Annotated in this window: 55 protein-coding genes, 2 tRNA genes, 1 pseudogene and 1 riboswitch (1 of these 59 cut by a window edge); of the genes and pseudogenes, 32 read left to right on the top strand and 26 right to left on the bottom strand. The window is 70.1% G+C overall.

Annotation, left to right across the window (positions count from 1 at the left end; translation table 11 throughout):
* Positions 1-114: the start of a thioredoxin-dependent thiol peroxidase gene (bcp, locus tag ACZ42A_RS17010; RefSeq protein ID WP_468527984.1), read on the bottom strand. Its footprint begins 354 nt before the window's first position; only the first 114 of its 468 coding nucleotides appear in the window; its start codon is at positions 112-114; the stop codon falls past the left edge of the window.
* Between the two features lie 94 nt (positions 115-208).
* Between bcp and ACZ42A_RS17005 the strand changes: the two genes are divergently transcribed.
* The 3 genes from ACZ42A_RS17005 to ACZ42A_RS16995 all read left to right on the top strand — a co-directional run bounded on the left by ACZ42A_RS17005 (position 209) and on the right by ACZ42A_RS16995 (position 1,398).
* Complete coding sequence (locus tag ACZ42A_RS17005; RefSeq protein ID WP_468527983.1) at positions 209-538, top strand: DUF3618 domain-containing protein; 330 nt, start codon at positions 209-211, stop codon at positions 536-538.
* Between the two features lie 78 nt (positions 539-616).
* On the top strand, positions 617-919 hold the full coding sequence (locus ACZ42A_RS17000) for a GroES family chaperonin (protein ID WP_373296984.1): 303 nt from the start codon (positions 617-619) through the stop codon (positions 917-919).
* 61 nt (positions 920-980) lie between these two features.
* A riboswitch (guanidine-III (ykkC-III) riboswitch) is annotated at positions 981-1,043 on the top strand.
* A gap of 34 nt (positions 1,044-1,077) precedes the next feature.
* A complete protein-coding gene (locus ACZ42A_RS16995) occupies positions 1,078-1,398 on the top strand; it encodes a DMT family transporter (RefSeq protein ID WP_468527982.1) in 321 nt (106 codons plus the stop codon).
* 14 nt (positions 1,399-1,412) lie between these two features.
* Here the strand turns inward: ACZ42A_RS16995 and ACZ42A_RS16990 are convergent, their stop codons facing one another.
* On the bottom strand, positions 1,413-3,818 hold the full coding sequence (locus ACZ42A_RS16990) for a transglycosylase domain-containing protein (RefSeq protein ID WP_468527981.1): 2,406 nt from the start codon (positions 3,816-3,818) through the stop codon (positions 1,413-1,415).
* Between the two features lie 202 nt (positions 3,819-4,020).
* Here ACZ42A_RS16990 and ACZ42A_RS16985 point away from each other — a divergent pair, with 202 nt between their 5' ends.
* The 4 genes from ACZ42A_RS16985 to ACZ42A_RS16970 are packed head-to-tail and all read left to right on the top strand — an operon-like array spanning position 4,021 to position 7,362.
* Positions 4,021-4,821, top strand: coding sequence for an ABC transporter permease (locus ACZ42A_RS16985; RefSeq protein WP_468527980.1), 801 nt, complete (start codon positions 4,021-4,023; stop codon positions 4,819-4,821).
* Positions 4,814-5,674 (top strand): ABC transporter permease, encoded by an 861-nt coding sequence (locus ACZ42A_RS16980; protein ID WP_468527979.1) that lies wholly within the window; start codon positions 4,814-4,816, stop codon positions 5,672-5,674. Before ACZ42A_RS16985 ends, ACZ42A_RS16980 begins: the two co-directional genes overlap by 8 nt.
* A 6-nt stretch (positions 5,675-5,680) precedes the next feature.
* Positions 5,681-6,649: an ABC transporter ATP-binding protein gene (locus ACZ42A_RS16975; RefSeq protein ID WP_468527978.1), complete on the top strand. Its 969-nt coding sequence runs from the start codon at positions 5,681-5,683 to the stop codon at positions 6,647-6,649.
* 32 nt (positions 6,650-6,681) lie between these two features.
* Positions 6,682-7,362 (top strand): DUF1707 SHOCT-like domain-containing protein, encoded by a 681-nt coding sequence (locus ACZ42A_RS16970; protein ID WP_468527977.1) that lies wholly within the window; start codon positions 6,682-6,684, stop codon positions 7,360-7,362.
* A gap of 134 nt (positions 7,363-7,496) precedes the next feature.
* Here ACZ42A_RS16970 and ACZ42A_RS16965 read toward each other — a convergent pair whose 3' ends face one another.
* The gene (locus ACZ42A_RS16965) at positions 7,497-8,828 is read right to left on the bottom strand and encodes an SGNH/GDSL hydrolase family protein (RefSeq protein ID WP_468527976.1); all 1,332 of its coding nucleotides are present in this window, start codon (positions 8,826-8,828) and stop codon (positions 7,497-7,499) included.
* Between the two features lie 226 nt (positions 8,829-9,054).
* Here ACZ42A_RS16965 and ACZ42A_RS16960 point away from each other — a divergent pair, with 226 nt between their 5' ends.
* A complete protein-coding gene (locus ACZ42A_RS16960) occupies positions 9,055-10,401 on the top strand; it encodes a DUF445 domain-containing protein (protein ID WP_468527975.1) in 1,347 nt (448 codons plus the stop codon).
* Positions 10,402-10,451: 50 nt separating this feature from the next.
* Positions 10,452-11,930, top strand: a complete 1,479-nt coding sequence (locus ACZ42A_RS16955) for an MFS transporter (RefSeq protein WP_468527974.1) — start codon at positions 10,452-10,454, stop codon at positions 11,928-11,930.
* Positions 11,931-11,995: 65 nt separating this feature from the next.
* Here ACZ42A_RS16955 and ACZ42A_RS16950 read toward each other — a convergent pair whose 3' ends face one another.
* Positions 11,996-13,474 (bottom strand): alginate lyase family protein, encoded by a 1,479-nt coding sequence (locus ACZ42A_RS16950; RefSeq protein WP_468528102.1) that lies wholly within the window; start codon positions 13,472-13,474, stop codon positions 11,996-11,998.
* A gap of 115 nt (positions 13,475-13,589) precedes the next feature.
* On the bottom strand, positions 13,590-14,075 hold the full coding sequence (locus ACZ42A_RS16945) for a DUF2269 family protein (protein ID WP_468527973.1): 486 nt from the start codon (positions 14,073-14,075) through the stop codon (positions 13,590-13,592).
* A 172-nt stretch (positions 14,076-14,247) separates the two neighbouring features.
* On the opposite strand from ACZ42A_RS16945, the gene ACZ42A_RS16940 reads away from it, so the two are divergent.
* Complete coding sequence (locus tag ACZ42A_RS16940) at positions 14,248-15,198, top strand: GlxA family transcriptional regulator (RefSeq protein ID WP_468527972.1); 951 nt, start codon at positions 14,248-14,250, stop codon at positions 15,196-15,198.
* 35 nt (positions 15,199-15,233) lie between these two features.
* Here ACZ42A_RS16940 and ACZ42A_RS16935 read toward each other — a convergent pair whose 3' ends face one another.
* A complete protein-coding gene (locus tag ACZ42A_RS16935) occupies positions 15,234-15,542 on the bottom strand; it encodes a hypothetical protein (protein ID WP_468527971.1) in 309 nt (102 codons plus the stop codon).
* A 133-nt stretch (positions 15,543-15,675) separates the two neighbouring features.
* On the opposite strand from ACZ42A_RS16935, the gene ACZ42A_RS16930 reads away from it, so the two are divergent.
* The 3 genes from ACZ42A_RS16930 (at position 15,676) to ACZ42A_RS16920 (ending at position 17,655) form a co-directional block, all read left to right on the top strand.
* Entirely contained in the window at positions 15,676-16,101 is a 426-nt protein-coding gene (locus ACZ42A_RS16930) for an Hsp20/alpha crystallin family protein (RefSeq protein WP_468527970.1), read from the top strand.
* A gap of 121 nt (positions 16,102-16,222) precedes the next feature.
* The gene (locus tag ACZ42A_RS16925) at positions 16,223-16,675 is read left to right on the top strand and encodes a DUF2267 domain-containing protein (RefSeq protein ID WP_468527969.1); all 453 of its coding nucleotides are present in this window, start codon (positions 16,223-16,225) and stop codon (positions 16,673-16,675) included.
* A gap of 176 nt (positions 16,676-16,851) precedes the next feature.
* A complete protein-coding gene (locus ACZ42A_RS16920) occupies positions 16,852-17,655 on the top strand; it encodes an alpha/beta fold hydrolase (RefSeq protein ID WP_468527968.1) in 804 nt (267 codons plus the stop codon).
* A gap of 318 nt (positions 17,656-17,973) precedes the next feature.
* Here ACZ42A_RS16920 and ACZ42A_RS16915 read toward each other — a convergent pair whose 3' ends face one another.
* From ACZ42A_RS16915 to ACZ42A_RS16900, 4 genes are all read right to left on the bottom strand, one after another.
* Positions 17,974-18,495 carry a DUF6879 family protein gene (locus ACZ42A_RS16915; protein ID WP_468527967.1) on the bottom strand — a complete coding sequence of 174 codons (522 nt, stop codon included), beginning with the start codon at positions 18,493-18,495 and terminating at the stop codon, positions 17,974-17,976.
* Between the two features lie 51 nt (positions 18,496-18,546).
* Positions 18,547-18,780 carry a DUF6087 family protein gene (locus tag ACZ42A_RS16910; RefSeq protein WP_468527966.1) on the bottom strand — a complete coding sequence of 78 codons (234 nt, stop codon included), beginning with the start codon at positions 18,778-18,780 and terminating at the stop codon, positions 18,547-18,549.
* A 227-nt stretch (positions 18,781-19,007) separates the two neighbouring features.
* A complete protein-coding gene (locus ACZ42A_RS16905; protein ID WP_468527965.1) occupies positions 19,008-19,559 on the bottom strand; it encodes a GNAT family N-acetyltransferase in 552 nt (183 codons plus the stop codon).
* On the bottom strand, positions 19,556-20,821 hold the full coding sequence (locus tag ACZ42A_RS16900) for a helix-turn-helix domain-containing protein (RefSeq protein WP_468527964.1): 1,266 nt from the start codon (positions 20,819-20,821) through the stop codon (positions 19,556-19,558). The genes ACZ42A_RS16905 and ACZ42A_RS16900 overlap by 4 nt, the downstream gene beginning before the upstream one ends.
* Before the next feature lie 179 nt (positions 20,822-21,000).
* On the opposite strand from ACZ42A_RS16900, the gene ACZ42A_RS16895 reads away from it, so the two are divergent.
* The 4 genes from ACZ42A_RS16895 to tgmC all read left to right on the top strand — a co-directional run bounded on the left by ACZ42A_RS16895 (position 21,001) and on the right by tgmC (position 23,870).
* Positions 21,001-21,324, top strand: a complete 324-nt coding sequence (locus ACZ42A_RS16895) for a hypothetical protein (protein WP_468527963.1) — start codon at positions 21,001-21,003, stop codon at positions 21,322-21,324.
* A 143-nt stretch (positions 21,325-21,467) separates the two neighbouring features.
* On the top strand, positions 21,468-21,734 hold the full coding sequence (gene tgmA, locus ACZ42A_RS16890; protein ID WP_468527962.1) for a putative ATP-grasp-modified RiPP: 267 nt from the start codon (positions 21,468-21,470) through the stop codon (positions 21,732-21,734).
* A gap of 5 nt (positions 21,735-21,739) precedes the next feature.
* A complete protein-coding gene (tgmB, locus tag ACZ42A_RS16885) occupies positions 21,740-22,708 on the top strand; it encodes an ATP-grasp ribosomal peptide maturase (RefSeq protein WP_468527961.1) in 969 nt (322 codons plus the stop codon).
* Entirely contained in the window at positions 22,695-23,870 is a 1,176-nt protein-coding gene (gene tgmC / locus ACZ42A_RS16880; protein ID WP_468527960.1) for an ATP-grasp peptide maturase system methyltransferase, read from the top strand. The genes tgmB and tgmC overlap by 14 nt, the downstream gene beginning before the upstream one ends.
* Before the next feature lie 12 nt (positions 23,871-23,882).
* Here tgmC and ACZ42A_RS16875 read toward each other — a convergent pair whose 3' ends face one another.
* The 3 genes from ACZ42A_RS16875 to ACZ42A_RS16865 form a co-directional block, all read right to left on the bottom strand.
* The gene (locus ACZ42A_RS16875) at positions 23,883-25,283 is read right to left on the bottom strand and encodes a YDG/SRA domain-containing protein (protein ID WP_468527959.1); all 1,401 of its coding nucleotides are present in this window, start codon (positions 25,281-25,283) and stop codon (positions 23,883-23,885) included.
* A 50-nt stretch (positions 25,284-25,333) separates the two neighbouring features.
* Positions 25,334-26,347: a hypothetical protein gene (locus tag ACZ42A_RS16870; protein WP_468527958.1), complete on the bottom strand. Its 1,014-nt coding sequence runs from the start codon at positions 26,345-26,347 to the stop codon at positions 25,334-25,336.
* 64 nt (positions 26,348-26,411) lie between these two features.
* Positions 26,412-27,884 carry a glycoside hydrolase gene (locus ACZ42A_RS16865; protein WP_468527957.1) on the bottom strand — a complete coding sequence of 491 codons (1,473 nt, stop codon included), beginning with the start codon at positions 27,882-27,884 and terminating at the stop codon, positions 26,412-26,414.
* A 239-nt stretch (positions 27,885-28,123) separates the two neighbouring features.
* On the opposite strand from ACZ42A_RS16865, the gene ACZ42A_RS16860 reads away from it, so the two are divergent.
* From ACZ42A_RS16860 to ACZ42A_RS16845, 4 genes are all read left to right on the top strand, one after another.
* On the top strand, positions 28,124-28,900 hold the full coding sequence (locus ACZ42A_RS16860) for a class E sortase (protein ID WP_468527956.1): 777 nt from the start codon (positions 28,124-28,126) through the stop codon (positions 28,898-28,900).
* Positions 28,901-28,984: 84 nt separating this feature from the next.
* Positions 28,985-29,296, top strand: coding sequence for a DUF6412 domain-containing protein (locus ACZ42A_RS16855; protein ID WP_468527955.1), 312 nt, complete (start codon positions 28,985-28,987; stop codon positions 29,294-29,296).
* A 107-nt stretch (positions 29,297-29,403) separates the two neighbouring features.
* The gene (locus tag ACZ42A_RS16850) at positions 29,404-30,123 is read left to right on the top strand and encodes a YidC/Oxa1 family membrane protein insertase (protein ID WP_468527954.1); all 720 of its coding nucleotides are present in this window, start codon (positions 29,404-29,406) and stop codon (positions 30,121-30,123) included.
* Between the two features lie 149 nt (positions 30,124-30,272).
* Positions 30,273-31,130, top strand: a complete 858-nt coding sequence (locus tag ACZ42A_RS16845) for a fumarylacetoacetate hydrolase family protein (protein ID WP_468527953.1) — start codon at positions 30,273-30,275, stop codon at positions 31,128-31,130.
* Positions 31,131-31,240: 110 nt separating this feature from the next.
* Here the strand turns inward: ACZ42A_RS16845 and ACZ42A_RS16840 are convergent, their stop codons facing one another.
* The 3 genes from ACZ42A_RS16840 to ACZ42A_RS16830 all read right to left on the bottom strand — a co-directional run bounded on the left by ACZ42A_RS16840 (position 31,241) and on the right by ACZ42A_RS16830 (position 33,812).
* Positions 31,241-32,110, bottom strand: coding sequence for an LLM class F420-dependent oxidoreductase (locus tag ACZ42A_RS16840; RefSeq protein WP_468527952.1), 870 nt, complete (start codon positions 32,108-32,110; stop codon positions 31,241-31,243).
* 116 nt (positions 32,111-32,226) lie between these two features.
* A complete protein-coding gene (locus ACZ42A_RS16835) occupies positions 32,227-32,712 on the bottom strand; it encodes a heme-degrading domain-containing protein (protein ID WP_468528101.1) in 486 nt (161 codons plus the stop codon).
* A 20-nt stretch (positions 32,713-32,732) separates the two neighbouring features.
* Entirely contained in the window at positions 32,733-33,812 is a 1,080-nt protein-coding gene (locus ACZ42A_RS16830) for a Gfo/Idh/MocA family protein (RefSeq protein ID WP_468527951.1), read from the bottom strand.
* On the opposite strand from ACZ42A_RS16830, the gene ACZ42A_RS16825 reads away from it, so the two are divergent.
* The 8 genes and pseudogenes from ACZ42A_RS16825 (at position 33,811) to ACZ42A_RS16790 (ending at position 41,071) form a co-directional block, all read left to right on the top strand.
* Positions 33,811-34,986 carry an ROK family transcriptional regulator gene (locus tag ACZ42A_RS16825; protein WP_468527950.1) on the top strand — a complete coding sequence of 392 codons (1,176 nt, stop codon included), beginning with the start codon at positions 33,811-33,813 and terminating at the stop codon, positions 34,984-34,986. The two genes, ACZ42A_RS16830 and ACZ42A_RS16825, sit on opposite strands and share 2 nt — an antisense overlap.
* A 152-nt stretch (positions 34,987-35,138) precedes the next feature.
* On the top strand, positions 35,139-36,002 hold the full coding sequence (locus ACZ42A_RS16820; protein ID WP_468527949.1) for a hypothetical protein: 864 nt from the start codon (positions 35,139-35,141) through the stop codon (positions 36,000-36,002).
* A gap of 32 nt (positions 36,003-36,034) precedes the next feature.
* Positions 36,035-36,277, top strand: a pseudogene (locus ACZ42A_RS16815) (GntR family transcriptional regulator); the annotation flags it as partial.
* 6 nt (positions 36,278-36,283) lie between these two features.
* On the top strand, positions 36,284-37,504 hold the full coding sequence (locus tag ACZ42A_RS16810) for a 2-aminoethylphosphonate ABC transporter substrate-binding protein (protein ID WP_468528100.1): 1,221 nt from the start codon (positions 36,284-36,286) through the stop codon (positions 37,502-37,504).
* A gap of 107 nt (positions 37,505-37,611) precedes the next feature.
* Entirely contained in the window at positions 37,612-38,391 is a 780-nt protein-coding gene (locus ACZ42A_RS16805; RefSeq protein ID WP_468527948.1) for an HAD-IIA family hydrolase, read from the top strand.
* A 126-nt stretch (positions 38,392-38,517) separates the two neighbouring features.
* Positions 38,518-39,300 (top strand): hypothetical protein, encoded by a 783-nt coding sequence (locus ACZ42A_RS16800; RefSeq protein ID WP_468527947.1) that lies wholly within the window; start codon positions 38,518-38,520, stop codon positions 39,298-39,300.
* Positions 39,301-39,303: 3 nt separating this feature from the next.
* Positions 39,304-39,984, top strand: coding sequence for a class F sortase (locus ACZ42A_RS16795; protein ID WP_468527946.1), 681 nt, complete (start codon positions 39,304-39,306; stop codon positions 39,982-39,984).
* A gap of 64 nt (positions 39,985-40,048) precedes the next feature.
* Complete coding sequence (locus ACZ42A_RS16790) at positions 40,049-41,071, top strand: glycoside hydrolase family 6 protein (RefSeq protein WP_468527945.1); 1,023 nt, start codon at positions 40,049-40,051, stop codon at positions 41,069-41,071.
* Positions 41,072-41,149: 78 nt separating this feature from the next.
* Here ACZ42A_RS16790 and glxA read toward each other — a convergent pair whose 3' ends face one another.
* From glxA to ACZ42A_RS16770, 4 genes are all read right to left on the bottom strand, one after another.
* Entirely contained in the window at positions 41,150-43,087 is a 1,938-nt protein-coding gene (gene glxA / locus ACZ42A_RS16785; RefSeq protein WP_468527944.1) for a radical copper oxidase GlxA, read from the bottom strand.
* Positions 43,084-45,117 (bottom strand): glycosyltransferase family 2 protein, encoded by a 2,034-nt coding sequence (locus ACZ42A_RS16780; protein ID WP_468527943.1) that lies wholly within the window; start codon positions 45,115-45,117, stop codon positions 43,084-43,086. Before ACZ42A_RS16780 ends, glxA begins: the two co-directional genes overlap by 4 nt.
* Positions 45,118-45,442: 325 nt before the next feature.
* The gene (locus tag ACZ42A_RS16775) at positions 45,443-46,156 is read right to left on the bottom strand and encodes a FadR/GntR family transcriptional regulator (protein WP_468527942.1); all 714 of its coding nucleotides are present in this window, start codon (positions 46,154-46,156) and stop codon (positions 45,443-45,445) included.
* A 68-nt stretch (positions 46,157-46,224) separates the two neighbouring features.
* Positions 46,225-46,298 (bottom strand) — tRNA-Lys (locus ACZ42A_RS16770).
* A gap of 206 nt (positions 46,299-46,504) precedes the next feature.
* On the opposite strand from ACZ42A_RS16770, the gene ACZ42A_RS16765 reads away from it, so the two are divergent.
* From ACZ42A_RS16765 to ACZ42A_RS16755, 3 genes are all read left to right on the top strand, one after another.
* A complete protein-coding gene (locus ACZ42A_RS16765) occupies positions 46,505-47,797 on the top strand; it encodes a peptidoglycan-binding protein (RefSeq protein WP_468527941.1) in 1,293 nt (430 codons plus the stop codon).
* Between the two features lie 61 nt (positions 47,798-47,858).
* Positions 47,859-48,977 (top strand): SPFH domain-containing protein, encoded by a 1,119-nt coding sequence (locus ACZ42A_RS16760; protein WP_468527940.1) that lies wholly within the window; start codon positions 47,859-47,861, stop codon positions 48,975-48,977.
* A gap of 137 nt (positions 48,978-49,114) precedes the next feature.
* Positions 49,115-49,720: a lytic polysaccharide monooxygenase auxiliary activity family 9 protein gene (locus tag ACZ42A_RS16755; protein WP_468527939.1), complete on the top strand. Its 606-nt coding sequence runs from the start codon at positions 49,115-49,117 to the stop codon at positions 49,718-49,720.
* 52 nt (positions 49,721-49,772) lie between these two features.
* Here ACZ42A_RS16755 and ACZ42A_RS16750 read toward each other — a convergent pair.
* The 6 genes from ACZ42A_RS16750 to ehuB form a co-directional block, all read right to left on the bottom strand.
* Positions 49,773-49,846, bottom strand: a tRNA-Lys gene (locus ACZ42A_RS16750).
* 99 nt (positions 49,847-49,945) lie between these two features.
* Positions 49,946-50,704: an IclR family transcriptional regulator gene (locus ACZ42A_RS16745; RefSeq protein ID WP_468527938.1), complete on the bottom strand. Its 759-nt coding sequence runs from the start codon at positions 50,702-50,704 to the stop codon at positions 49,946-49,948.
* A 209-nt stretch (positions 50,705-50,913) separates the two neighbouring features.
* Complete coding sequence (ehuA, locus tag ACZ42A_RS16740; protein ID WP_468527937.1) at positions 50,914-51,735, bottom strand: ectoine/hydroxyectoine ABC transporter ATP-binding protein EhuA; 822 nt, start codon at positions 51,733-51,735, stop codon at positions 50,914-50,916.
* Positions 51,725-52,369: an ectoine/hydroxyectoine ABC transporter permease subunit EhuD gene (gene ehuD, locus ACZ42A_RS16735; RefSeq protein WP_468527936.1), complete on the bottom strand. Its 645-nt coding sequence runs from the start codon at positions 52,367-52,369 to the stop codon at positions 51,725-51,727. Before ehuD ends, ehuA begins: the two co-directional genes overlap by 11 nt.
* Positions 52,366-53,121 (bottom strand): ectoine/hydroxyectoine ABC transporter permease subunit EhuC, encoded by a 756-nt coding sequence (gene ehuC, locus ACZ42A_RS16730; RefSeq protein WP_468527935.1) that lies wholly within the window; start codon positions 53,119-53,121, stop codon positions 52,366-52,368. The genes ehuD and ehuC overlap by 4 nt, the downstream gene beginning before the upstream one ends.
* 4 nt (positions 53,122-53,125) lie before the next feature.
* A complete protein-coding gene (gene ehuB, locus ACZ42A_RS16725; RefSeq protein ID WP_468527934.1) occupies positions 53,126-54,037 on the bottom strand; it encodes an ectoine/hydroxyectoine ABC transporter substrate-binding protein EhuB in 912 nt (303 codons plus the stop codon).
* Positions 54,038-54,155 lie beyond the last annotated feature (118 nt).

Here is a 54,155-nt window from a genome sequence, read left to right as displayed (position 1 = left end):
GAAGTAGACGATGACCTTGCGGCCCTTGTGGTCCGACAGGGAGACCTCACGGCCGTCGGCGTCGGGGAGGGTGAAGGCGGGGGCGGTGTCCCCGGGCTGAAGTCGCTCGCTCATCCGGCTAGCGTAACCGGGGGTGCTGACAGTGCGGTGAGCCGCTGAGCTGACAGACTGTCCGGAACAGACGAACGCAGACTTCGGAGGCCGTACGGTGGCGGACACGTCGGACACCAGAACCCCGGCGCAGATCGAGGCGGACATCAAGCGCCGCCGCGAGGCGCTGGCCGAGACGCTCGACGAGATCGGGGTGCGCGTGCATCCGAAGACCATCGTCGGGGATGCCAAGGCCAAGGTCGTCAGCAATATCGATCACACTCTTGGGCGGGCGTATGTGCAGGTCAATCGTGTTGTGACGGACGTCAGGGCGTCGTTCGTGGACGAGGACGGGGCACCGCGGATGGAGCGGGTCCTGCCCGTCGCGCTCGTCGCCGCCGCCGTCGTCGGGGTGCTCGTGCTCGGGACCCGGCGGCGCAAGGGCTGAGGCCGGACAGGTAGGTTCGAAGGCGTGAGCGCCAAGAGAGACGACCAGAACACCCCACACGACAAGCTGCCCATCCGGATGCTGCACGACCGCGTGCTCGTACGGCAGGACACCAGCGAGGGCGAGCGGCGTTCCGGCGGCGGCATCCTGATCCCCGCCACGGCGGCCGTGGGCCGTCGGCTGGCCTGGGCGGAGGTCGTCGCGGTGGGGCAGAACGTACGGACCGTGGAGCCGGGAGACCGGGTGCTCTACGACCCCGAGGACCGCGCCGAGGTCGAGGTGCGCGGTGTGCCGTACGTGCTGATGCGGGAGCGGGATCTGCACGCCGTGGCCGCGGACCGCTTCGAGGGGTCGGAGGACTCCACCGGGCTGTATCTGTAGAACCGCGGTTGTGATGTGAGGGGTCGGTGACCATCGTCACCGGCCCCTTTCTCCTTCCCTTTGCTAGCTTGGAAAGGCACCCGACGAGACGCGCCGTACCGGGTCAAGGCAAAGACGACGCACCCCGTTCAGCGACACACGTCTCTCGGAGGTGCCTCATGGCCTGGGTTCTGCTGATCATCGCCGGTCTGCTGGAGGTCGGCTGGTCGATCGGGATGAAGTTCACCGACGGGTTCACCCGGCTCGTCCCCAGCCTGTTCACCGGCGCCGGCATCGTCGCCAGCATGCTGCTGCTGTCCTACGCGGCCCGCACGCTGCCCATCGGTACCGCCTACGGCGTCTGGGTCGGCATCGGCGCGGCCGGGTCGGCGGTGCTCGGCATGGTGGTGCTGGGGGAGCCGGCGACCGCGGCCCGGATCTTCTTCGTCTCTCTGCTGCTGGTCGCGGTGGTGGGGCTCAAGGCCACGTCCGGCCACTGAGCCCCACCGGCCGTTCACTGCCTGCGGGTTGTTCCGCCGGTGGTCCCGGTCGTCGTCCCCGTCGTGCCGCCGGTGCCGCCGTCCGTCGTCCCGCCGGTGGTGCCGCCGTCCGTGGTGCCGCCGGTGGTCGTGTCGCCCGTGGTGCCGCCGCCGGTGGTCGTGCCGCCGTCCGTGGTCGTTCCGCCGTCGCCGGTGCTGCCGCCGTCGGTCGGGGTGCCGCCGGTCGTCGTGTCGCCCGTGGCGCCGCCCTCCGTGGTGCCGCCGTCCGTCGTGCCGCCCTGCGTCTGGCCCTCGGTCCGGCCCTCGTCCTCGTCGCCGCTCTCGCTGGGGCTGGCGCCGTCGGTCGGTTCGTCGGTGTCGGGGGCCTCGGTGGTCGGCGGGACGCTGGGGTACACCCAGTCCTCGGCGCCGTCCTGGAGCTCCAGGTTGAACTCGGTGGCCGGGGTGCCCTTCAGGGCGTCCTTGGTGAACTGGGCCCAGATGTCGGCGGGCGGGCCGCCGCCGTTCATGCGGCGCTCGCCCAGCGCGCCGTACAGCGACTTGTGCGCGGCGGTGACCGGGTCCTGGCCCATGACGGCGACGACGGTGGCCAGGTCGGGGGTGTAGCCCGCGAACCAGGCGGCGCGGTCCTCCTCGGCGGTGCCGGTCTTGCCGGCGGCGGGGCGGCCCGCGGCGAGCGCGGCCTGCGCGGTGCCGTTCTCGACGACGCTCTGCAGGATCGAGGTGGTGGTGTCGGCGGCGGCGCGGCTGATCGCCTGGCGGGTCTTGCGCTCGGGGAGCTGGATCTCGACGCCGTCCTTGGTGATCTCCTCGATCATGGTGTACGTGCCGTGCTCGCCGTGGTTGGCGAGGGTGGCGTACGCCTCGGCCATGTCGAGGACGCTGGCCGTGGCCGTGCCGAGCGCGATGGACGGGCCGGGGGACATGTTGGGGGTGTCCTCGGGCAGGCCCAGGTCGATCGCGGTCTGCTTGACCTTGTCGGAGCCGACGTCGACGGCCATCTGCGCGTACACCGAGTTCACGGACTTGTCGGTGGCCTCGCGGACGCTGATGTCGCCGTAGTCGACGTGGTCCTCGTTCTCGGGGGCGTAGTAGCCGCCGGACCAGCCCTGCACGGGGCGCTGGCTGGTGCCGTCGTAGATCGTGTTCGGGGTGATGGGGCGGCCGTCCTGGGTGGTGGAGTCGTTCTCGACGGCCGAGGTGAACACGAAGGGCTTGAAGGTGGAGCCGACCTGGAAGTCGCGGCGGGTGGCGTTCGGCGTGTACTGCTTCACGTAGTCGATGCCGTTGTACATCGCCACGACCTCGCCGGTCTTCGGGTCGACGGCGGCGCCGCCCGCGCGGACGTAGGTGTCGACCTTGTTGTTCTCCTTGTCCAGCTTGTCCATCAGCTGGTCGTTGACCGCCTTCACGAAGGCGTCCTGCTTGGGCTTCTGCAGGGTGGTGGTGATGCGGTAGCCGCCCGCGTCGAGGGACTCCTCGTCGACGATGTCGTTCTCGATCAGGTAGTCCTTGACGATGCGCACGATGTAACCGCGCTGCCCGGACAGACCGGTGGAGACGGTGGTCTCCTTCGGCATCGGGAACTTCATCGCGGCCCGCTCGGAGGCGCTCAGCCAGCCCTCCTTGACCATGCCGTCGAGCACGTACTTCCAGCGGGACTCGGCGAACTTGCGGTTCTCCGGGTGGGCGACGACGTCGTACTGGCTGGGCGCGTTCAGCAGCGCGGCGAGGTAGGCGCCCTGGGCGGCGTCCAGTTCGGTGGCGTCGACGCCGTAGTAGGCCTGCGCGGCGGCCTGGATGCCGTAGGCGTTGCGGCCGAAGTAGCTGGTGTTGAGGTAGCCCTCGAGGATCTCGTCCTTGCTCTTCTCCTGGTCCAGCTTGATCGCGATGAAGAACTCCCTCGCCTTGCGGGTGAGCGTCTGCTCCTGGGCGAGGTAGTAGTTCTTCACGTACTGCTGGGTGATCGTCGAGCCGGACTGCTTGCCCTTGCCGGTCGCGGTGTTCCAGGCGGCGCGCACCATGGCCTTGGGGTCGACCGCGGACTCCGTGTAGAAGTCGCGGTCCTCGGCGGCCAGCACCGCGTGCTGGGCGTCCTTGGAGATCTGCGCGAGGGCGACGTTCTCCCGGTTGACCTCGCCGTCGCGGGCGAGCTGGGTGCCGTCCGCGTAGAGGAAGACGTTGCTCTGCTTGGTGGCGAGGGCGTTGGCCGGCGGGATCTTCACCATCGAGTAGCCGAGGAAGAACAGTCCGGCCAGCAGCAGGACGCCGATCACGAAGGTGCCGAGCACCATCCGCCAGGTGGGGATGATCCGGCGCCAGCCGGTGCGCTTGGGCCGCTTGCCCTTGCCGCCCCCCGGCTCGCCTCCCGGCCCGCCCTCGTTCGGCTGCTGCGCCTGCGGCTGCGGCTCGTCGCTCATGTCGTGCACGGACTCCTGTTTCGCCGCGTACGTTCCCGTACGCCTCGTAGTACGTCTTTGCGCCCCCCGGATGAAGACTCTCGCACCGCGCGTTCCGTTCCCGGATCACCGCACGGGTCCGCCGGAAATTGCGTGGCAGGCCCGGCCTGCCGCCCGCTAGGCTCCTGCGCTTCGTGTCGGCGGGCCTGGGAGGGCGGTTGGTGTGGGTGCGGGACGGTTGTACGCGGCCGTCGCTGCTGGGGGTTTCCGACGGTACGCGACGTATCGGGCGGCCACGGCCGCCGGGGTCTTCGCCAACACCGTCTTCGGGCTGATTCTCGTCTACACCTACCTCGCCCTGTGGGATGAGAGACCGCAGCTGGGCGGGTACGACCAGGCGCAGGCCGTCACCTATGTGTGGCTGGGGCAGGCGCTGCTCGCGGCCGCCGCGATCGGGGGCGGTGGCTTCGAGGACGAGCTGATGGAGCGCATCCGTACGGGTGATGTCGCGATCGACCTGTACCGGCCGGCCGACCTCCAGCTGTGGTGGCTCGCCGCCGACCTGGGCCGGGCCGCCTTCCAGCTGCTGGGGCGCGGGGTGCTGCCGTTCCTGTTCGGGGCGGTGTTCTTCGAGGTCGCGCTGCCGTCGGATCCGCTGACCTGGGCGGCGTTCCTGGTGGCCGTGGTGCTGGGGATCGTGGTCGGCTTCGGGATCCGGTATCTGGTGGCGCTGAGCGCGTTCTGGCTGATCGACGGCACGGGTGTGGTGCAGATGGCGTGGCTCGCCGGGTTCTTCTGCTCGGGGATGCTGCTGCCGCTGAACGTCTTCCCGGGCGAGCTGGGCGAGGCTGTACGGGCCCTGCCCTGGTCCTCCCTCCTCCAGGCGCCCGCGGACGTCCTGCTCGGCAAGGCGGACCCGCTGCCGACGTTCGCCTTCCAGGCGGCGTGGGCGGTGGCGCTGCTGGCGCTCGGGCGGCTGGTGCAGTCGGCGGCGACGCGGCGGGTGGTGGTGCAGGGTGGGTGAGAGCGGGGTGCGGGAGCGGGCCGGGGAGCGCCGCGTGGGCGAGAACCGGCTGGCCGACGGGGTGCGCGCCTACGGGTTGATCACCGCGATGTGGATCCGCTCCACGATGGCGTACCGGGCCTCCTTCGTCATGACCACGTTCGGCAACTTCGCTGCGACCGCGCTGGACTTCGTGGCGATCCTGCTGATGTTCTCCCGGGTCGACGCGCTCGGCGGCTACGCGCTGCCCGAGGTCGCCTTCCTCTACGGCCTGTCCAGCGTCTCCTTCGGCCTGGCCGACCTGGCGATCGGCTCGATGGACAAGCTGGGCCGCCGGGTGCGCGACGGCACCCTGGACACCCTGCTGGTGCGGCCCGCACCGGTGCTCGCCCAGGTCGCCGCCGACCGGTTCGGGCTGCGCCGCCTCGGCCGGGTCACCCAGGGCGCGCTGGTGCTGACGTACGCGCTGTGGACGGTGGACATCGACTGGACCGTGCCGAAGCTGCTGCTGATGCCGGTGATGCTGGTCAGCGGGGCGGGGATCTTCGGCGCGGTGTTCGTGGCGGGCGCGGCGTTCCAGTTCGTGGCGCAGGACGCCTCGGAGGCGCAGAACGCGTTCACGTACGGCGGCACCACGCTGCTCCAGTACCCGCCGACGATCTTCGGCAAGGAGCTGGTGCGCGGGGTGACCTTCGTCCTGCCGCTGGCCTTCGTCAACTGGCTGCCCGCCGCGTACGTGCTGGACCAGCCGTATCCGCTGGGACTGCCGCAGTGGGTGGCGTTCACGCCGCCGCTGGTGGCGGTGGCGTGCGGGGCGCTGGCGGGGGTGGCGTGGCGGGCGGGACTGCGGTCGTATCGGAGCACGGGGAGCTGAGGGTCAATGGACAGTGCGTTCATCGAGGTGGACCGCGTCGAGAAGGTGTTCGACGTACGGAAGAAGACCGGGTTCCTCAGGCGGGAGCGGCGGCAGGTGCGGGCCGTGGACTCGATCTCCTTCACCGTGCCGCGCGGCGAGATGGTCGGGTACATCGGGCCGAACGGCGCGGGCAAGTCGACGACGATCAAGATGCTGACAGGCATCCTCACACCGAGCGGCGGCCGGCTGCGGGTCGCGGGCATCGACCCGTCCCGCGAGCGGTCCCGGCTCGCGCACCGGATCGGGGTGGTGTTCGGGCAGCGTACGACGCTGTGGTGGGACCTGCCGCTGATCGACTCGTACCGGCTGATGCACCGCATGTACCGCATCCCCGAGGCCCGTTACCGGGAGAACCTGGACCGGTGCGTCGAACTCCTGGAGCTGGACGCCCTGTTGGACGTGCCGGTACGACAGCTCTCGCTCGGCCAGCGGATGCGCGGCGACATCGCGGCGGCGCTGCTGCACGACCCCGAGGTGCTGTACCTGGACGAGCCGACAATCGGCCTGGACGTCGTGTCGAAGGCCAAAGTCCGCGAGTTCCTGCGGGAGTTGAATGCCGAGCGGGGCACGACCGTGCTGCTGACCACGCACGACCTCCAGGACATCGAGCAGCTGTGCTCGCGGGTGATGGTCATCGACCACGGAAGGCTGATGTACGACGGTCCGCTCGCCGGGCTGCACGAGGCGGGCGAGAGCGAGCGGACCCTCGTCGTGGACCTGGAGCGGGAACTGCCGCCGATCGACGCGCCGGCGCCCGCGCGGGTGGTGCGGGTGGAAGGGCCCCGGCAGTGGCTCGCCTTCCCGGCCGCGGAGTCGGCGGCGCCGCTGGTGGCGCGGATCGCGGCGGAGTATCCGCTGGTGGACCTGTCGGTGCGGGAACCCGACATCGAGGCCGTCATCGCCCGTATGTACGAGGAGCGCGCGACTGCGTAGTGCGCGGCGCGGGGAGTCCGTAGGCTGCTGGTATGACCGACGATGCTCCGGAGCTGCGCGCCTCCGACGCGGATCGTGAACGAGTCGCCGAGGTCCTGCGGGACGCCCTCGCGGAGGGCCGGCTGGACATGGCGGAGTTCGAGGAACGGCTGGACGCGACGTACAAGGCGCGGACGTACGGGGAACTCGCGCCGATCACCCGGGACCTGCCGGCCGTCTCACCAGGCAAGGAACCCGCGGTCGAGGGGAGTTGGGCACAGCGGATCGTCGGCGGCGAGGGGTCGTCGACGGGGGCCGTCGCGGTGATGTCCGGGTTCCAGCGCAAGGGGCGCTGGACCGTGCCGCGCCGCTTCACCTGCTTCGCCTTCTGGGGCGGCGGGGAGATCGATCTTCGGGAGGCGAACTTCGCGGCGCCCGAGGTGCAGATCAACTGCGTGGCGATCATGGGTGGGGTGGACGTCATCGTGCCGCCCGGGGTCGAGGTCGTGGTGCGCGGCATCGGGATCATGGGCGGGTTCGACCACGGCGAGGAGGGGGTGCCGGGGGATCCCGGCGCCCCTCGGGTGATCGTCTCCGGGTTCGCCTTCTGGGGTGGGGTCGGGGTGGAACGGAAGCTTCCGCGGGGCGAGCGGAGGCGGCTGAAGGGGGAGCGGGGGGCTGCTCGGCGGGATGTGCACGGGCGGGATGTGCATGGGCGGGAGCTGGGGGAGTGAGCGCTCGTTGGTCTGTGCCCGGCGTTGTGGCTGAGGTACCGGAGTTTCGCGGCCCGGCGTGACGGGGTGCCGCCCGCGCCCACCCGTGCCGCCCCAGGCGGCACGCATGCCCGCAGGCTACGTGGCTGTCACTCTCACAGCCGTGCCGGAGCAGCGCCCTTCAAGGTCTCCAGGTCGAACGACTCCGCCATCCGTTCGTAGCCCAGGTCGCTCGGGTGGAGGTGGTCGCCCGAGTCGTAGTCGGGGCGGAGGCGGCGGGGGTCGTAGGGGTCGCGGAGAGCCTCGTCGAAGTCGGCCACCGCGTCGTAGACCGAGCCCGCGCGGATCTCGGCGTTGATCTCCTGGCGTACGGCCTCGCGCTCGTCCGTGTAGCCGCGGTGGCCGTAGAAGGGCATCAGGGTGGCGCCGACGACCTTGATGCCGCGGGCGTGGGCCTGGCGGACCAGGGTGCGCAGGCCGTCGAGGATCTGGTCGGGGTCGGCGAGCTGCTTGTTGCGCAGGATGTCGTTGACGCCCAGGTCGATGACGACGACCTTGACGTTCGTCCGGCCGAGGACGTCGCGGTCGAAGCGGTTGAGGCCGCTGGGGTTGTCCGCGGGGCGGCCCAGGCCGTCGTCGAGGACGCGGTTGCCGCTGATGCCCTGGTTGACGACGCTGTAGCGCGGCACGTCCTGCCGGTTCGCGAGCGCGTCGCGGATCCGCTGGGAAAGGACATCCGTCCAGCGGCGGTTGGCGCCCTCGGTGGAGGTGATGCCGTCGGTGAGGGAGTCGCCGAGGACGACGACGGTGCCGTCGGACTCGTTGCTCAGCACGTCCAGCGCGGTCAGATAGCGCCAGGACTCGACCTCCTCGGTGTACGCGGCCCCGGTGACGTCCTCGGTGACGTCGCCTTCGGCGGCGTAGGAGATCTGCCGGGCGTGCGGGTGGTGGGTGACCGGGCCGGAGGAGGTGGGGGAGTAGGTGGTGACCAGGACGTCGCTGTCGTGCGGGATGCGCAGGGGCACGGCGTCGCTCATGACCTGCCCGCCCGCCGGGACGACCACCGTGGTGTCGCCGTTGAACGTCAGCCGCCGCATCGTCTCCGGCACGGCCGCCGCGCTGTCGTCGGCGGCGGCGAGGGCGATCGAGGCGTGGGTGATCGTCAGCGGGCGCTGGCCGTAGAGATTGGACAGCGTGATGCGGGCACTCGTACCCCCGACGCTCGCGTGGACGACGTTGCGCACCGAGCGGTTGGCCAGCCCCGTGGTCTCGGTGCCGGGCTCGGCCGCCGCCGGGGATGCCGACCAGGAGCCGACCCAGGTGCCGGTGGAGGCGGGTGCGGCGGAGTTGCGCGGGGCGCGGGGCGCGGCGACGGTCTGCCGGGCGGTGCCGTCGTCGGCGGAGACGCCGACGTATATCGCGGTGGACAGGGCCACGATCAGTGCACTGATCGCGGCGAGCAAGGCATAACCGTGACGCCTGGTCATGCGGGTGTGGGTCTCCTCGGGCGCGCGGAGCCCCCGAGGCTCCGATGTGATCACCTCATGATGCGTCATGAGGTGGAGGGAAGTTGAAGCAGGACCCCCCTTTGGGCCATCGGCGTTCGCCCCTGCTCTTCCCCGACCGGACAGACGCCGGGAACTCTCGATCCGTTCCAGGAGTCGGTCAGGAAGGGACAATGTCATAGCGGGGTATCGGGAACGGGTGGAGTGGATGGATCTTACGAAACCGGAAGAAACCGGCCAGGCGCGGCAGACGGCGGCCACCGCCCGCGTCCCCGCCTCCGCCGCCCGTGCCATGACGACCTTCAGCGCCGCCGACGAGGAGAAGCAGCGCGGCGTGCGCCGGATGAAACTCACCGCGACCGGTCTGCTGCTCCTCGTGGCACTGATCTACGTCCTCGCCAAGGTGGCCTCCCACCAGGGCGCCGGCGCCTGGGCGGGCTATGTCGCGGCCGCCGCCGAGGCCGGCATGGTCGGCGCGCTCGCCGACTGGTTCGCCGTCACCGCCCTGTTCCGCCACCCCCTCGGCATCCCCATCCCGCACACCGCGATCATCCCCACCAAGAAGGACCAGCTGGGTGTCTCGCTCGGCGAGTTCGTCGGCGAGAACTTCCTCTCCGAGGACGTCGTACGGCAGCGGCTGCGCGCCGTGGGCATCGGCAGCCGGCTCGGCGCCTGGCTCGCCGAACCCGCCAACGCCGACCGGGTCACGGCCGAGCTGGCCACCGCCCTGCGCGGCGCGCTGACCGTGCTGCGCGACTCCGACGTCCAGGCGGTGGTCGGCGAGGCGATCACCCGGCGGGCCGAGGCCCAGGAGATCGCGCCCGGCATCGGCAAGATGCTGGAGAAGGTCGTCGCCGACGGCGGCCACAAACGGGTCGTCGACCTGATCGTGACCCGGGCGCACGACTGGCTGGTGCTGCACAGCAGCGAGGTGATGGACGCGGTCGAGGGCGGCGCGCCCGGCTGGACCCCGCGGTTCGTGGACCGCAAGGTCGGCGAGCGGGTCTACAAGGAGCTGCTGCGCTTCTGCGCCGAGATGCGCGACATGCCCTCCCACCCGGCCCGCGGCGCCCTCGACCGCTTCCTCACCGACTTCGCCTCCGACCTCCAGTCCGACACCGACACGCGCACGCGGGTGGAGCGACTGAAGGGCGAGGTGCTGGGCCGGGGCGAGGTGCAGGACCTGATCGCCTCCGCCTGGACGGCCGTACGATCCATGATCGTCGCCGCGGCGGAGGACGAGCGCAGCGAGCTGCGGCTGCGGGTCCGGGCCTCGCTGCTGTCGCTCGGCGCCCGCCTGGCCGTCGACCCGAAGACGCAGAACAAGGTCGACGGCTGGATCGAGGGCGCGGCGGTGCACGTCGTCACCACCTACCGCAAGGAGATCACCTCCCTGATCACCGACACCGTGGCCGGCTGGGACGCCGAGCACACGACGCGCAAGATCGAGGCGCACATCGGCCGTGACCTGCAGTTCATCCGGATCAACGGCACGGTGGTGGGTTCCCTGGCGGGCCTGCTGATCTACACGGTGTCGCGGGCGCTGGGGGCTTAGGAGCGGCTCTTCCGGGGCACTCGGGCGACACTCTCGACGAGGAGGAGCCCGTGTCCGTCGGTACCGTCACCACCGATCTGCCCGCCCGCCTCGACCGACTCCCCTGGTCACGCTGGCACTGGATGATCGTCTTAGGACTCGGCACCGTCTGGATACTCGACGGCCTGGAAGTCACCGTCGTCGGCAACATCGCGAGCCGCCTCTCCGAGCCGGACAGCGGGCTGCCGATCACCTCCGAGCAGGTCACCGGCGTCGCGGCGGCGCTGTACGTGGCGGGCGCCTGCTCCGGCGCGCTCTTCTGGGGCCGCCTGACCGACCTCTTCGGCCGCAAGAAGCTCTTCATGCTCACCCTCGCGGTCTACCTCGCCGCCACCGCCCTGACCGCCGTCTCCTTCGACACCTGGTGGTTCTTCCTCTTCCGGTTCCTTACCGGCTTCGGCATCGGGGGCGAGTACGCGGCCATCAACTCCGCGATCGACGAGCTGATCCCGTCGTACTACCGCGGCCGCGTCGACCTGATCATCAACGGCAGCTTCTGGCTGGGCGCGATCGGCGGCTCGCTGCTGTCGATCGTCGCGCTGGACACCGCCCTGTTCCCCGCCGACGTCGGCTGGCGGCTCACCTTCGCCCTCGGCGTCGTCCTCGGTCTGGTCATCCTCCTCGTCCGGCGCAACGTCCCGGAGAGCCCGCGCTGGCTGCTGATCCACGGCCGGGAGCGGGACGCCGAACGGGTCGTCGCCGAGGTCGAGCGGGAGGTGGAGGAGCAGACGGGGAAGGCCCTGCCGGCGCCCGAGCAGCGGATGATCATCCATCAGCGGCGCAGCATCGGCTTCGGCGAGATCGCCCGCACCGTCTTCGCCACCTACCGCAAGCGCGCGGTCCTCGGCTTCTCCCTCTTCATCGGGCAGGCCTTCCTCTACAACGCGATCACCTTCGGCTTCGGCGCGATCCTCACCAAGTTCTTCGACGTGCCGTCCGGCGACACCGGCTACTACTTCGCCGTCCTCGCCGCCGGCAACTTCCTCGGCCCGCTGCTGCTCGGCAAGCTGTTCGACACGGTGGGCCGCAAGGTGATGATCTCCTCCACCTATCTGGTCTCCGGCCTGCTGCTCTTCGGCACGGCGTGGTTGTTCGACCGCGGCTCGCTGTCAGCCACCACGCTGACGGCCTGCTGGTGCGCGGTGCTGTTCTTCGCCTCGGCGGGCGCGAGCAGCGCGTATCTGACCGTCTCCGAGGTCTTCCCGATGGAGACCCGCGCGATGTCCATCGCCTTCTTCTACGCCATCGGCACCGCCGCCGGCGGCATCAGCGGCCCGCTGCTCTTCGCCGACCTGACCGGCACCGGCCGGGTCGGCGACACCGTCCTCGCCTTCCAGATCGGCGCGTCGCTGATGTGCGCGGCCGGGCTGGTCGCGGCGTTCCTGGCGGTACGGGCGGAACGCCGCTCCCTGGAGGACATCGCCCGGCCGCTGACGGCCGCGGCGGAGGCGGCCTCGTCGTCGGCGGCGGCGGTGCGGGCGACTCCGTAGCCGGGCCGGTTACGAGGACCTGCCGTAGCCGGGCTTGTTACGAGGACTGGCCGTAGCCGGGCCTGTTACGAGGACTTGCCGCGGCGGCGCAGGAAGAGCAGGCCGCCGGCCACGGCGGTGATGCCGGTGGCGGCGACCCAGCCGGCGAGGTCGCTCGCGCCGGTGGCGGCGAGGTCGTCGGTGGGGGGCTTGGAGGCGGTGGGGGTGGGGGTGTTCGCGCTCGTGCTCGGGGACGTGGCCGTGGCGGCGGGCGTCGGGGTGGCTGTGGTGTCCGCCGTCTGAGGCGTGCCCGGCGTGCCCGGCGTGCCCGGTGTCGTGTCGGGCGTGGCCGTCCGGTCCCGGGTGAACGTCAGCGTGCCGAAGCCGAGCTGGTCGTAGCCGCCGCTGTTGGGGCCGTAGTCCCCGCCGCCGCCCTCCGGGGCGGACTTGGCGGCGATCTGAGTGACGTACGAGGCGTCGAGGCCCCGGCGCTTGGTGTAGTGGTTGGCGATCACCGCCCAGATGGGGCGGGTCATCGCCGGGTCGACGGGAGCGGCCTCGGTGACGGTCTCGCTGCCGGACCAGCCGCCGATGGCCCCCTTCTTGCGGGTGTTGGGCGTGAAGGGGACCTTGCCGCCCATGCTCCACTTGGCCACGTACTGGGCGCCCTTGAGGAAACGGTTGTCGTCGTAGCCGTACAGGTCGATGCCGTGGTTCCACGCCATCTCGCAGACCGTGCCCATCAGGCCGACGCCGAGCAGCGCGTGCCCCTGGTCGCGGCCGGCCTCCAGCCACTCGGCGAGTCCGTCGTCGTACACCACGGGAATGGCGTTCCTGATCGAGCCGAGGCCCTCTCCGTGCTTGAAGTAGTCGACGGCCCGGTCGACGATCGCGGCGTCGTCGCAGAAGATGCCGGTCGCGAGGACGCAGGCGAGGGCGGCCAGGTCCCAGTTGGTCCAGTAGTTGCTGACGACGGCGCCGTTGTGGCGGGTGAGGAAGTCGTCGCTGGGCGCGTGGAAGACGTCGCGCAGCATCCGCTGGAAGCGGTCGAGCGCGAAGTCCTCGTGGTCGCGCACGAGTTCGGCGGCGTTGGCGATCTGGTAGCCGTACAGCCCCGTGGCGAGGAACCGGTCGGCGGAGCCGTCGATCCGGGTCAGCTTCGCCGACCAGGCGTTGAGGATCGCGACCGCGGTGTCGGCGTGCGCGCTGTCGCCGGAGACGTGGAAGCGCAGGGCGTTCTGGTAGGCGGCGTGGATGTCGTTGTAGAGGATCCGGTAGTTCTCCGGCGTGCCCGAGCCCCGGTACACGGTGGCCTGCGGGTTGGCCGTCCAGCCGCTCTGCGCATGCCGGTTGGCGGTGAGCTTGGCGAACCCGGCGGTGTAGGGGGCGGCGCCCGCCTTCACCTTGGCGGCCATACGGTCCAGGTCGGCGCGGGTGTGCAGGAGGCGGGGGTGGGCCGCCTGGGCCGGGGCGGCCTGGGAGGAGGCGGCCGTGCCGATGCCGATACCGATGCCGGTGCCGAGGGTGGCGGTGGCGATGCCGGTGGCTCCGGCGGCCTTGAGCATGCTGCGGCGGCTGATCTGTCGTATCACGTGGCTCGTACCTCGTACCTCGACGTCTGGGGTGGGGGACGGTGAGGAGACGCCGGGGGGAGAGGCCGATAACAGAAATCTTCGGGGCCTACGCGCCGGTCGTGGACCCGGGCCGCACGATCATCAGCACGGTGACCACGGCCCACAGCAGGTTGAAAATCCCGGTGACCATGGCGAGCCGTACGGTCGCGTCCCGCGACCCGCTCTCTTCGAGTGGCCCGCTCTCTCCGAGTGACCCGCTCTCTTCGAGCAGCGCGCTCTGCCGGGGCAGCACGAGCGCGACGAGCACCAGCGCGGCGAGCGCGGTCAGCACGATGGACACGATCAGCCAGGCGTCGCCGAGCACGCCCATGCTGCTCGCGGTGGCGAACCCGAAGACCGGCACGACGACGCCGATGGTGGCGTAGACCCGGCAGATCCGGTGCAGCAGCTGGACGGTCTCGGCGGCCCGTGGATCGCCGGGCTCGGCCAGCGCCCGGCGCGCGGCGGGCGGGAACATGCTGGCGGCGACGGTGACGGGCCCGATCGCGACGATCGCGGCGAGGACGTGGACGACGAGGAGGAACTTGGTCACGCCGTGACGGTAGGCGGGCCGTGGATCTTGGAGAAGTGGCGATAGTGCCAGGGTTCGACGGATTCTCGCCAGGGCCGCTGTACGGCGCTGTACGGCGCTGTGCGGCGCTCAGGTGCCCTCGGCGCGACCGGGCCCGGTTGGCGACAACCCGTCGCATGCCTACGATCCCGCCATGCACACCGTCGCCGTACTGGCCCTGGACCGGGTGATCCCCTTCGACCTGTCCGCCCCGATCGACGCCTTCGGCTGGGCACGGCTGCCGGACGGCCGGGAGGCGTACCGGGTGCGGGTCTGCTCGGACCGGGAGGAGGTGAGTGCGGGCGCGTTCACGGTCCGGGCGCCGTACGGCCTCGACGCGCTGGCCGAGGCGGACACGATCATCCTGCCCGGCGTGGAGGACCCGCCGGACCCGCTGCCGCCGGGCGTCACCGAGGCCCTGCGCGCGGCGGCGGCCGAGGGCACGCGGATCGCGTCGGTCTGCGTCGGCGCGTACCTCTTCGCGGCGACGGGCCTGCTGGACGGGCTGCGCGCGACCACGCACTGGATCGCGGCGCCGGACCTGGCGGCGCGCTACCCGAGGGTCACGGTCGACCCGAACGTCCTCTACGTCGACAACGGCCAGTTCCTGACCTCGGCGGGCGCGGCGGCGGCCATGGACATGTGCCTGCACATGATCCGCAAGGACCACGGCTCGGCGGTCGCCGCCCACGCCGCCCGGATGTCCGTGATGCCGCTGGAACGGGAGGGCGGCCAGGCCCAGTTCATCGTCCACGACCGCCCGCCGGCGCCGTCGGGAGCCACCTTCGAGCCGCTGCTGAGCTGGCTGGAGGACAACTGCGACAAGGCCCTGACCCTGGAGGACATCGCGGCGCGGGCGGGCATGAGCACCCGGACCCTGAACCGCCGCTTCCGCGAGCAGACCGGGACGACGCCGTTGCAGTGGCTGCACCGGGCGCGGGTGCGGCGGGCGCAGTACCTGCTGGAGACGACGGCCCACTCGGTGGACCGGATCGCGGCGCAGGCGGGCTTCGGCTCCCCGACGGCCTTCCGGGAACGCTTCCGGCGGGTGGTGGGAACGAGCCCGCAGGGATACCGGCGGGCGTTCAGGTCAGGTGATCTCTAGCGGTCGTCAGGCGATCTACAGCGGTCAGGGAGCGGTCAGGGCTGGTTCTGCCGGTCGGCGACGGCCCAGGAGGCGAGGGCGACGGCGCCGGCCACCCCGAAGACGGCGGGCCAGGCGCCCACCTTCTTGGCGAGCGGGTGGGACCCGGCGAAGGCGGCGACATACGCGACGGTGAGCGCGCCCGCGGCCTTCCCGCCAGCCCGCTGCCGCCACTGCTGCGCGGCCGCGGCGCCCGCGACGGCCAGCACGGCCCCGCCGAGCTGCCGCTTCTCGGTCCAGCGGGCGACGCCGTAGCCGCCGACGAGTCCGCTCGCGGCGACGAGGGAGCTGGGAATGTTCGCCATGGTGCGACACTACGCGGCGCCTTGACCCCGAACTGAACCTGAGTCGGGGCTTGTCAAGTTTCCTCCCCGGAGTTATATAAAAACCCGTAGGGCATCGCATATGGACAGCGCCTGATGAGAGGAGTGACCTGTGATGCTCATGCGCACCGACCCGTTCCGCGAACTCGACCGTCTCGCGCAGCAGGTCTTCACCACCGCCGCCCGTCCGGCCGCCATGCCGATGGACGCGTACCGGTCCGGGGACGACTTCGTCGTCCACTTCGACCTCCCCGGTATCGACCCCGAGACGATCGAGCTGGACGTCGAACGCAACGTCCTGAACGTCCGCGCCGAGCGCCGCTCCCCGGCCCCCGAGGACGCGGAAGTGGTGGTCGCCGAGCGCCCGACGGGCACGTTCACCCGCCAGCTCTTCCTCGGCGAGACCCTCGACACGGACCGCATCGACGCCTCGTACGACGCCGGTGTGCTGACGCTGCACATCCCGGTGGCCGAGGCGGCCAAGCCGCGCCGGATCCAGGTCACCGGCGGCGAGAGCGGTCAGAAGCAGTTGAGCGGCTGAGCAGCTGCTGATCTGCGGACCGCGCGGACTGAGGATGGAACCACGCCCCCGCGGGCCTGGCGGGCAGGGCCACGGCCCGCGGGGCGTTCACCCCTGTGGACTGGGAGGAGATACGGAAACGATGACGATGACGGTGACGACGACACGGGACCGAGCCACCACCCCGGTGGGCACGGACGGCTGGCCGGAGCTGATCGAGGCGGTGCGAGAGGCGGGCCAGTACCCGACCCGGGCGGAAGCGGAACGCATCACCCGCATCGTCCTGTCGGCCCTGGGCGGCCACGTCACAGGAGAGGAACGAGTGGACCTCGCCCGCTCCCTCCCCACCGAGGCGGCGAGAGTGATCGCCTCCCAGATCCCGGCGACCCGTCCCCTGACCGCCGCGGAGTTCGTGGACTCGGTGGCCACCCGCATCGAGGGCGCGACCCCCGCGACGGCCCGCTGGGACGTCAGCTCGGTCCTGAGCGTCCTGCCACCCCTGATGGGCGAGCCCCTGCTGACCCGCATCCTGTCTTCACTTCCCCCGGGCTACGCCCTGCTGTTCGGCGTACCTGACCTGACCCCGGCGGAGTAGCGGGGCCTGCTGTAGCCGCTGCCGGGCACGCCACTATTTGATATTTGACGTGAGCGGAGGAGCCGAGGCACCCGGCAGCGGCGAGCGCGGCGAAGCCGAGGACGAGAGAATTGGCGTACGAGACCGCCACAGCAGGCACGGGGGGCGGGCGACGGGGAAGAGGGGGAAGTGGGGACGTGAACGTGAACCACCTGACGACACCCGACGGTACGAAGATCGCGTACCGCACCCACACCCCAAGGAGCCGGCCCTCCACGGCCCGAGCTCCCCTCGTCCTCCTCCATGGCCTGGCAGGCCACATGGGCGAGTGGGACGCCGTCCGAGACCACCTCCTGCACGCCGGCCACACAGTGATCGAGTACGACGCGAGAGGCCACGGCGCCAGCACCCGCCGCCCACCGACCATGACCCGAGCGGCCTGCGTAACAGACGCGGCAACGCTGATCAGAGAACTCTCCCCATCTCCCGTAACCCTGATAGGCCAGTCCCTGGGCGGCCACACCGCGATGCTCACGGCAGCCGCCCATCCCGACCTGGTCACGTCCCTGATCCTGATCGAAGCGGGCCCGGGCGGCCCGAACCCCACCCTGCCCACCGAAATCGCCTCCTGGCTGAAGAAGTGGCCCACCCCCTTCGAATCCCTGTCCTCCGCCGAGACCTTCCTGGGCCACGAGGCCTGGGCAAGAGGCCTGGAACAACGAGACGACGGCTGGCACCCCCGCTTCGACCCAGCCCAAATGACGGATGCAGTCCAGGAACTGGCCACCCGCTCCTACTGGCAGGAGTGGTCCCGGATCACCTGCCCAACCCTGGTCGTGCGCGGCGAGAACGGCACCATCCCGGACGAGGAGTTCACCGAGATGAAGACCCGCCGCCCCAGCACGCACACCACCGTGATCCCTGACGCGGCCCACGACGTCCACCTGGACCAGCCGAGGCGTCTGTACGAGGCGATCGCGGCGTTCCTGCAAACCACATAGCCGCACCCGGCGACGAACCCGCCACCCACAACCCCACCGTCCCCGCCGGCCCCACCCCTGGGCCGCCCGGCCGAGTAATTCCCTGCGGTGGAGGGGTGAGTGTCAAGAGTGAAATCGGCGAAGCCGACGCCCGAAGGGCGCTCTTGACACTCACCCCGGAACCGCCACCCTCGGGAGAACCGGGCGGCCATGGGCCACTCACACCCAACGGTGCGTCAAACTCCGCTATGACGGCGAAGCCGTCAGCCGTCTCTCAGACCGTCCTTGCTGAACTCCACGAAGTCTGTCCAGGAGGTCGGCGGGAACCTCACCGCTGTGTCAGGGCTCGTACTCGCTGTGTGGGATCGCGGCGCCCCACAGGACGTCCCGGACGGAGGCGCATTGCGCCACGATGGCAGGGTCGTCGATCAGCTCTGATCCAAGGACGCGGCCGTCCTCGTCGAAGTGGCCCACGGCGAGGAGCTTGTCGTCAAAGAGCCACCAGTCATTGCCTCCGACCGGGAAATGACGGACAGGCAGTGCAGCCCGGGAGATCCAGCGGATCTGCTCTCCCGCTGCGACGTTAGTCGGCGTTGTGGCGTGCTCCCACCGGATGTAGGAGCTGTGCGGCTCGGTGACGACGCGCACGCGCCGTACGGTCTTCCCCTCGCGGGTCACTCGCCGCACCATCGCGAGCCACGGCTCCATGAAGGAATTGTCCACCGGCTCACCACGGAGCCAGCTCGCATAAGGGCCGTCCTCATCCGGGACGGAGTAGTCGTCCCTCAGCTCCAGGTGGAAGGCGTCGCTCTTGAAGCGCTCAAAGAGCCGGTTGCGCTCGGCGCTGGAGATCAGACCCACGAGGTTCCTCCAGTAGGGCGATGATCGCGGCCTCGGGGGGCTCGACCACGGTCACGGAGCGGGGTCGTGGCCGATCTGGAGTTCGTTCGCCCACGCCTGGGCCGTGGCGAGGGTTGGCGCGGTGCCGACCACCTGGTACGTGAAGTCGTCCCACTCCTCCAGGACCCGCGGCTCGTCGGGGCGGAGGTGGCCGGCCCCGCCGTGCACCGGCCGGTGACGGCGGTACTGATCCATCGGCGGGCGGCGGCGCTTGTTGTACGCGGCGAGTGGGTCGTCGGCGTCCACACGCGGCACAGGGCGGGATGGCTGGTTCGGGGGGCCGGGTCGGCGGTGCTTGCCCATGCGCTCGATGGTCCCAGGCCGCGATCGTGGTCGGCCGGGCGGCGGCGAGTTCCTTCGCCTGGATCCGTATGTCGTTCACCGTGGCGGTGTCGTACCGGGCGGGCGACGTCCAGCAGCGTGTTTCTCCCCCTTCATGGATTGTCGGTAGGGAACGAGGGAGTGGTCGTTCATCACCTCCTATGCAGGGGCTCTCGCATCATCGAGGCAAACACAGGCGAGTCGGCGAACGGCTGTTGCTCGCCGATCTTCTCGTATCCCCAGCGCTCGTAAATAGCCTGGACTTTCCCGTCACCCGCCTTCGGATTGACCAGCAGAGTGACTCGCTCCTCCTTTCTGCCCGCGAGAAGCTCCTCATGGATGCGGTGGGCCAGCCCGGTCCCTCGCCATGCCCGCCGGACCACGATCTCGTTCAGGGCGAGCGTTCGCCGACCGGTCTCGACTGTGTAGCCCTCGGGCAGCGGGGTCGTCATAGCGGCCCACCAACGGGTGCTGGGCCCGAGGGGCGTGGCGTACGCGAACCCGGCAGCTTCCGGACCGTCGTACGCGATGACCGTCTCCCAGCCCGGCACCGAGCTGTGCGCTGACAGCCGCTCGTTGAAGCGCTCAGCGGAATAGAAGGGACCGGTGAGGCTGAGGTCCCGCTGGCGGACCTCGACGTGTATGTCCACGATCGTCTGCCGAATCGGCTCGACGTCGGTGTAGTGCCGCAGTTCAAGGCTCACAGAAGCTCCCTTTCGAACCAGTCGCGGGTGACGGGGGCATCGGGCGCAAGGGCGTGCAGCCGGTGCCCGAAAGTGTTCAGAAGTCGGGCGGTCCGCCCATGTCGCGCCTGCGCGGGAATTTTGTGCGCGGTGGCTACGGCGAGTTCCGGCTCGCGCTGGCCCAACTGCGCGTGGGCGAGATGGACGAGGGCCAGGGCTCGATTCCGCTTCAAATCGGGCCGCAGCCTCGCCAGGGTCTGGTGGGCATGCGCCTCTGCCTCCTCCCACAAGCCGAGCGTGGTGGTGGCGGTCAAGGCGAGTAGGTGGAACTCGGCCGAGTCGTAGAACCGCAACCATGCCGGTCGCGGTGCATCGAGCTCTGCGCGGCCGAGTGCGGCCTGGGCGAGACCGAGGCACCGCAGCGCTGCCTGCCGATCGTGAAGGTCTGCGTGATGCACAGCCGTACGCGCGTGTACCAGAGAGGCGTAGAGCGGATCCCGGGCGGCTCGAGTGCGCTTCGCGGCCTCGTCGGCTGCGAGGGCGCTGGTGTACTGCCCGAGGTGCCGGTACAACGCTCCGGCATGTCCCCAGATTCGGAATTGCATCGAAGGATCGCCGGACAGGCCGGCCAGGGCGACGGCTTCCTTGAGATGCCGTTCAGCCTGATCGAGACGTCCCCCGTCGATGGCGGCCCACAGTGCGGAGCCGGTGAAGGCCGCGGCGAGTCCGTAGAGCTGTCCGCGTACTCGCTGGGAGGCGGGCCTGGTTCGTTGGAGGTGCAGGGCCCGCCGGGACCAGTCGAGGGCCTCCTGCTCGACTTGCTGAGTCCCGCCGGCCTTGTTGTCGTCGGCGACGATCAGCGCGAACTGGGCGGCGAGCCGATTCACATCGGACTGGCCGACCCGGCCTGGGGAGCCGACGGCGGATGCAGTGGCAGTGGGTGTGAGGGCGGCGGCGGAAGTGAGGAAGGTTCGGCGGAGCACAGGCTCCTCCTCGGCGTGCTGTGTTCTGGCGGACTTCGGGTGATTGACCACGGACCTGGCATGGGGCACGAATCCCAGCTCGATCGCGCTACACCCGAATACTGCCTCCAGGGCCAGCCGCTGTTTGGCCTGCGGCCACCGGGTTTTTCCGGCCGTGAGGTTGTGGATCGTGCGGGCGGAGACGGTGCCGCGTTGGCCAGTGACCAGTTCGATCGCGGAGTTCATCGCCTCGGCTAATTCCTCCTGTGTGAGGCCCAGTTGTTGCATCTGCCTCTTGAGCTGCTGATTGTCGGCCGCCACGTCGTCCACCGTAACGGCGTCAGTTCCTCGGCATCCCCTCCCGCGTAAAGAACGGGTCAGTTTTTCCGGCTGCGCGCGGACGGCCGGAAGGCGGTTTTTCCTGCCGATCACACTCCCATCGGCTGTTCACTCACTGTGACAGGACGAACACGAGCCTCTTGGAGTCAGTTGTGGAGCCGGTGACCGAACGAGCCGAGGTCCAGCACCTCGACCGCACCCAGATCCTCGCCGAGATCCGAGCGATCACCCGCCCCCGCCTCGACGTCCCCTCGCTGCCCAGCACCCTGCAACGGACGGAGACCGTCTCCGGCATCCTCCGCTCCCTGCTCGCCGAGTCGCAGCACGACGGCCGCGAGTCGATCCGGGTGATGCGCCGCCTCGGCACGCGCCTGCTGACCGAGGCCCCGAAGGGCGAGCCGACCCCGTATGCCGCCTGGCAGCACCTCGTGAACCTCGCCCGATGCACGGAGGCATTCCTCGACGTCGAGGGCCGCGGCCGATGAGACGCGGCTGCCCCGACTGCGAGGCGTTCCGCGCCGAACGCGCGGCTCAACTCCGCACCGGCGAAGGCGACCTGGGCGACCTCCTCACCCGCGTGGCCTTGCACGAAGCGACCGCACACCCCACCCCTGTGGAAGGAGAAGCAGTGACCGCACAGACCGCTCCAGCCGAGCTCACCATCGTCCGCCCCTGGGGCATCCGCCGCCTGGCTCCGTACCCCACGACGCGGAAACTGCCGTACGCCACCGTCACCATCGACCCGACCACACAGACCGGCATCTTCCGTGACCACAAGGGTCAGATCGTCGACATGGGCAAGCACGGCACCAGCTCCGGCACCGAGACCTCCACCGCCACCAACCTCGACTCCCAGCCCGACCAGGGCCACGACCAGGACAGCGAGCAGGACTGACTGACGTGACCGAGAAGGGATTCGTGCTGGTGGCCACCGAGCCGCACGACGTTACCGCGGACATGGTGATCGGCCACCTGAACCGACGTGGCGTACCGGTGGTCCGCTTCAACCCGGCCGACATCGGTGCGGAGCTGACGCTCTCGGCTCGCTTCGACGCCTGCCCGGCTCGAGTCGTCGGGCAGCTCAGCACCCCGTCGAGAAGCGTCACGCTGGACGAGGTGCGAGCGATCTACTGGCGTCGCCCCGTGTGGCCGACCTTCGGCCACCTTCCCGACAGCGACGCGCGATACGCCGCAGCCCAGGTCCGCTACGGCCTCGGTGGCACCCTCTACGCCCTACGCCACTGCTACTGGGTCAACCACCCGCTCAGAAACGCCGCCGCCGACTACAAGCCGGCGCAGCTGGCGCTTGCTCACTCATTCGGGCTCCGGGTACCGCCGACGCTCGTGACGAACGATCCCGACGAGGCCCGCCGCTTCGTCCGCGAGCACGGACAGGTGATCTACAAAACGCTGCGGTGGACGCCGTACGAACACGACGACATTGGCCTCACCACGTGGACCGAGCCGGTTCGCGCCGAGGAACTGGACGACACGGTGAGCGTGACCCCCCACCTCTTCCAGTCCCGCGTCGACAAGGTCGCGGACCTGCGGGTGCTGATCGTGGGACGGCGCGTGTTCACCGTACGCATCAACTCCGGCCTCCTGGACTGGCGCAAGGACTACGCGGCGCTCACGTACGACGTGGTAGACCTGCCGGACCGCCTGTCGCGGACCCTGCTCGCCTATCTGGACCACTACGGTCTCCCCTTCGGATCCTTCGACCTCGCCGTGGACCGTGACGGCGAGCTGCACTGGCTGGAGCTGAACCCCAACGGCCAGTGGGCCTGGCTGGAGGAGAAGACCGGACTGGAGATGGCGGCCGCGTTCGCCGACCTGCTCGCCGAAGGAGATGTCGATGCTGTTGGCTGAGAGCGCACCGCGCCGGCGGGCCCTCGCCGACCGGCTGGCGGCAGCCGGTGCACTGAAGGACCCGAAGTGGCGGGCGGCGGTCGAGGCAGTCCCGCGGGAACTCTTCCTCAATCCGGGAGTGTTCCTGCCGGCCGAGCGCGCACGCTGGCGCCCGGTGACGGCTTTGGACTCGGCCCCCGAGGACTGGCTGGACATTGCGTACAGCGACCGCTCCTTGGCCACTCAACTGGACGGCCGCCTGACCGCGGACGCGATGGCCGAGCCGGTCACCGGCACCCCCACGTCTTCCTCGACGACTCCCATGACGGTGGTCGGAATGTTGGAAGACCTGGACGTGTCAGACGGGCACACTGTCCTGGAGATCGGCACGGGCACCGGCTACTCCACCGCCCTGCTCTGCCACCGCCTCGGCGAAGACAACGTCACCACGGTCGAGGTCGACCCGCAGGTCGCTGCCCGAGCGGACGCCGCCCTGGAGGAGATCGGCTTCTCCACGTGGACGGTGACCGGGGACGGCCTCCTGGGCCACCCACCGCGAGCCCCGTACGACCGAGTCATCGCCACCTGCGCCGTACGCCGTATCCCCTACACCTGGATCCGCCAGACCAAGCCCGGCGGCATCATCCTGGCCACCCTCGGCTTCTGGCCCTACGGCGCCGGCCTGGCGAAGGTCACAGTGAACGGGGACGGCACGGCCGAAGGCCGCATCATCGGCCGCTCCTCCTTCATGCACGCCCGCTCCCAGGCCACCATCCCCGTGTCCGGTGACCTGTCGTCCCGCACCGCCTATGCCGAAACCGAACGCCCCACCAAACTGCCTCCAACCCTGCTGGACGATTGGATGCCGGCTTTCCTCGCCCAATTGGCCTCCCCTGGCGTCCAACTCGTCCTCGCCCGAGCCGGTGACGGCACCGAACTGCGCTATCTCTTCGACATCAGCCGGGAGTCTTTCGCGGCTTTCACCGAAGACGGCGCCGGGGGCTGGACGGTCCGTCAGGGCGGGCCGGTTGCCCTGTGGGACGACATCGAAGAACCCCTCATCGCGTGGCGTGACGCAGGGCAACCCGATATCCGTGCCATTCGGGTGAGCGTGAACAAGTGGCGTCACTCGTATTGGGTTGAGAAGAATCCTGTCTTGCGATGGAATCACTGCATTGCCTGACAGTCTTGCTCTCTATTTCGAGTCATTTAGGGGCAATGCGTGATGCTCCCGGTGATAGGCAAGGTGTTTTGCTGAGATTTCATGCTCGCTTACAATCCGTAGCGGAGAACGGTGGCCTGTCGCGCGGTCGAATACCGTTAGGTCGGATTCTATGGCTAGCATGCCAAAGTCGAATGCTACGTGGTGATTCGGGCAGAGGCAGAGGATGTTGCTGGGGTCGTCTGGCCCATTGTGAGGGCTGCCAAGCGGGCGAATATGGGCGGCTTCAGCGTATGCGCCCGTCGGGGTCGTAATGCGGAGGCCGCAGACCTGGCATGTATGCTGATGGATCTGTTTTACCCAGTTGGCGATCGCAGTGCTTCTAATGACTCGTTGCACTTCAGAAGCGCGGCGGCTGGGTCTAGGGTTTCCGGCAGGCGGCGGAACCGGTTGACTGGAGCCTTCGGTGGACGGGGTTGGCAATGCAACTTCCCTGATCGCGTCGAGGGCTCTCAGGCGGAAGCGCCACACCAGAAAATCGGAGACCCCTTTTTGTGACCAGTGATCTTCTACTTGGTAAAGTCCGTCATAGCGCAATCCTGTGGGCGGAGCGTAATTGGAGTGCTTGCCTGCCCCACGTATGACACGGATCGGCCGCCCGGAAGCCATACTGTTAACCAGTGCCGCGTTTCCGCGACTCAGTTCTTGATCGTGAGTGTGACGCCCTTCGGTCTGACCTCCCTGGCCGGTGTATATGATCATCTCGCCGTGATCTTCGTCGTCTGGATAGCCGCCAGAGACCACAATTGACTTTGCTTCTTCGCGCTGCTTTCCCCAAATTCCGGCCTGCCTGGGTCGGTGCACGTTCGCGGCTGCCAATGCCTCACGGTCTTGGAATATGGTTCCTACCGGTACGTAGGGAGGGTGGCCGAAACCGTCAAATGGCTCTTCCTGGAGGCCTACGTCTATGAGGATTTCTTGCCAATCCTCGTGCGGGAAGTACGCCTGCATCAGAGTGCAGGTGGCCCGATCGCGGAATGCTTCGTCATTCGCTATGAGCGCATAGAGTGTCGACTCGAGGCCGCCATTAGGGTTCTGTTCGTCTAGCCACTTTCTGAGTGATGATCCGCGGGCTTGAGGGACGTCTCCTATAACGCCTTCCAGCGTCCAGAGCGGTGACCGGTGGAGCGCAGTAAAAGGGTACTGGGGGTCCGGCGTTGAATTTGGTCGCCCGTGACGCTCTAGAAGTTTCCGCAATGTTCGCTCGGAGTTGCGCCAAGGCGTAAGTCGAGCTTTTCGTTGGTATGCCCTCCCCATAGCCCAAAGCAGAACAATTGGCTGATGGCGGGCTGGCTCCCCCGATGACTTATCTACGCGTAGTGATTGCAGGGCGGCTAGGTAGCCGGTGGTGCTTGCAGTAAAACCGTCTGGCATTGTCAGACCCCCCTATTTGGCCTTGAGAATGGCTGCGGCAGTCGACTTCTCTAAGCGCTTCCGTGACACTCCCCATAAACCTGCCCCGCCCCACACCAACACCCCGCCCCCCTCTGCGGCGGCCAAGCCACCGCCCGCCCCCGTGCCGCCAGCGTCGTCGCGTACTGCGGCAGCAGCGTCGCGTCGGACGGCGACGAGCCCTCCGATGCCGCGAAGGCCTCGTACGACGGGACAGTCCCCGTCACGATGCCGAGGTTGGTCGTGCCGGAGGCGGCCAGTTCGCGGAGTGCGGACTCTATGGTCGCCAGGTGCTCCTCGTAGGACGGGTACTCCGTGGACAGGGTCGGGTAGTCCGTCAGGAGTTCCGACAGCTCCTCCGCCGGCCAGTGGAGGATCGCCACCGGGAACGGGCGGGAGAGGGCCTCGCGGTATGCGCCCAGTTCCGCCTGGAGGCGGGAGATCTCCGCCTTCAGTTCCGCCGGGTTTTCCGAGCCCAGGGACCACACCCGCTTCGGGTCGTGGAGTTCGTCCAGGGAGACCGGGAGGGAGTGGAGGGTGTCCGCGAGGGTGTCCCAGTCGTCGTGGGGGAGGCCCTGCATGCGGCGGATGCGGTGGCGGGTGACGAGGAGGGGGCGCACCGAGGCGGAGGGGTCCGTGTCCGGAGGCAGGAGGAGGGTTGCCGCCTCGGTCAAGGTGGCCTGCGCTGCCTCCAGCTCGTCGTGTGACTCCAGCGCCTCCGCGATGATCACCCAGGGGGCCGGGTCCCGCGGGGTGGCCACCCTGATTCCGTCGATGATCGCGCGGGCCTCCGCCTCGTGGCCGTACTCCCAGAGGTTCGAGGCCTTCAGGGCGCGGACCAGGTGAGGGTTGTCCAGGGCGGACGTCTGAGAGAGGAGGCGGTCGTAGAGGGCCGTGGCCGCGGGGCGGTCGCCGGCCAGTTCCCGGTGGGCCGCGGCACGGAGGAGCAGGGCCTCGGCGTCCTCGGGATACAGGCCGGCGGTTCGCTCCAGGCGGGCCGCTTCGGCGTGGTGGTCGACGTTTTCGGCGGGCGTGTCGGGGCGCATGAGGGACACCGTACTGCCCGGGGCTGACAAGGGTGAGATATCCGGATGTCGAGCGGCCTACGTCCTAGATCGCCACTCCGTCCACTTGCAGCGTCTGCACCGCCCCCGCCGCGAACGGCACGCTCACGGTCTTGCCGGTCAGGCGGGTGTCCGAGTACGCCCGGTACTGGTCACCGCCACCCGTCACCGTGTTCCAGCGGGGGACCAGACCGCCCGTCCCGCCCGTCACCGTCGTGAAGCGGGAGAGGTCGAACGTCAGGGTTTGGGCCGTCGTCGATGTGTTCACCGCCACTATCACCAGGCGGCGCGCCGTCCGGTCCAGGGCCGCCACCGCGTAGCTCACGCCCGTGTCGAGGATCGTCATGCCCGGGCGGATGTGGCGGCTGAACTGGGCCATCACGTAGTACTTCTGCTGGACCGTGGTCGGCTGGAGTGTTGCCGGGTCGTACGCGATCATCGCCCAGCCCGTCGTCGGGTCCATCACCTGCCAGTAGCACCACGCCGTGGGGTGCAGCCAGCGGAAGTCGTAGCAGAGATTCCGCGCCATGCTCAGGCCCGTGCCGTCGCTGTCGCCCGTCTCCGAGTTCCACAGTTTCTTGCCGGACGTCGACACCACGTCCGTGTAGAGGAGGTCGCGGCGGCCGCCCGCGCCCTGGTAGCCGTGCACGTTCACCTGTGAGACCAGGGCCTTCGTCGAGGAGCCGAAGGCGGACCAGGTGGAGCGGGCCACGTCGTAGTTCGTTTCGTCCGACGCCGCTATGCGGATCCCTGTCAGGCCGCGTTTGTCCAGCTCACTGCGCATGTACGGCAGCACCGCCGCCTGGACCGACGGGTCCATGTGGCAGCCCTCCTGCGTGCCCGTCGCCGTCCACCAGCTCGACGCCGGCTCGTTGAAGGGGTCCACCGTCGCGAAGTTCACACCCCAGTTCGTCTTCGCGTGCGCGGCCACCGCCGCCAGGTGGGACGCGTGCTGGCGGTAGTTCCAGGTCTGGAGGTTGTTGCCGCCGTCCGCGGCGCCCGACGGGTTGTGGTTGTAGCACATCCACCACATCGGGGAGTTCGCGAAGAGTTCCGAGATCGCACCGCGCTGGGTCGCCTTCACCAGCATCGCCCGCTGGTTCGCGTCCGCCGTCCAGTCCCAGGCCGAGGACGCCGGGTCCTCGTTCGTCCAGTCCTGCCAGAAACCCTCGATCTGCTTGAACGCCGGGATGTTCGGAGACTCGACCATCGACTCGCCGTTCACCGTGTTCCAGCTGCACGCGCCCAGGTTGTAGCGGGCGATGTTCAGGCCCAGGCCGGGGAGGGTGCGGCCGCCGTACGACACCGACTTGGTGGTGAAGAAGAGGTCGGCGAAGTCGTCCCGGGCGCCGAAGACGTTGGCCCACCAGGCCAGGGACGTGCCCCAGCCCTCCCACGTGCCGTACGTCGTGGAGGGGTTCACGGCGATCGTTGCGTCCGCGTGCGCCGTGCCCGTCGCCAGGGTGCTTCCGAGGAACGCGCCGCCCGTGGCCGCGAGCAGTGTTCTGCGTCGGATCATGGTCCTCCTGCCTCGTCTTTCGACTCTCGTCTTCCGTCTTCCGTCTTTCGTCTCTCGCCCGTCGCCCGGTCGCTGTCGAATCGGTGTGGCATGTTCAGCTCAGGCGTCGCCTCGTGAAGCATCGGGGGTCGCGGGCGGGCTGTCGAGGGTTTCGACAGGGCTTTCTCAAACCCACAGAGGAAGCCTCGGGCTCGGTCACGGCCCTTCATGGCTTCGCCGCCCGCCCTTATCGTGCGGCCATGCGCGCGCCCGTGCCCGTGCCCGTCGTCCAGCACCGCACCCGCCGCCGTCGCGCCCTGCGCCGGCGCCTTCTGCGCTCCGGGGGTGAAGGGCTCGTCACCCTCGGTCTCGTCCTTCTGCTCCTCGTCGTCCACCAGCTGTGGTGGACCAACCGGCAGGCCAGGGCCGATGCCCGGCGCGAGGTGCAGGTCCTGGAAGAGGCGTGGAAGCAGCAGTGGCAGCAGGCGGAGGCGGAGGTGGGGAGCAGTTCGTCCGATACGACCGAGCCCTCGTCCCCCACTCCCGAGCCCCCGACACGGCATCCGCCCCCACAGCCGCGCACCGCCGCCGCCCCGTACGCCATCCTCACCATCCCCCGCCTCCACCTCCGCGTCCCCGTCGCCGAAGGCATCAGCCGGTCCGCCGTCCTGGACAAGGGCTACGTCGGCCACTACCCCGGCACCGCTCCGCCCGGCCGTCCCGGCAACTTCGCGCTCGCCGGGCACCGCAACACCCATGGCGAGCCCTTCCGTCGTCTCGACCGGCTCGGCAAGGGAGACACCATCCGGGTGGAGACCGGCACCGCCGTCTACACCTACGCCGTCGACCGCACCCTCCCGCGGACCTCCGCCCGCGACGTCGGCGTCATCCGCCCCGTCCCCAGGAGCCTGGTCCACCCGGACCGCGGCTATCGCGCGCCCGGTTTCTACGTCACGCTCACGACCTGCACCCCGGAGTACACCTCCCGGTACCGTCTGATCGTCTGGGGCGTCCTCACCGCCGTACGACCGCGCTGACACAGCACTGAGACATAGCTGAGGTATAACCGTTCCTACGTACATGTGTATGAGTGAGACGAGTTGAGAGAGGAGGAGCCGCCGATGTTCCAGGCCTGGGCCAACCTGCGCCCCGCCGCCCTGCTGCTCGTCCTCTTCCTCGAGGTCGTCCTGCTCGACGCCGGCAGCCTCTCCGCGACCGTCGCGCTGGCCGCGACCGCCGCGGCCGGGTCCGCGCTCGCCGTCTGCTCGCTGATCGCCGCGCGCTGTGCGCCCGCCGTGCCGCCCACGCGGGTACGGACGGCGATCCGGGACCGAGACCGCCGTACGGCCTTCCTGCCACAACGCGATCCCGACGCCCGGGGGCGTACGCGTCCCCGAGCGCCCGGGCGTGCCCTCCCGGCGGCCTTCGCGTAGGGCAGCACCGCAGCAGCACCGCACCAGCTGCCTGACCCTGCGCACGGGTCGTCATGCCGCCAGTCCCTGTCACGGCACGACGAGACCCCCGGAGGGCTCACCCACCCATGTCCGTTTTCGCCAACATCGTCGAGCAGCTCGCCGATCTGCTCGCCCCGCTGTTCCACGGCTCCGCGGCCGCCGCCGCGATCGTCCTGTTCACCGCGTTCGTACGGCTGCTGGTGCATCCGCTGTCCCGGGCCGCCGCGCGCGGGCAGAAGGCGCGCACCCGGCTCCAGCCGCAGGTCGCCAAGTTGCGGAAGAAGTACCGGAACGACCCCGAGCGGTTGCAGCGGGCCGTGCTGGAGCTGCACCAGAAGGAGAAGGTGTCGCCGCTGGCCGGCTGCCTGCCCGGCCTGCTCCAGTTGCCCGCGTTCTTTCTCCTCTACCACCTGTTCTCCAGCCCGACGATCGGCGACGGCAGCAATGAGCTGCTCGGGCACCAGCTGCTCGGTGCACCGCTCGGCGATCGCTGGACGGACGCCCTGACTGGCGGTGGCGGTCTCCTCGGCGAGGCGGGGCTCGTGTACCTCGGGCTGTTCGTCCTCGTCGCGGCCGTCGCCGCGTTCAACTACCGGCGTACGAAGATCATGATGGCCGCCAACCCGGTCGTGCCCGCGGGGGACGCCGGGCAGGCGGTGCCCGGGATGGGGGCCGTCACCAAGGTCATGCCGTTCATGTCCTTCTTCACCCTGGTCACCGTGGCCGTCGTGCCGCTGGCCGCCGCGCTGTACGTGGTCACCAGCACGACGTGGAGTGCCGTCGAGCGGGCCGTGCTGTATCGCTGACGCCCCGGAGTGCGCGGGTCCAGTACGTGAACGGGGTATTGCGGACTGGACCCTCACCTTGGAGGATCGACCAGCCCTCCGATGGCTGTGGCCTGCCGCACCCAGGCCCTCGCCTCGGAGGGCTGCCGCGATCGAGGGAGATTGTGATCATGAAGCTGCTGCGAGTCGGTACGGCCGGGGCCGAGCGGCCCGCGCTGCTCGACGCCGAGGGCACCCTGCGGGACCTGTCGGGTGTCGTGCCGGACATCGACGGAGCGCTGCTCGCGGACGACGCTGCGATGGCCCGGGTGCGGGCCGCCGCCGAGGGCGGGGAACTGCCCGTGCTGGACGCGGCCGGGGTGCGGATCGGGGCGCCGGTCGGGAGGATCGGCAAGGTCGTGTGCATCGGGCTGAACTACCACGACCACGCCCGGGAGACGGGTGCTCAGCCGCCGGCCGAGCCGGTCGTCTTCCTCAAAGCCCCGGACACCGTGGTCGGGCCGAACGACACCGTGCTCGTGCCGCGCGGGTCGGTGAAGACCGACTGGGAGGTCGAGCTGGCCGTCGTCATCGGGCGTACGGCCCGCTATCTGGACTCCGCGGAGGACGCCCTCGCGCATGTCGCGGGGTACACGGTGTCGCACGACGTGTCCGAGCGGGAGTACCAGATGGACCGCGGCGGGACCTGGGACAAGGGGAAGAACTGCGAGACGTTCAATCCGCTCGGGCCGTGGCTGGTGACCGCCGATGAAGTGGCGGATCCGCAGAAGCTGGGGCTGAAGCTGTGGGTGAACGGGGAGCTGAAGCAGGACGGGACCACGGCGGAGCAGATCTTCTCCGTGGGGGAGGTTGTGCGGTATCTGTCGCACTTCATGACGCTCTACCCCGGGGATGTGATCAATACCGGGACGCCTGCGGGGGTGGCCTTCGGGCAGCCTGAGCCCAAGCCCTATCTCCGGCCCGGTGATGTGGTGGAGCTGGAGGTCGAGGGGCTTGGGCGGCAGCGGCAGGAGTTGAGGAGCGCCTAGGGGGAGGGGAAGTCGCGGTTCGGTGGCGGCTGCGGGTTCGTTGTGGTTTCTCGCGCCCACGCGGCGGAGCCGCATACCGAGCAGGGCCCCGCGCCCCTAGGTGACTCCCCTTACGCGAGTAGAGACGCCAGCCTCCTCCACTCCTCCCTCGGCAGGGACTCCCGGTCGCCGCCGTCCACCACCTGCAGCGCCACATGGTCCGCACCCGCCTCGATGAACGCGTCGACGCGGGTGCGGATCTCCTTCTCGCCGCCCCAGGCGAAGAGCGCGTCCACCAGGCGGTCGCTGCCGCCGTTCGCCAGGTCGGCCTCCGTGAAGCCGTAGCGGAGGAAGTTGTTGGTGTAGTTGGGGAGGGAGAGGTACAGGTCCAGGAATGCGCGGGCCAGCGCGCGGGCCCGGGTGGGGTCGGTCTCCAGGACGACCGCCAGTTCCGGGGCCAGCAGCGGCTCCTCGCCCAGGGTCTCCCGCGCCTCGGCCGTGTGTTCCGGCGTCACCAGGTACGGGATCGCGCCGGCCGCCCGGTCGCGGGACAGCTCCAGGGTCTTCGGGCCGAGCGCGGCGAGGACGCGGCGCTCCGCCGGTACGCCCGCCTCGTCCAGGGCGTCCAGATAGCCGACGAGTGCCGAGTACGGCCGCCGGTACTGCTCCGCGAACTTGGCGTGGCTGACGCCCAGGCCCAGGACGAAGCGGCCGGGGTGGGCCGCCTCCAGCTCGGCGAAGGAGGCCGCGCTCTCGGGGGCCTCGTACTGCCAGATGCTCTGGATGCTGGTGCCGACGGTGAGCGTCGAGGTGGCCTCCAGCAGCGGGGCGGCGTGCTGGGCGGCGCTGTTGCCGCCCAGCCAGACCGTGCCATAGCCGAGTTCCTCCAACTCGGCCGCCGCCTCCGCCCGTTCGGCGGCGCTCGCCGGGTCCTCCGAGCGCAGGCCGACGTTCCAGATGCCGTACCGGCCGATCTGCTCCTTCAACGGCGTCGTGCTCATGCGTGTGATCCCTCCGGCGTGCCACGGCGGTTACAGCGGTTACAGCGGTTACAGCTGTGGCAACCGGAGGGGTCGGCCGAGTAATTCCCGGTGAGCGAACCGAGCGTGAAGTTGCCTCAGATCTTGAGGAACTCCTCCAGCGCCTCCACCACGAACCGGTGGTCCTGGAGCTGCGGCAGTCCGGAGACGGTGACCGCGCCGATCACGCCCACGCCCTCGACGTTGATCGGGAAGGAGCCGCCGTGCGCGGCGTACTCGTCCGGGTCGAGGCGGGAGGACTCCTCGAACGTCGTGCCCTTGGCGCGGAAGCGGGCGCCGACCAGATACGAGGCCGAGCCGTAGCGCTCCACCACCCGGCGCTTGCGGGTGATCCAGGCGTCGTTGTCGGGGGTCGAGCCGGCCAGTGCGGCGTGGAAGAGCTGCTGGCCCGCGCGGTGGATGTCGATGGCGACGGGGGCCTGGCGCTCCTGGGCCAGCCGGACCAGGAGGGAGCCCAGCTCCCAGGCGTCGTCGTGCGTGAACTGGCGGAAGACCAGGCGGCGTTCCTGGGCCTCCAGCTCCTCGATGCTCGGGGTCAGCTCAGGGGTGAGCTTGGGGGTCATGGTGTGCTTCTGCGGGTGCGTCACAGGGTCACCGTCACTCCGTCTCGGGCCGAACGGCGGGCCGCTTCCAGTACGTCGAGGGCGGCGGCCGCCTCCAGCGCGGTCACCGGGTTGGGGCCATCCTCCAGCAGGGCGCGCGCCACCGCCGCGTAGTAGGCGGGGTAGTCGCCCCGCAGGGTGGGCACCGGCCCGCCGCCGCCTGTCAGCGGGGACTCCCCGGAGCCGAGCCGGCCCCACAGGGACTCGGGTTCCGCGCCCCAGCCGGGCCCGGGGCGCCGGCCATCGCGCAGGGCCGCCTCCTGCGGGTCCAGGCCGTACTTGACGTAGCCCGCCTGCGAGCCCAGCACCCGGAAGCGCGGGCCGAGCTGGGCGGTCGTGGCCGAGACGTACAGGTGGGAGCGGACGCCGCTCGCGTGCGTCAGCGCGATGAAGGTGTCGTCGTCGGTCTGCGCGCCGGGGCGGCGGACGTCCGCCTCGGCGTAGACCTGCGTCGCGGGGCCGAAGAGAACCAGGGCCTGGTCGACGACGTGGCTGCCGAGGTCGTACAGCAGACCGCCGATCTCCGCGGGGTCGCCGGACTCCCGCCAGCCGCCCTTCGGCTGCGGCCGCCACCGCTCGAAGCGCGACTCGAAGCGCCATACGTCGCCCAGCTCGCCCTCGGCCAGCAGCTTGCGCAGGGTGAGGAAGTCGTTGTCCCAGCGGCGGTTCTGGAAGACCGAGAGGAGCAGTCCGCGGTCGGCGGCCAGGGCCGCCAGCTCCCGCGCCTCGGCGGCCGTTCCGGCCACCGGCTTGTCGACGACGACCGGCAGACCGGCCTTGAGGGCGGTGGTCGCGAGCGGGACGTGCGTCTTGTTCGGTGACGCGATGACGATCAGGTCCAGCTCGCCGGCCCGGTCGAACAGCTCGTCCGGCGCGGCGGCGATCCGCACGCCCGGGTGTTCGGCGCGGGCATGGTCCTGCCGCTCCGGGTTCGAGGTGACCACCGTGTCGAGGGCGAGGCCCTCGGTGGTCGCGATCAGCGGGGCGTGGAAGACGGATCCCGCGAGGCCGTAGCCGATGAGGCCGACGCGGAGGGGGGTGCCTGAGGTGCCAGTCGTCATGCGTCCACTTTCGCAACGCTGTTGCCAAAGTGCAAGCGGTGGGCAGAATGGTGGCGTGAACAGGACGAACGCGGCGGCATCGGCGGAGGGCGCCAATCTGCTGGCGCTGCGCAGCCACAACACCGCCCTGGTGCTGGATCTGCTGCGCACCGCCGGCGAGGAGGGCATCAGCCGGCTGGAGCTGGCCGAGCGCACCGGGCTCACCCCGCAGGCCGTCAGCAAGATCACCGCCCGGCTGCGGGGCGAGGGCCTCGCCGCCGAGGCGGGGCGCCGCGCGTCGACCGGGGGCAAGCCGCGGACCGTGCTGCGGCTGGTGCGGGACGCCGGGTACGCGGTGGGGGTTCACCTGGACCGGGACGAGCTGCGGGCGGTACTGGTGGATCTCACCGGGGCCGTGGTGGGGGAGCGGCGGGCGCCGCTGGACCTGGGAGCGGGCGCGGAGGCCGTCCTGGCGGGCGTGGCCCGCGAGGTGACGGGGGCGGTCGCGGACGCGGGTGTCACGGAGACCGTGCTCGGCGTCGGCGTCGCCCTGCCCGGCCCCCTCGACCACGCCCGCGGCGTGCTGCACCGGGTCACCGGGTTCCCCGAGTGGGACGGCTTCCCGCTGCGGGACGCGCTGGCGCGGCGGCTCGGCCTGCCGGTCGTCGTCGACAAGGACACCAACGCGGCGGCGCTCGGGCTCGCGGTGGGGGAGGAGGTCGGCCGGGACGTGGGGTCCTTCGCGTACCTCCACCTCGGTACGGGGCTGGGCGCCGGGCTGGTGCTCGGCGGGGCCGTGCACCGGGGGGCGCGGACCGGCGCGGGCGAGTTCGGGCACCAGGTCGTCCAGCTCGACGGCCCGCCCTGCACCTGCGGCGGGCGCGGCTGTATCGAGGCCCTGTGCCTGGCCGCCGTCGCGGGCGGCGACCTGGACGAGGCCGCGCGCGTGCTGGGCGCCGGTGCCGCGAACCTGGTCGGGCTGCTGGACATCGACCTCGTGCTGCTCGGCGGTCGTACGGTGGCCGGCGCGCCGGAGGCCTTCGTACGCGGGGTCGCCGGCGTCCTCGCCGACCGCGCCCGGCGTGAGGGCGCGGCCACGGTTCCCGTACGGGTCGCCCCCGGCGGTGAGCGGGGGGTCGCGGAGGGGGCGGCCCAGTTGCTGCTGGCTCCGCTGTTCGGGCGGGCGGAGGCCTGAACGGGCGGCCGCGTCCCGGCGGGCGCCGACCGGCAGCTCGTCCGGTGCGTCTCGCCGATCGGCGGTTTCCCTGCGCTGATCGAGCGGACTTCCCGCCCTGCCCGGAGCGTCGCCCCACCCCATCCGGCCCCACCCGGCATGGTCATGTGTTTATGCGACTGTTTCCGAGACCGTGCCGGCCCCGCCGCACCACCGCCCCTCTCTGCCTCGCAGCAGCCGCCGTCCTTCTCGCCGCCCCGACCCCGGCGGACGCGGCCCCGTCCCCCGTCCCCACCTGCGCCTCTCCCGACGCGAACACCTTCCCCCTCGCCACCCGCCTGCACGGCGGCCCCGCCACCTACGCGGCCGGCGGCGGCTTCGGCACCTGGTATCTCGACCTCACCAACACCACCGACCGCCCCTGCGCCGGCATCCACCCGGTGGTCGTCCTGGTCGACGACAAGCGCGCCCTGAAGCCCTCGCAGCCCCGCCTGGAGTTCTACGACGGCTCCCGCCTGCAGCCGCACCCCGTCCGCTTCGAGGCCACCGACCGGGACGAACTCGTCGGCGCCTTCGACGACGGCTTCCCGGGCTTCACGGTCGGCCCGGGCGAGACGGTCACCGTGAAGGTGCGCCTCTCGCTCACCTCCGACGCCGTGCGGAACCAGGTCACCGCCACCGCGGCCGTCGTACAGCGCCGGGACGACGACGGCGACTGGGTCGGGCAGTCGAACGAGTACCGCTTCACCATCGACACCGACCGGGACCGCCCCACCGCACCCGACGACGACACGGACACCGGTACGGAGACCGAAACCGACACCGGCACGGACACGGGCACCGACGCCACCGCCTCGCCCACCGCGGAACCCGGCATCTCCGCCTCCCCCGGCCAACGGGACACCGTCCCCTTCCCCGGACGCCCCGACGAACTCGCCGCCACCGGCCTCCCCCCGCTCGCCCGCGGCGCCCTCGCCGCCACCGCCCTGCTGCTCCTCGCCGGGGCCGTCCTGCTGCGCACCCGCAGGCGCCCCTGAGGCGCCGCACCCCCATCTGCGACGATCCCTGCGTGGACTACCCGAACGACCAGGCTCCCGGCGCCGCCGTCCGCTACGGCATCCCCGAGCACGGCCGCATCCCGAAGTACTACGCGGTCAAGGCGCAGCTCGACCGTCTCCTCGAACAGCTCCAGGAGGGCGCCCCGCTGCCCACCGACCGCGATCTCGCCGAGCGCTACGAGGTCGCCCGGGAGACCGTGCGGCAGGCGATCCGCGAGCTGGTGCTGGAGGGCAGGCTGCGCCGGCAGGGGCGCGGCACGGTGGTCGCCGGGCCCAAGCTGGAGCAGCCGCTCTCGCTCGCCAGCTACACCGAGGGCGTACGGCGCCAGGGCCGCACCCCGGGCCGTACGCTCGTCGGCCTGGACCGCTTTCCCTGCCCCGACGCGCTCGCCGCCGAGACGGGGCTGACGCGGGGCGAGCCCGTCTGGCATCTGGAGCGGGTGCTGCTCGCGGACGACGAGCGGGTCGGCCCCGCCCCCGCCCTGACCGCCTGCGGCGGCAGCTCCGCCGCCTCCGACGAGAACGTCGTCACCGTCTACAGCGCCGACGGCCTCAGGGGCGAGCACGGCGACGGCTGGTACGACCAGGTCTTCGAGGACTTCGAGAAGGAGACCGGCATCAAGGTCGAGTACGTCGAGGGCGGCTCCGGCGAGATGGTGCAGCGCGCCCTCCGCGAGCAGCGCAACCCGCAGGCCGACGTCCTCGTCACCCTGCCGCCGTTCATCCAGCAGGCCGACGGCAAGGGCCTGCTCCAGAAGTACGCGCCGAAGGGCGCCGACCAGGTGAGCGGCGCCGACAAGGCGGTCAACGGCACCTGGACGTCCGTCGTCAACAACTACTTCGGGTTCGTCTACAACAAGAAGGAGCTGAAGCAGCCCCCCACCACCTGGGAGGAGCTGCTGGACGGGACGTACGAGAACAAGCTCCAGTACTCCACCCCGGGCGTCGCCGGAGACGGCACCGCCGTCCTCATCAAGGCCATGCACGACTTCGGCGGCGAGCAGCCCGCCATGGACTATCTGAAGAAGCTCCAGGCCAACAACGTCGGCCCGTCCGCCTCCACCGGCAAGCTCGCCCCCAAGGTCGACAAGGGCGAACTGCTGGTCGCCAACGGCGACGTCCAGATGAACTTCGCCCAGTCCAAGACCATGCCGAACCTCGGCATCTGGTTCCCGGCGCGCGAGGGCGGCAAGCCCACCACCTTCGCCCTGCCCTATGCCGCCGGCCTGGTCACCGACGCCCCGCACACCGAGAACGGCAGGAAGCTCCTCGACTACCTGCTGAGCCAGAAGGCGCAAGCGCAGGTCAGCGAGATCGGCGGCGGCTTCGCGGCCCGCCAGGACGTCAAGGCCACCGACGCCAACGCGATCGCCCTCGCGAAGCTCATGGACGGCGTGGAGATCTTCGAGCCGGACTGGAACGACATCGACCGGAACCTGACCTCGTACGTCGACGCCTGGAAGTCCGCGACCGGCAGCTGATCGACGGGGTCGGATCCGGCCGGTGCTGACTAGGCTGGGGGCGTCGGTACGCCGTGGTTCCGGCGCCCCCCAGCTCATCCCGCACGTACGCCAGGAGACGCAAGCACATGGCAGACCGCAGGCCCATCGAGTCGTGGCTCACCGACATGGACGGGGTACTCATCCACGAGGGCGTGCCGATCCCCGGCGCCGACTCGTTCCTCAAGAAGCTGCGCGAGTCCGGCAGGCCGTTCCTCGTCCTCACCAACAACTCGATCTACACCCCGCGCGATCTGCACGCCCGGCTGAACCGCATGGGCCTGGAGGTGCCGATCGAGAACATCTGGACCTCGGCCCTGGCCACCGCCAAGTTCCTCGACGACCAGCGCCCGGGCGGCTCCGCGTACGTCATCGGCGAGGCGGGCCTGACCACCGCGCTGCACGACATCGGCTACATCCTCACCGACCACGACCCGGACTACGTCGTCCTCGGCGAGACCCGCACCTACTCCTTCGAGGCCATGACCAAGGCGGTCCGGCTGATCAACGCCGGCGCCCGGTTCATCTGCACCAACCCGGACGAGACCGGCCCCTCCACCGAGGGCCCGCTGCCCGCCACCGGCGCGGTCGCCGCGCTGATCACCAAGGCGACCGGCCGCAAGCCGTACTTCGCGGGCAAGCCGAACCCGCTGATGATGCGCACCGGCCTGAACGCGATCGGTGCCCACTCCGAGACCAGCGCGATGATCGGCGACCGGATGGACACCGACGTGCTGGCCGGCATGGAGGCCGGGATGCAGACGTTCCTGGTGCTCACCGGCCTGACCCGGCCCGAGCAGGTCGAGGACTTCCCGTACCGGCCGTCGAAGGTCGTGGACTCGATCGCGGACCTGGTGGACCGCATCTAGGGCTTCACCGCCACCCCGGCTAAACCAGCCGTAGGGCAAACGACACCCATTCGGAGCAGTCCGGGCCCCACTGAGGATGCGGGACCGGACCGCGCGGGGGAGTCTCCAGATGTCTGGAGGTTCACGATGGGTTCACTGCGACTCACTCTCAGTACCGGAGTCCTGGCCGCTGCCGCCACACTCACCCCGGCGGCGGCCCACGCGACGGACGGCGGCGGTGTGCAGGTCAGCCCGTCGTCCCCGGCCCCCGGCAGCGCGATCGCGCTGCGGGTGACCGGGTGCACCGGCAAGACCGGCACCGCCGCCTCGGACGCGTTCGTCTCCGACGCTCAGCTGACCGGCGCCAAGGGCGCCCCACTGGGCGGGGAGACACAGCTTCGCTCCACGGCCCGCCCGGGCCCGTACGACATCAGGATCGTCTGTGGCGAGAGGTCTCTGAAGGCCGCTCTCATGGTCGGCGCACGTGGCCCCGCCGGCCCGGCCGCCACGGCCGCACCGGCCTCGTCGGCCGCGTCGGTCCCACCTGATGCAGAGGTCGCGCCTGACGCGGCCGCATCGGTCCCGCCTGACGCGGAGGCACAGGTCCCGCCGGACGCACAGGTCGCGCCCGACGCGGAGGCACAGGTCCCGCCGGACGCGCAAGTCCTGCCGGACGCACAGGTTCCGCCTGATGCACAGGTCCCGCCAACCGCACAGGTCCCGCCGGCACTGCCGATCCTGCCGACCGCCCTGGCCTCGCCGACCGCCCCGGTCCGCGCGGGCGGCGGCGGCACCGCGCACCTGGCGGCCGTGGACACCAGCGGCACCGGCCCCAACGCCGCCCACGCGGTCACCGGGCTCCTCCTCGCGGCCGGCGCAGCCGTGGTCGTCGTGACCGGCCGCGCCCGCCGGAGCCGCAGGACGGACTGACCCATGTCCGACCCGGAACCGTCCTCGGGCGAACAGTCCTCGGGCACCGGGCGGCTGCTCACCGGCGTGGCCTGGGCGGTGCTGCTGCTCGGGCTGTGGCTGTGGGGCCGTGAGGTGACCGACGTACGGCACGGGATATCCGGGCCGAAGACCGGTGACATGGCGGCGGTCGGGCGTCCCCCCGACGTCCGGCTGCCGCCCGCCCGCAGCCCGCTCGGCAAGGCGCTGCCCCAGCGCCTCGACATCCCCGGGCTCGGCATCCAGGCACCGGTCGTGGCGCGCGGCCTCGACGCCCAGGGCGCGGTCGACCCGCCGCCGTACGACCAGCCGGGCGTCGTCGGCTGGTACGCCGCCGGGGTCGCCCCGGGCGCGGCCGGCACCGCCCTGCTGGTCGGCCACGTCGACACCGAGACCCGGCCGGCCGTCTTCTACAAGCTCAGCGCGCTGCGCGCCGGGCAGACCGTCCGGGTGATCCGAGACGACGGCAAGGTCGCCGAGTTCACCGTCGACGACATCCAGGTCGTCACCCGCGACGGCTTCGACGCCCAGCAGGCGTACGGGCCGCGCAAGCAGGGCCGCGCGGAACTCCGGCTCATCACCTGCGGCGGCAGCTTCGACCGGGAGAGCCGCAACTACACCGCCAACGTGATCGTTTCCGCATACCTCACCGGCACGGTCCTCTGACCCGCATCGCCGACTTATGTCAGGATTGAGCCCGGGAACAGCGCTGCACCCAAGGGGGAGTTGGATGTACGGCAGCAGGGGGGCGGCCGGAGTGCGGGCGACCGCGGCGGTGCTGGGGGCGGCACTGCTGATCGCGGGATGCTCGTCCGACGACAAGAAGGAGCCCGACCAGGGGGCGGCGGGCGGTATCACCCAACAGCCCAAGAACATCGCCCCGTTCTGGGTCAACCCGGACGGCAACGCGGCCCAGCAGGTCGCCGACTACGAGAAGGCCGGCAAGAAGGCCGAGGCCGAGCAGATCCGCAAGATAGCGCAGCAGCCGACGGGCGAGTGGATCAGCCCCGACAGCCCCGAGGAGCAGGCGCGCGGCTTCACCGAGGCCGCGGCGAAGGCCGACCGCACGGCGCTGCTCGTCCTCTACAACATCCCGCACCGCGACTGCGGCCAGTTCTCCGGCGGCGGCGCCGCCGACGGCAACGCCTACCGGGCGTTCGTCGACAGCGTCGCCAAGGGCATCGGGGACCGCCCCGCGACGGTGATCCTCGAACCGGACGCCGTGCTGCACATGGTCGACAACTGCACGGCGCCGGAGTACCACGAGGAGCGCTACGACCTCCTCAAGGGCGCCATCACCCAGCTCAAGTCCCTGAAGAACACCAAGGTCTACCTGGACGCGGGCAACGCCGGCTGGGGCCACCCCGACCAGATCTTCCAGCCCCTCCAGCGGGCGGGCATCGACCAGGCCGACGGCTTCTCGGTCAACGTCTCCAACTTCTACACGACCCAGGACTCCATCGCCTACGGCAAGGAACTGTCCGCGAAGGTCGGCAACAAGCCCTTCGTCATCGACACCAGCCGCAACGGCAACGGCCCCTACACCGAGGGCAAGCCCGACGAACGCTGGTGCAACCCGCCGGGCCGCGCCCTGGGCGAAACCCCCACAACGAAAACCGCCGACCCTCTCGTGGACGCCTACCTGTGGGTCAAGCGCCCAGGAGAGTCGGACGGCGAATGCAAGGGCGGTCCGAAGGCGGGGGAGTGGTGGCCGACCTATGCCCTAAAACTCGCGCAAGGATCAGATACCTAAGGGGCGCGGGGCTGTGTCCATTTGCGGCTCCGCCGCGTGGGCGCGACCAGCCCCCACAACCCGCAGACGCCAGAGGCGCTATGGAACCCGAACCCATTGCGCCTCGGAGGGCGTCCCCTGATCGTCATCCACAAACAGCATGTACCACCCCGCCTGCACCAGATTCCGATTCTCCGGCACAGTGACCGTCACCTTGTCCCCAGCCGTCTTGAAATCCAGCGCGATGGACCGCTGATCCACATCCGTCACATGCGTCGACGCACTGGGCCGAATCAACCGCACCTTCCTGATCGACGAAGCGTGCTGCGAGGTGAACGTCCCCGACTCCCCGCGCTCGATCGTCTGCGGTCCCCCGGACAACGAAGGCCGAGACCCACGGAACAGATACGGCGGCCGGTAGATCTCGATCCGCTGCTCGAACTTCCCCGGCTTCGTGTTCGCCTTGTCCGCGAACAACGAGTCGGAACCGAAGAACATCACCGACCCGTCCGGCAGCAGAATCGACCCGGAGTGATAGTTCCGCCCCACCAGCGGATCGGCGACCCGCTCGAACGAATTGCTCTCCGGCTGATACAGCCGCGCCTCCAGAATGTTGGAGTCGCCGCGCCCGCGATAGTCCTCCGAGCCACCGGACACCAGCACACTGTCGTCCGGCAGGATCGACGCCTGCGGATACCGCGTCCCCTTGTCCAGTGACGGCCCGTCCACGAACCGAGGCTGATCGGCCTTCAGATCGACGATCCGGGTCTTCTCGCTGGACAGCTTGGACTCACCGACACCGCCCCCGCCGATCACCATGTACTTCTCGTCCTGCGCCGGCGGCAGCAGCACCGTCCCGGACGTCTCCAGCTGGTCCGCGTCGCTCAGCCCGGGAATCCTGGTGAACTTGTTGCTCTCCACATCCCAGATTCCGGGATCACGCCCGACGTCATCGGGCCCGTACCCCGCATTGGACCCGGAGTAGAAGACCTTCCCGTTCTGCATCAGGAACAGCGCCGGATACGTCGGGAACTGCCGGACCTTGTCCGTGTAGGCCCACTTCTTGGTCTTCGGGTCGTAGATCTCGTTCTTGCCCGGCACCAGCTGCCCGATGTCGTCGAGCCCGGAGACGCTGAGGATCTTCCCGTCGCTCAGCGTGGTGAGCGTCGGATACCAGCGGGCCTCCTTCATCGGGTCGACCTTGATGTACTTCTCGGCGACGACGTCGAACTCGTAGGCGTCCCGGATCCCCTGGAAGTCCTTCTTGTCCAGGGCGAGCTTCTGCGCGATGCCGTAGGTGTTGCGCGCGTCGGCGCCGGTCAGGCCCTGGACGCGGTAGTTGTCCTGCGTCCCCGTCTCGTACTTGGCGCCGCTCTTCTGGGCCTCGACGTAAATACGCCCGAGCCCGGGGTCGTTGCGCAGGAACTTCCCGGTCTGCGGGTCGAAGACCTTCTTCGCGCGCGGCACCAGCACCGGGTCCTGGGAGACGAACGTCTTGCCGTTCTCCTTGCCGGTGAACTTGGTGCCGGCGGGCAGCGTGATCGGCTTGTCCGGGTTCTCGTTGTGGACGATCATCAGGCCGCCGGCCTTGGTGACGTCACCCTTGAGCTTCTCGTACCGCTTGGTGCCGCCCGCGATGAGCAGATTGCCGTTGGCGAGCTGCGTATGTCCCGTGCAGAACAGGTCGTTCGGCGTCGGCACCTTCTTGATGGTGTTCCTGACCGGGTCCCAGATCCGGGTGTCGTACTTCTTCGCGTCGAAGTTGTCCTGGTTGTTTCCGGACCCCGCGACGAGCAGCACCTTGCCGGTGCGCAGCAGCGCTGCGTGGATGGTGTTCAGCCGGTATTCCTCGGGGAACTCGACGATCTTCCAGTGACCGTTCTCCGCTTTGTACTCGGGTCGGTTGATTTGGTACTGGTGGTACTTCTCGGTCCCGAAGCGGTAGAGCCACGGCCCGTTCATCCCGGCCAGCGCGACTACCACCGCCGTGCCTATCGCGAGTCGACGGGCGCGGCGGCGGCCGGCACGGTCGTTCATTCCTTACGTCCCCCAAGTCCACCAAGGGCGATCTGCATGGTCTGGTCGTTGCCCCCGCCTGCTCCTCCGCCCGTTCCCCCGTGCGGAGCCCCCTGCGAGGCGGCCCAGCTGGGCCGTTGCTGCGGGGCGTGCGGAGCGTACTGGGTGGGCAGCGAGGTCGCCGCGGCCGGGACCGCGTCCTGAGGCTGAGGCTGCGACGGCTGGGCCTGCTGCGGCTCGGCCGGTGCGGCGGGCCGCTTCTTCTCCTGCCGCAGGCCGTGCCGCCACGCGAAGATCGGGGTCGCGGTGATCAGCAGGGCGAAGGTGGCCCAGATGATCATGGCGGGGTGGGAGTTGCCGAGGACGAGACCGGCGGCGATCGACGCGGCGAAGATCAGGATGAAGTACCAGTGGTACCGGAAGGTGCCGAACCAGCGGTCCGGGCTCGCCGAGTCACCCTTGGGCGTGACCACGAACTTGCTCTTGCGACGCAGCACGGCGTCGATCAGCGCCTTGGCGTAGAGCGGCGCGGACAGCGCGGACATCACCATGCCGGCCACACCGCCGGAGCCCTCCGGCTCGTGCGGCGAGACGTTGTGGCGGCGGTTCCAGATGTACAGGCCGATCTGGAGCGCGGAGGCGTTGCCGTAGAGCATCAGCCACACGGTCGGGTCGATGTTCACACCCGAGGCGCCCAGGCCCAGGAACAGCGCACAGCTCAGCGCCGCCAGGATCCAGTTGAGGGCGGACATCGGGTAGAAGATGATCATCATCGTGTAGTTGAAGAGCTTGCTCGGCGGCAGCGAGTACCAGCCCTTCCAGTACTGCTTGAGGATCGTCTCGTACGTCCCGCGCGACCAGCGCATCTGCTGGGTGAAGAAGTCCGTCCAGGCGCTGGGACCCTCACCGACGGCGAGCACGTCCGGGGTGTACACCGAGCGCCACTTGCGGCCCGTCGCCGGGTTCTTGGCGCGGTGCATCTCGAAACCGGTCGCCATGTCCTCGGTGATCGAGTCGTACAGACCGCCGATCTGCTTGATGGCCCTGATGCGCACGGCGTTGGAGGTGCCCACGAACATGGGCGCGCCGTACCGGTTGCCGGCCCGCTGGATCAGCGCGTGGAACAGGAACTGCTGCGACTCGGCGGCCTTGGTGACGAAGTTGTCGTAGTTGCCGTACACCTGCGGGCCGATGACGAAGCCGACGTCCGGGTCGCGGAAGAAGCCGAGCATCCGCTCCAGGTAGTTGGGCAGCGGCACGTGGTCGGTGTCGACGGAGGCGAAGAAGTCGTAGTCGTCGCCGTGCGCGTCGAGCCAGGCGTTGTAGTTGCCGTGCTTGGTCTTGGCGCGGTGCGGGCCCTTGGCCTGGTTCCACTTCGCGACGCCCTTGCGGGAGAAGTGGTGCACGCCGAGCCGGGCGCAGACCTCCTTGACCTCCGGGTCGTCGCCCTCGTCGAGCAGCCAGACGTGCAACAGTCCCCGGTGGCGCAGCTTCACGGCCGCCTCCAGGGTCTTCGTCACCATCTCCAGCGGCTCCTTGCCGGGCACGAAGGAGGTGAGGAAGGCGACCCTGGTACCGGTCTCCGGGACCACCGGGATCGGGTCGCGGGCGACCAGCGTGGCGTGCGCGTTGGACACCACGTTCATACAGCGGAAGAACTCGATCAGACCGATCGAGACGAGCATCACGACGTCGAGGGCCGGCAGGAAGTCGTACGCCGGGTAGTCCCGCTCCGTCCAGTGCTCCGGCTGGAGCAGCCAGACCAGCAGGACCACCGACAGCACCGGCGCCGCCATCAGCATCAGGGCGACCCGTATCCGGTGCGGCTCCTGGGAGATCAGGGAGCGGTACTGCACCTTGTACGGCTTGTTCGGATCGGGCTGGGTGAGGGGACCCGCCAGCCGGCTGTAGTGCTCGTAGTCGTACCTCGGCAGCGTTTTCTTGATCCGGCGAAAGGTCCCCGTGGTGCTCATCGAGTGCCCCGGCACCCTGAGCTGGGTGGTCTGTGACGGGTCGAAGTCCTGCCGGGCGCCCGTCGGCGTCGACGTCATGAGTCATCCCCCCACACGCGGTTCACCGCGTGTCTGTCGGTTCCTTCGCCTGCTCGGGTCCCCCTCGACCTTCACAGACGTGTCGGTGGTGCGCCGCAGTCACCACGTGGTCCACACCCTATAGACATGGAACTGCGCGCTTCCGGTTGCATGATGCCCCCCTCGGCATCGCTTCATGAACCGGGGCCCCCTTCTCCCCGCTACATCCGGCAACCGGTTCCGTGCCCCCCAATTGGCGCGTATCCGCAGCCTCTTGAGAGCCAGGGTTCTACGGCGTTCAGCATGATCGCAAGACGCGATACACGGTATTTACCGGCTATACGCGCTATACACGCTCATTGGGGCGAAAGGTGGCGTCTGCTGGTGCGCTTGAGGCCAGTCGTGCACGAATATTGCCGAAGTGCTCTCTTATGGCCTCCTCCGCCCTCAGTGAGTCGCCGGACCGCACCGCGTCCAGGATCTCCCGGTGCTGCCGGCAGGTGACCCTGGGGTCCTGCGGCAGCTCCACGAGATCCCTGCTGACCCGGTGGAAGGCGTCCCAGAACGCCTCCAGCACCTCGCACAGCAGCACGTTGTCCAGCCCCCGGTAGAGGGTGGCGTGGAACGCCCGGTCGGTCTCGGCGAGACCGGCACCCCGCGCGGCCTCCTGTTCCATACGGTCCACAAGGGTCTGGAGTTCAACGAGGTCCGCCTCCGGCAGCCGGCCCGCGAGCCGGGAGACCAGTCCGGTCTCCACCGCCTCGCGCAGCTCCAGCAGCTGGAGCAGGGTGTCCTCGCCCCGGTAGTGCCCGGCGACCGTGCGGAAGGCCAGGCCTTCGATCATGGGTGCGAACGACATCGGCCCCACATACGTCCCGAAACCGTGCCGGATCTCGACGATCCCCATCGCCTGGAGCGCCTTCAGCGCCTCCCGCACCGAGTTCCGGCTCGCGCCCAGGAACTCCATCAGCTCGGACTCGGTCGGCAGCGGGGACCCGGAGGGCAGCCGGCGGTCGACGATGAGCTTCTTGATCCTCTCCTGGAGGTCACGCGCTGCCATGGCCAGAGGGTATCCGGCCAGACAACGAGAAGGCCCCCCGCTCGAGGCGAGGGGCCTTGCTCTGTCTGTGCGCCGCCAGGGACTCGAACCCCGGACCCGCTGATTAAGAGTCAGCTGCTCTAACCAACTGAGCTAGCGGCGCCTGCTGACGTCATTAACTCTACATGACCTCCGGGGGTGCTCCCGACCGCCCGCCGGGGCCGTCCGGCGCCGGGCGGGCGGTCGGGGGGTCGCCGGGGGGGCCTGTACATCATTCGGACCGTCAACATGCGCGCCCCGGCGAGAGTTGTGAAACTGATCAACGTGCACAAGTGTGGACATTCCCGCCAGGAGTGTGAGGGGAATCGCATGGAGACTCCGGTTTTCGAGGAACTCGATCCCCCGCGCGACTGCGACTGCCCCGGCTGCGTCACCCGACGCCGCGCCCTCCCGTCCCCTCCCGGGGGTCACCCCCTCACCCACCGTGCCCTGGCCGTCACCGCCGCCACGGCGGCCGCACTCGCCGCAGGCCAGGTCACACCCGCTCTCGCCGCCCCGCACGCCCCCCAGCGCCCCGGCGTTCCCGCAGGTGACGAGCCTGAGACCCCGCAGGGGAGCAAGGCCCCGCTGCACGGCCCGGGGGGCAAGCCGGCCAAGCCGGCCAAGCCACCCACGACCACCCGGGCGGAGATCATCCGCCGGGCCAAGACCTGGGTCGCGGCGAAGGTGCCGTACAGCATGACCCGGTACTGGTCGGACGGGTACCGGCAGGACTGCTCGGGCTTCGTCTCCATGGCCTGGGGCCTGCCGGGCAACGAGTGGACCGGCACGCTGCACCAGTACGGCGTGCGGATCACCAGGAAGGAGCTCCAGCCCGGCGACATCCTCCTCTTCCACAACCCGGCGGACCCCCAGCGAGGCTCCCACGTGGTGATCTTCGGCGGCTGGACGGACTACACCCGCTCCTCCTACATCGCCTACGAGGCGACCCGCCCGCGCGTCCGCAGACAGGCCACCCCCTACGCCTACTGGACCCACTCCGACCGCTATGTGGCCTACCGCTACAAGGGGCTGAAGGCGGCGGGCACCCCGGGCGCCGGGCCGGAGGGTGCGGGCGACCCGGCGGGGACACCCTTCCCCGGGGCGGCCTACTTCGGCCCCGGCGCGAACAACAAGTACGTCACCCAGCTCGGCCGCATGCTGGTCGAGCGCGGCGCCGGGCACTTCTACACCTCGGGTCCCGGCCCGCGCTGGACCGACGCCGACCGCAGGGCGACCCGGGCGTTCCAGCTGGCCCAGGGCTGGACGGGGCCGGACGCGGACGGACTGCCCGGACCGGGGACCTGGGCACTGCTGGCCGGCGGCCTGGGCAAGGACGTCACGGCGGATCCGGCGGGCCCGTCCGGATCCTCGGCGGCGCTGGTCCCGCCGTTCCCGGGCCGGGGGATGTTCCGGCCGGGCGCGGAGAACCAGTACGTCACGCTGCTCGGCAGACAGCTCGTGACGAAGGGGTTCGGCAAGCACTACACCACCGGCCCCGGGCCCCGCTGGGGCGAGGCGGACCGGCGGAACGTCGAGGCCTTCCAGCGCGCGCAGGGGTGGCGCGGCGGCGCGGCGGACGGCTACCCGGGGCCGGAAACCTGGCGCCGGCTCTTCTCCTGACCACACCACTCACTCGTACGACCCATCTGTGACGCATCTGGCGCGGAGGCTGGAGGCACGCATGAGCACGACCCCTACACAGACACCGGACCCCGGCGGCACCGACGGCGGCTCGTCCCGCCCGGTCCGTCTCATCCAGAACGAGGCGACCACCGAGATCCCCGTCCACCTGCTCTTCCGGGACGACCCCGACCCCGCGCCGGTGCCCCTGAGGCCCGCCGTGGTGCACCGCCGGCAGGGCACCGGCGAGCAGCCCCGCTTCCGCCGCCCGGCGCCCGCGCGGTCCCGGCCGGTGCCGGAGGTCGATCCGGAGCTGCGCGAGCGGCCCGCCCGGGTGCTGCCGGGGGCGGCGGGTGTGCTCGCCGGTGCGACGGGGGTGGCCGGGGCGCTGGTCACCTCCTGGTGGGCGGGCACGATTCCGCCGCTCGCGCTCGAGGCGCTGGGGCTGCCCGCCTCGGCGGCGGCCGGGCTGGGTCCGGCGCAGTGGGCGGCGTACGCCGGGGCCGGGGCGCTCGGCCTGTTCGGCTTCGGCGGGCTGGCCCGGGGGCAGAGCGGGCGGGCCTGGGTGCTGGGTCTGTTCGGGCGGTACCGGGGGACCGTCCGGCGCACCGGGCTGCTGTGGCTGAACCCGCTGGTGCTGCGCCGCCGGGTCGACGTCCGGCTGCGGCACTGGCGCAGCGAGCCGATGCCCGCGGCGGACGGCAGCGGGGTGGCGCTGCGGGTGGTGGTGCTGGTGGTGTGGCGGGTGCGGGACACCGCGCGGGCCGTGCTCGGGGTGGAGGACCACGAGGGCTATCTGCGCGAGTGCGTGGAGGCGGCGCTGGCGCGGGTGCCGGTGGAGACGCCGGGCGGGGGCGGGTCGGTGACGGCGGCCGGGGAGACGCTGACCCGGCTGGTGGCGGCGGACGCGGCACCGGTGGGTCTGGAGGTGTTCTCGGTGCAGCCGGTGCGGATCGAGTACGCCCCCGAGATCGCCGCCGCGATGAACCGCCGCCGGATCGCCGCGCTGGACGCCCAGCACCGGGCGACCGTGCTGACCTCGGTGGTGGACTCGGTCGAGGACACGGTGACCCGGCTGACCATGCGCGGCCTGGTGGAGCTGGACGACTACGAACGCAAGGCGCTCGTGAAGGACCTGACGGTGGCGTTCTGCGCGGGGCGGGGGGAAGCGGGCGCGTGACCGGGCGGGCGGCCGGAGGGCGTGCGATTGGTATGGACATGTTCAACTAACGGCAATACGCTGAGGCTTGGTCTAGACCTAATCCGCACCACTGCACGGCTCACCGAACCTCCCCCACGTTCACCAGGAGCGGCAGCATGCGCACCAAGACCAAGTTGTCCGCGGCCGTGGTGGGACTGGCGACGACCGGAGCCCTTGTGCTCTCCTCCGGCGGCGCCAGCGGCCACGGCTACACCGACCTCCCCATCAGCAGGCAGAAGCTCTGTCAGAACGGCACGGTGACCAACTGCGGCGCCATCCAGTGGGAGCCGCAGAGCGTCGAGGGCCCCAAGGGCTTCCCCGCCTCAGGGCCCGCCGACGGGCGGATCTGCTCCGGCAACAACACCCGGTTCGCCCAGCTCGACAGCCCGCGCACCCCGTCGGGCGGCGCCTGGCCGGCCACCAGGGTCACCGGCGGGCAGAGCTACACCTTCCGCTGGCAGTTCACGGCGATGCACGCCACGACCGACTTCAAGTACTACGTCACCAAGCCGGGCTGGAACCAGAACCACAACCTGGCCCGCTCCGACCTCAACCTCACCCCGTTCCTGACGGTCCCCTACGGCGGACAGCGCCCGCCGCAGACCCTCTCGCACAGCGGCACGCTGCCGTCCGGGCTCAGCGGACGGCACGTGATCCTGGCGGTGTGGACGATCGCGGACACGGGCAACGCGTTCTACGCCTGCTCGGACGTCACCTTCTAGAACACCGGGAACACAACGAGGGCCCCTCGCTTTCGCGAGGGGCCCTCTTCTGTGCGCCGCCAGGGACTCGAACCCCGGACCCGCTGATTAAGAGTCAGCTGCTCTAACCAACTGAGCTAGCGGCGCATGACTCCCGCCATCCGCTCTCCGCGGCTGGCGACGAAGAAAATACTACCTGGTCCTCGGGGGTGCTCGTGACCACCGAGGACCAGGCCACGATCCGCGCTAGATCGCGAGGGACAGCAGTACCGGTGCCGCGTTCCGGTTCAGCGCGTCCGCCGCCTGGCGGAGCCGGTGCGCGTGCTCGACCGGCAGGGACAGGGCGAGGCAGCCGACCGAGGAGCCCGCGGTGATCGGGACGGCCGCGCAGACCGTGCCGACCGCGTACTCCTGGAGGTCGAGCACCGGCACCGTCGGCGGCTGCGCCTCCAGGCGCGAGAGCAGCAGCTTGTCGCTGGTGATCGTGCGCGAGGTGAGCCGGGCCATCTTGTGCCGGGCCAGATGGTCGCGCCGGCCGTTGTGGTCCAGCTGGCCCAGCAGGCTCTTGCCGACCGCGGTGGCGTGCGCGGAGTAGCGGAAGTCCACCCACTCGTTCACCGCGGGCGTGGCCGGGCTGTCGGCGTACTGGGTGACCCGGACCTCCCCGTCGACGTACCGGCTGATGTAGACCGCGGCGCCCACGGAGTCGCGCAGCCGGTTCAGGGTGCGCTGGAGGTGGTCGCGCAGGGCCCGGTCACGGCCGTGCGCGGAACCGAGGCGCGCGAGGGCCTCGCCGGTGACGTACGCCCCGTCGGTCACCTGCTCGACGTAGCCCTCGCGCCGCAGCATCCGCAGGAGGGTGGTCAGCCGCTCCGTGCCGAGGCCGGTGTGACGGGCGATCTCGGTGTCGGTGACACCGGTGGAGTGCCGTGCCACCGTCTCCAGGACGCGGAGGGCGTCCTGAGCCGAGTGGTACGGCGCGGTCGGCTCGTGCTTCAGCGCCACGGTGTCCCCCTGTGCGCTCAGTCAATGTGCCGTGACCCGGCGTTCGGGCCTTCTCAACGATAACCGGCAAGAGGCTTGTAGTGAGCGGCAGTTGACGAGATTGTGCCCCTCCGAGCTGCGGCGTGGGTCAGTGGCATATGCCAGAAGCACAAGCCGACCCTTCTGTCGGCCTTCCCTCGCCCTCCATCGCCCTTCCGCCGCCCCTCCGCTCACAGCACCGCGCTCAGGAACTCCCGCGTCCGCTCCTGTTCCGGCGCCCCGAAGATCTGCTCCGGCGGCCCCGACTCGATCACCCGGCCCGAGTCGAACATCATCACCCGGTCCGAGATGTCCCGGGCGAAGTTCATCTCGTGCGTCACACAGAGCAGGGTGATGTCCGTGGAGCGGGCGATGTCCCGCAGCACGTCGAGCACGCCCGCCACCAGCTCCGGGTCCAGCGCCGACGTGACCTCGTCGAGCAGCAGGATCTCCGGGCGCATCGCCAGCGCCCGGGCGATCGCCACCCGCTGCTGCTGGCCGCCGGACAGCCGGGTCGGATGCGCGTCGATCTTGTCGCGCAGGCCCACCAGGTCCAGCAGCTCCTTCGCCCGCTCCTCGGCCTCGTCGCGGTCCATGCCGAGCACGCTGATCGGCGCCTCGGTGATGTTCCGCAGCACGTTCATGTTGGGGAACAGGTTGAACTGCTGGAACACCATGCCGATCTTCTTGCGGATCTCCCGCTGGTGCTTCTCGTCGGCCGGCTTCAGCGTGCCGTTCGCCGCTCGCATATGGGTCAGTGGCTCGCCGTCCACCAGGATCGTGCCCTCGCTGACCCGCTCCAGCGTCATCAGCAGCCGCAGGATGGTGGTCTTGCCGGACCCGCTGGGCCCGATCAGGGTGACGTGCTGCCCGCGCTCCACGGTCAGGTCGAGATGGTCCAGGACGACATGGTCGCCGTAGCGCTTGACCACCTGGTCGAACGCGACGAGGTGGGGGCTGTCCGGCAGCATGTCGACGACCGGGTTCTCCTTCTCCAGGGGATCAGTGGCCAAGGCGCTTCTCCAGCTTTCTCATCAGCAGCGAGGTCGGGTAGCTCGCCAGCAGGAAGATCAGTCCGGCGAGGGTGAAGGTCTCCACGTAGGCGAAGTTGTACGCCCCGTACTCCCGGGCCTCGGCGACCATCTCCGTGACCGTGATGACGGCCAGGAACGGGGTTTCCTTGAACATGGAGATCGCGTAGTTGCCCAGCGCGGGCAGCACCTTGGGGACAGCCTGCGGCAGGATCACCGCCTGCCAGGTCCGGCGCGGTGACAGCGACAGCGCCCGGCAGGCCTCCCACTGGCCCTTCGGCACGGCGTCGATGCCGGCCCGGTACACCTCCGAGAGGTAGGAGGCGTAGTGGATGCCGAGCACCGCGATGCCGATGGTCAGCGGCTCCACCGTGTTGAACACGGCGTACGCGCCGACCAGCTGCACCAGCAGCGGCGTCGACCGCACGAACTCGGTGACCGCCCGCACCGGCACGGTCACCAGCCGGGACGGCGCCCGGCCGGCCACCGCCACGACCAGCCCGAGCACGGCGGCGACCAGCGTGCCGAGCACCGTGGCCAGCACGGTGGTGGTGAAGCCGTCCCACAGCAGCGGCAGCGACTCGCGGACGGCGTCCCAGTCCCACTGGTAGTTCACCGGACACCTCCCGCGGTCAGGCCGGTCTTCTCAGCGTTCTCGGCGATCGCCGCGCTGCGGCTGCGCAGCAGCCCGCCCGCCTGCTCGCGCCGCCCGAGCCGGGCCTGGGCGTGCCGCTCCAGCGCGTTCATCACCAGGGTCAGCGCGTAGGCGAGGACGAAGTAGAGGACCAGCAGGGTCAGATACGCGGCCGCGGACTCACCGGTGCGGTCCCGCATCTGCTGCACCACCGTCGTCAGATCGGCGGCGGAGATCAGCCACAGCAGCGGCGTGCACTTCAGCAGCTGGATCAGCTGGTTGGTGAACGGCGGGATCATCTGCGGCCACGCCTGCGGCAGGATCACCCGGCGCATCCGCTGGACCGGCGTCAGGTTCAGCGCGACGGCCGCCTCCCACTGCGCCTTCGGTACGGCGTTCAGGGCGCCGCGCACCACCTCCGAGCCGTAGGCGCCGTAGTTCATGCCGAACGCCACCACCCCGCAGAACAGCGGGGACAGCTCGTAGCCGGTGAGCAGCGGAAACGCGTAGTAGAGCCAGAACAGCTGGACGTACAGCGAGGTTCCGCGGAAGAACTCCACGAAGACCCGTGACACCCCCCGCACGAGCACGGGCCCGCTGTGCGCCATGAAGCCGAGGACGAAGGAGAGCGCGAGCGCGACGGCCGCGCCAAGCACGGTGGCGGTGACGGTCACGCCAAGGCCCGACCACACCTTCGGCAGATGGTCGAAGAAGTAGCTGTAGAAGTCGCCCATGGCCTCAGGCCTTGCAGAGGTCGGCCGTCTTCAGGGACGCCGGCGGGATGGTGTCCTCGCCGAAGCCGTACCGGCCGATGAGCCGCACATAGCGCTCCGGATCCGAGGTGATCTTCTTCAGCTCGGTGTTGAACGCGTCCCGCAGCTCCTCGCTACCCCGCCGGAAGACGGCCCCGCCCGGGCTGTACTGCTTCACCCCGTCGATCTCCGGGACGAACGACTCGGTGACCTCCAGGCCGCTGTTGTTCTTCGCCAGCCAGTTCAGCCCGATGGCGGTCGTCATGAAGGCGTCGATCCGGCCGCCCTTGACCGCGTCGGCGCCGTCCTGCGGCTTCTGGAGCGTGCGGATGCTGTCCTCGGAGATCCCGGCCGCGGTGGCGTAGTCCTTCTCCACCGTGCCCGACATCACCCCGATCGTCGCCCCGGCCTCCTTCGCCGCCGCCAGGGTGGTGATCTTCTTCGGGTTGCCCTTCTTCACCATCAGCGCGGTCGGCGCGATGAACTCCGGCTCGGAGAACAGCGTCTTCTCACAGCGATCGGGGGTGATCGCCATCCCCGCGCTGATCACGTCGTACTTCCCGGCCTGGAGGCCCGGGATCAGCCCGTCCCACTCGGAGAAGGCGGGGCGCAGCTCGCCGACGCCCAGCGCCTTGAAGATCTCCCGGTGCAGGGTCGGCGCCTCGCCCTTCAGCTCGCCGTTCTCCTCGTAGCCGTAGGGGGCCTCGTTGGCGTAGGCGACCCGGACGTAGCCCTGCTTCTTCAGCTGTTCCAGCGTCGAGCCCTCGCCGCCGGTGCCGTTGTCGGCCTTGCTGCACGCGGAGAGCAGTCCGGGGACGGTGAGCAGACCGCCGACGGCCGCCGTTCTGGTGAGAAAACCCCTGCGGGACAGGTGCGGGAACCCCGAGAACTGGGACATGGACGTGCAACCTCCAGAATTCGTACAAGCCGTGCAAGTCGTGCCCGGCGTGCCGGTCGCGGCCAGTGGAGGCGCCTGCCCGATGCCCGGGGGGTATGCCCGAGGGGCGGCCGATGTG

Source organism: Streptomyces sp. NPDC030838, from assembly GCF_055572035.1.
Note: the sequence above shows the minus strand (reverse complement) of the source record. Positions and strands in the feature narration are given on the sequence as shown.

Coding starts and splice junctions, on each gene's coding strand:
- ACZ42A_RS16820 (WP_468527949.1), top strand. CDS start 35,139: ATGCGACTGTTTCCGAGACCGTGCCGGCCCCGCCGCACCACCGCCCCT.
- ACZ42A_RS16855 (WP_468527955.1), top strand. CDS start 28,985: ATGTTCCAGGCCTGGGCCAACCTGCGCCCCGCCGCCCTGCTGCTCGTC.
- ehuC (WP_468527935.1), bottom strand. CDS start 53,121: ATGGGCGACTTCTACAGCTACTTCTTCGACCATCTGCCGAAGGTGTGG.
- ACZ42A_RS16940 (WP_468527972.1), top strand. CDS start 14,248: ATGCACACCGTCGCCGTACTGGCCCTGGACCGGGTGATCCCCTTCGAC.
- ACZ42A_RS16760 (WP_468527940.1), top strand. CDS start 47,859: ATGAGCACGACCCCTACACAGACACCGGACCCCGGCGGCACCGACGGC.
- ACZ42A_RS16925 (WP_468527969.1), top strand. CDS start 16,223: ATGACGATGACGGTGACGACGACACGGGACCGAGCCACCACCCCGGTG.
- ACZ42A_RS16835 (WP_468528101.1), bottom strand. CDS start 32,712: ATGACCCCCAAGCTCACCCCTGAGCTGACCCCGAGCATCGAGGAGCTG.
- ACZ42A_RS16790 (WP_468527945.1), top strand. CDS start 40,049: ATGTACGGCAGCAGGGGGGCGGCCGGAGTGCGGGCGACCGCGGCGGTG.
- ACZ42A_RS16860 (WP_468527956.1), top strand. CDS start 28,124: ATGCGCGCGCCCGTGCCCGTGCCCGTCGTCCAGCACCGCACCCGCCGC.
- tgmC (WP_468527960.1), top strand. CDS start 22,695: ATGCTGTTGGCTGAGAGCGCACCGCGCCGGCGGGCCCTCGCCGACCGG.
- ACZ42A_RS16870 (WP_468527958.1), bottom strand. CDS start 26,347: ATGCGCCCCGACACGCCCGCCGAAAACGTCGACCACCACGCCGAAGCG.
- ACZ42A_RS16805 (WP_468527948.1), top strand. CDS start 37,612: ATGGCAGACCGCAGGCCCATCGAGTCGTGGCTCACCGACATGGACGGG.
- ACZ42A_RS16975 (WP_468527978.1), top strand. CDS start 5,681: ATGGACAGTGCGTTCATCGAGGTGGACCGCGTCGAGAAGGTGTTCGAC.
- ehuB (WP_468527934.1), bottom strand. CDS start 54,037: ATGTCCCAGTTCTCGGGGTTCCCGCACCTGTCCCGCAGGGGTTTTCTC.
- ACZ42A_RS16830 (WP_468527951.1), bottom strand. CDS start 33,812: ATGACGACTGGCACCTCAGGCACCCCCCTCCGCGTCGGCCTCATCGGC.
- ACZ42A_RS17000 (WP_373296984.1), top strand. CDS start 617: ATGCTGCACGACCGCGTGCTCGTACGGCAGGACACCAGCGAGGGCGAG.
- ACZ42A_RS16765 (WP_468527941.1), top strand. CDS start 46,505: ATGGAGACTCCGGTTTTCGAGGAACTCGATCCCCCGCGCGACTGCGAC.
- ACZ42A_RS16970 (WP_468527977.1), top strand. CDS start 6,682: ATGACCGACGATGCTCCGGAGCTGCGCGCCTCCGACGCGGATCGTGAA.
- ACZ42A_RS16965 (WP_468527976.1), bottom strand. CDS start 8,828: ATGACCAGGCGTCACGGTTATGCCTTGCTCGCCGCGATCAGTGCACTG.
- ACZ42A_RS16825 (WP_468527950.1), top strand. CDS start 33,811: ATGCGTCCACTTTCGCAACGCTGTTGCCAAAGTGCAAGCGGTGGGCAG.
- ACZ42A_RS16780 (WP_468527943.1), bottom strand. CDS start 45,117: ATGACGTCGACGCCGACGGGCGCCCGGCAGGACTTCGACCCGTCACAG.
- ACZ42A_RS16775 (WP_468527942.1), bottom strand. CDS start 46,156: ATGGCAGCGCGTGACCTCCAGGAGAGGATCAAGAAGCTCATCGTCGAC.
- ACZ42A_RS16865 (WP_468527957.1), bottom strand. CDS start 27,884: ATGATCCGACGCAGAACACTGCTCGCGGCCACGGGCGGCGCGTTCCTC.
- ACZ42A_RS16960 (WP_468527975.1), top strand. CDS start 9,055: ATGGATCTTACGAAACCGGAAGAAACCGGCCAGGCGCGGCAGACGGCG.
- ACZ42A_RS16795 (WP_468527946.1), top strand. CDS start 39,304: ATGTCCGACCCGGAACCGTCCTCGGGCGAACAGTCCTCGGGCACCGGG.
- ACZ42A_RS16845 (WP_468527953.1), top strand. CDS start 30,273: ATGAAGCTGCTGCGAGTCGGTACGGCCGGGGCCGAGCGGCCCGCGCTG.
- ACZ42A_RS16950 (WP_468528102.1), bottom strand. CDS start 13,474: ATGCTCAAGGCCGCCGGAGCCACCGGCATCGCCACCGCCACCCTCGGC.
- ACZ42A_RS16995 (WP_468527982.1), top strand. CDS start 1,078: ATGGCCTGGGTTCTGCTGATCATCGCCGGTCTGCTGGAGGTCGGCTGG.
- ACZ42A_RS16935 (WP_468527971.1), bottom strand. CDS start 15,542: ATGGCGAACATTCCCAGCTCCCTCGTCGCCGCGAGCGGACTCGTCGGC.
- ACZ42A_RS16930 (WP_468527970.1), top strand. CDS start 15,676: ATGCTCATGCGCACCGACCCGTTCCGCGAACTCGACCGTCTCGCGCAG.
- ACZ42A_RS16990 (WP_468527981.1), bottom strand. CDS start 3,818: ATGAGCGACGAGCCGCAGCCGCAGGCGCAGCAGCCGAACGAGGGCGGG.
- ACZ42A_RS16755 (WP_468527939.1), top strand. CDS start 49,115: ATGCGCACCAAGACCAAGTTGTCCGCGGCCGTGGTGGGACTGGCGACG.
- glxA (WP_468527944.1), bottom strand. CDS start 43,087: ATGAACGACCGTGCCGGCCGCCGCCGCGCCCGTCGACTCGCGATAGGC.
- ACZ42A_RS16840 (WP_468527952.1), bottom strand. CDS start 32,110: ATGAGCACGACGCCGTTGAAGGAGCAGATCGGCCGGTACGGCATCTGG.
- ACZ42A_RS16800 (WP_468527947.1), top strand. CDS start 38,518: ATGGGTTCACTGCGACTCACTCTCAGTACCGGAGTCCTGGCCGCTGCC.
- ACZ42A_RS16875 (WP_468527959.1), bottom strand. CDS start 25,283: ATGCCAGACGGTTTTACTGCAAGCACCACCGGCTACCTAGCCGCCCTG.
- ACZ42A_RS16850 (WP_468527954.1), top strand. CDS start 29,404: ATGTCCGTTTTCGCCAACATCGTCGAGCAGCTCGCCGATCTGCTCGCC.